At 68.1% G+C, this 55,672-nt stretch carries 57 protein-coding genes and 2 tRNA genes (1 of these 59 running past the window's edge); 34 read left to right on the top strand and 25 right to left on the bottom strand.

The window, feature by feature from the left end; all coding sequences use genetic code 11:
* Positions 1–79 carry the beginning of an RNA polymerase sigma factor SigJ gene (gene sigJ, locus AB0L65_RS16645; protein WP_364245728.1) on the bottom strand. 854 nt of this gene lie to the left of the window's left edge, so the window shows 79 of its 933 coding nt (coding positions 1–79); its start codon is at positions 77–79; the stop codon falls past the left edge of the window.
* A 144-nt stretch (positions 80–223) separates the two neighbouring features.
* Between sigJ and AB0L65_RS16640 the strand changes: the two genes are divergently transcribed.
* A complete protein-coding gene (locus AB0L65_RS16640) occupies positions 224–610 on the top strand; it encodes a hypothetical protein (RefSeq protein ID WP_364245726.1) in 387 nt (128 codons plus the stop codon).
* A gap of 33 nt (positions 611–643) precedes the next feature.
* Positions 644–1,294, top strand: a complete 651-nt coding sequence (locus AB0L65_RS16635) for a helix-turn-helix domain-containing protein (RefSeq protein ID WP_364245723.1) — start codon at positions 644–646, stop codon at positions 1,292–1,294.
* Here the strand turns inward: AB0L65_RS16635 and AB0L65_RS16630 are convergent.
* Positions 1,291–2,133 carry an oxidoreductase gene (locus AB0L65_RS16630; protein ID WP_364245721.1) on the bottom strand — a complete coding sequence of 281 codons (843 nt, stop codon included), beginning with the start codon at positions 2,131–2,133 and terminating at the stop codon, positions 1,291–1,293. The genes AB0L65_RS16635 and AB0L65_RS16630 overlap by 4 nt on opposite strands.
* 100 nt (positions 2,134–2,233) lie before the next feature.
* On the opposite strand from AB0L65_RS16630, the gene AB0L65_RS16625 reads away from it, so the two are divergent.
* Both AB0L65_RS16625 and AB0L65_RS16620 read left to right on the top strand, forming a co-directional pair.
* On the top strand, positions 2,234–2,785 hold the full coding sequence (locus tag AB0L65_RS16625) for a TetR family transcriptional regulator (protein WP_364245718.1): 552 nt from the start codon (positions 2,234–2,236) through the stop codon (positions 2,783–2,785).
* A gap of 259 nt (positions 2,786–3,044) precedes the next feature.
* Complete coding sequence (locus AB0L65_RS16620) at positions 3,045–3,470, top strand: organic hydroperoxide resistance protein (protein ID WP_364245715.1); 426 nt, start codon at positions 3,045–3,047, stop codon at positions 3,468–3,470.
* A 26-nt stretch (positions 3,471–3,496) separates the two neighbouring features.
* Here AB0L65_RS16620 and AB0L65_RS16615 read toward each other — a convergent pair whose 3' ends face one another.
* The gene (locus AB0L65_RS16615; RefSeq protein WP_364245712.1) at positions 3,497–4,378 is read right to left on the bottom strand and encodes a DMT family transporter; all 882 of its coding nucleotides are present in this window, start codon (positions 4,376–4,378) and stop codon (positions 3,497–3,499) included.
* A 154-nt stretch (positions 4,379–4,532) separates the two neighbouring features.
* Between AB0L65_RS16615 and AB0L65_RS16610 the strand changes: the two genes are divergently transcribed.
* Positions 4,533–5,159: a DUF3105 domain-containing protein gene (locus tag AB0L65_RS16610; RefSeq protein WP_364245709.1), complete on the top strand. Its 627-nt coding sequence runs from the start codon at positions 4,533–4,535 to the stop codon at positions 5,157–5,159.
* A complete protein-coding gene (locus AB0L65_RS16605; RefSeq protein ID WP_364245706.1) occupies positions 5,156–5,773 on the top strand; it encodes a DUF305 domain-containing protein in 618 nt (205 codons plus the stop codon). The genes AB0L65_RS16610 and AB0L65_RS16605 overlap by 4 nt, the downstream gene beginning before the upstream one ends.
* 29 nt (positions 5,774–5,802) lie before the next feature.
* On the opposite strand, the gene ilvA is transcribed toward AB0L65_RS16605, so the two are convergent.
* Positions 5,803–7,053, bottom strand: coding sequence for a threonine ammonia-lyase IlvA (gene ilvA / locus AB0L65_RS16600; protein WP_364245703.1), 1,251 nt, complete (start codon positions 7,051–7,053; stop codon positions 5,803–5,805).
* Between the two features lie 328 nt (positions 7,054–7,381).
* On the opposite strand from ilvA, the gene AB0L65_RS16595 reads away from it, so the two are divergent.
* Both AB0L65_RS16595 and AB0L65_RS16590 read left to right on the top strand, forming a co-directional pair.
* On the top strand, positions 7,382–8,308 hold the full coding sequence (locus tag AB0L65_RS16595; protein ID WP_364245700.1) for an alpha/beta hydrolase: 927 nt from the start codon (positions 7,382–7,384) through the stop codon (positions 8,306–8,308).
* A gap of 433 nt (positions 8,309–8,741) precedes the next feature.
* Positions 8,742–10,235 (top strand): arabinofuranosidase catalytic domain-containing protein, encoded by a 1,494-nt coding sequence (locus AB0L65_RS16590; protein WP_364245697.1) that lies wholly within the window; start codon positions 8,742–8,744, stop codon positions 10,233–10,235.
* A 100-nt stretch (positions 10,236–10,335) separates the two neighbouring features.
* On the opposite strand, the gene AB0L65_RS16585 is transcribed toward AB0L65_RS16590, so the two are convergent.
* Positions 10,336–10,755, bottom strand: coding sequence for a MarR family winged helix-turn-helix transcriptional regulator (locus AB0L65_RS16585; protein WP_364245694.1), 420 nt, complete (start codon positions 10,753–10,755; stop codon positions 10,336–10,338).
* A gap of 81 nt (positions 10,756–10,836) precedes the next feature.
* On the opposite strand from AB0L65_RS16585, the gene AB0L65_RS16580 reads away from it, so the two are divergent.
* On the top strand, positions 10,837–11,652 hold the full coding sequence (locus AB0L65_RS16580; protein WP_364245687.1) for an SDR family oxidoreductase: 816 nt from the start codon (positions 10,837–10,839) through the stop codon (positions 11,650–11,652).
* A 33-nt stretch (positions 11,653–11,685) separates the two neighbouring features.
* On the opposite strand, the gene AB0L65_RS16575 is transcribed toward AB0L65_RS16580, so the two are convergent.
* Positions 11,686–12,564: a helix-turn-helix transcriptional regulator gene (locus AB0L65_RS16575; RefSeq protein ID WP_364245684.1), complete on the bottom strand. Its 879-nt coding sequence runs from the start codon at positions 12,562–12,564 to the stop codon at positions 11,686–11,688.
* Between the two features lie 281 nt (positions 12,565–12,845).
* On the opposite strand from AB0L65_RS16575, the gene AB0L65_RS16570 reads away from it, so the two are divergent.
* Together AB0L65_RS16570 and AB0L65_RS16565 are read left to right on the top strand one after the other, a co-directional pair.
* Positions 12,846–13,919, top strand: a complete 1,074-nt coding sequence (locus AB0L65_RS16570; RefSeq protein ID WP_364245682.1) for a hypothetical protein — start codon at positions 12,846–12,848, stop codon at positions 13,917–13,919.
* 497 nt (positions 13,920–14,416) lie between these two features.
* A complete protein-coding gene (locus AB0L65_RS16565) occupies positions 14,417–15,085 on the top strand; it encodes a DUF2637 domain-containing protein (protein ID WP_364245679.1) in 669 nt (222 codons plus the stop codon).
* A 560-nt stretch (positions 15,086–15,645) separates the two neighbouring features.
* Here the strand turns inward: AB0L65_RS16565 and AB0L65_RS16560 are convergent.
* From AB0L65_RS16560 to AB0L65_RS16530, 7 genes are read right to left on the bottom strand one after another with little or no spacing between them, the layout of a single operon-like run.
* Complete coding sequence (locus tag AB0L65_RS16560) at positions 15,646–16,320, bottom strand: hypothetical protein (protein WP_364245676.1); 675 nt, start codon at positions 16,318–16,320, stop codon at positions 15,646–15,648.
* Positions 16,317–17,024, bottom strand: coding sequence for a vWA domain-containing protein (locus AB0L65_RS16555; protein WP_364245674.1), 708 nt, complete (start codon positions 17,022–17,024; stop codon positions 16,317–16,319). Before AB0L65_RS16555 ends, AB0L65_RS16560 begins: the two co-directional genes overlap by 4 nt.
* Positions 17,021–17,983 carry a serine/threonine protein kinase gene (locus AB0L65_RS16550; protein ID WP_364245672.1) on the bottom strand — a complete coding sequence of 321 codons (963 nt, stop codon included), beginning with the start codon at positions 17,981–17,983 and terminating at the stop codon, positions 17,021–17,023. Before AB0L65_RS16550 ends, AB0L65_RS16555 begins: the two co-directional genes overlap by 4 nt.
* Positions 17,980–18,996 (bottom strand): hypothetical protein, encoded by a 1,017-nt coding sequence (locus AB0L65_RS16545; RefSeq protein ID WP_364245669.1) that lies wholly within the window; start codon positions 18,994–18,996, stop codon positions 17,980–17,982. The genes AB0L65_RS16550 and AB0L65_RS16545 overlap by 4 nt, the downstream gene beginning before the upstream one ends.
* Positions 18,993–19,940, bottom strand: coding sequence for a hypothetical protein (locus tag AB0L65_RS16540; protein WP_364245667.1), 948 nt, complete (start codon positions 19,938–19,940; stop codon positions 18,993–18,995). Before AB0L65_RS16540 ends, AB0L65_RS16545 begins: the two co-directional genes overlap by 4 nt.
* Position 19,941: 1 nt before the next feature.
* Complete coding sequence (locus AB0L65_RS16535; protein ID WP_364245664.1) at positions 19,942–22,152, bottom strand: hypothetical protein; 2,211 nt, start codon at positions 22,150–22,152, stop codon at positions 19,942–19,944.
* Between the two features lie 14 nt (positions 22,153–22,166).
* The gene (locus tag AB0L65_RS16530; RefSeq protein ID WP_364245661.1) at positions 22,167–23,348 is read right to left on the bottom strand and encodes an AfsR/SARP family transcriptional regulator; all 1,182 of its coding nucleotides are present in this window, start codon (positions 23,346–23,348) and stop codon (positions 22,167–22,169) included.
* A 126-nt stretch (positions 23,349–23,474) separates the two neighbouring features.
* On the opposite strand from AB0L65_RS16530, the gene AB0L65_RS16525 reads away from it, so the two are divergent.
* Entirely contained in the window at positions 23,475–23,708 is a 234-nt protein-coding gene (locus AB0L65_RS16525) for a DUF397 domain-containing protein (protein ID WP_364245659.1), read from the top strand.
* Between the two features lie 108 nt (positions 23,709–23,816).
* Here the strand turns inward: AB0L65_RS16525 and AB0L65_RS16520 are convergent, their stop codons facing one another.
* The gene (locus AB0L65_RS16520; protein ID WP_364245656.1) at positions 23,817–24,698 is read right to left on the bottom strand and encodes a helix-turn-helix transcriptional regulator; all 882 of its coding nucleotides are present in this window, start codon (positions 24,696–24,698) and stop codon (positions 23,817–23,819) included.
* Between the two features lie 194 nt (positions 24,699–24,892).
* On the opposite strand from AB0L65_RS16520, the gene AB0L65_RS16515 reads away from it, so the two are divergent.
* From AB0L65_RS16515 to AB0L65_RS16495, 5 genes are all read left to right on the top strand, one after another.
* Positions 24,893–25,156: a hypothetical protein gene (locus AB0L65_RS16515; RefSeq protein WP_364245654.1), complete on the top strand. Its 264-nt coding sequence runs from the start codon at positions 24,893–24,895 to the stop codon at positions 25,154–25,156.
* A gap of 381 nt (positions 25,157–25,537) precedes the next feature.
* A complete protein-coding gene (locus AB0L65_RS16510; protein ID WP_364245652.1) occupies positions 25,538–25,795 on the top strand; it encodes a hypothetical protein in 258 nt (85 codons plus the stop codon).
* A gap of 115 nt (positions 25,796–25,910) precedes the next feature.
* Positions 25,911–26,507 carry a sigma-70 family RNA polymerase sigma factor gene (locus AB0L65_RS16505; protein ID WP_364245649.1) on the top strand — a complete coding sequence of 199 codons (597 nt, stop codon included), beginning with the start codon at positions 25,911–25,913 and terminating at the stop codon, positions 26,505–26,507.
* The gene (locus AB0L65_RS16500; RefSeq protein WP_364245647.1) at positions 26,504–27,487 is read left to right on the top strand and encodes a DUF742 domain-containing protein; all 984 of its coding nucleotides are present in this window, start codon (positions 26,504–26,506) and stop codon (positions 27,485–27,487) included. Before AB0L65_RS16505 ends, AB0L65_RS16500 begins: the two co-directional genes overlap by 4 nt.
* 490 nt (positions 27,488–27,977) lie before the next feature.
* Complete coding sequence (locus AB0L65_RS16495; protein ID WP_364245644.1) at positions 27,978–28,190, top strand: hypothetical protein; 213 nt, start codon at positions 27,978–27,980, stop codon at positions 28,188–28,190.
* A 101-nt stretch (positions 28,191–28,291) separates the two neighbouring features.
* On the opposite strand, the gene AB0L65_RS16490 is transcribed toward AB0L65_RS16495, so the two are convergent.
* Positions 28,292–28,708 carry a hypothetical protein gene (locus AB0L65_RS16490; RefSeq protein ID WP_364245641.1) on the bottom strand — a complete coding sequence of 139 codons (417 nt, stop codon included), beginning with the start codon at positions 28,706–28,708 and terminating at the stop codon, positions 28,292–28,294.
* On the bottom strand, positions 28,683–29,417 hold the full coding sequence (locus AB0L65_RS16485) for a DUF433 domain-containing protein (protein WP_364245639.1): 735 nt from the start codon (positions 29,415–29,417) through the stop codon (positions 28,683–28,685). The genes AB0L65_RS16490 and AB0L65_RS16485 overlap by 26 nt, the downstream gene beginning before the upstream one ends.
* A 51-nt stretch (positions 29,418–29,468) precedes the next feature.
* Between AB0L65_RS16485 and AB0L65_RS16480 the strand changes: the two genes are divergently transcribed.
* Positions 29,469–30,839, top strand: coding sequence for a recombinase family protein (locus tag AB0L65_RS16480; RefSeq protein ID WP_364245636.1), 1,371 nt, complete (start codon positions 29,469–29,471; stop codon positions 30,837–30,839).
* A 5-nt stretch (positions 30,840–30,844) separates the two neighbouring features.
* On the opposite strand, the gene AB0L65_RS16475 is transcribed toward AB0L65_RS16480, so the two are convergent.
* Positions 30,845–30,930 (bottom strand) — tRNA-Leu (locus AB0L65_RS16475).
* A gap of 351 nt (positions 30,931–31,281) precedes the next feature.
* Between AB0L65_RS16475 and AB0L65_RS16470 the strand changes: the two genes are divergently transcribed.
* Positions 31,282–31,878 carry a hypothetical protein gene (locus AB0L65_RS16470; RefSeq protein ID WP_364245798.1) on the top strand — a complete coding sequence of 199 codons (597 nt, stop codon included), beginning with the start codon at positions 31,282–31,284 and terminating at the stop codon, positions 31,876–31,878.
* A 250-nt stretch (positions 31,879–32,128) separates the two neighbouring features.
* Positions 32,129–34,144, top strand: a complete 2,016-nt coding sequence (locus AB0L65_RS16465; protein ID WP_364245634.1) for a chaplin — start codon at positions 32,129–32,131, stop codon at positions 34,142–34,144.
* Positions 34,145–34,262: 118 nt separating this feature from the next.
* Here the strand turns inward: AB0L65_RS16465 and AB0L65_RS16460 are convergent, their stop codons facing one another.
* Positions 34,263–34,448 carry a DUF5703 family protein gene (locus AB0L65_RS16460; RefSeq protein ID WP_192788874.1) on the bottom strand — a complete coding sequence of 62 codons (186 nt, stop codon included), beginning with the start codon at positions 34,446–34,448 and terminating at the stop codon, positions 34,263–34,265.
* Positions 34,449–34,638: 190 nt separating this feature from the next.
* On the opposite strand from AB0L65_RS16460, the gene topA reads away from it, so the two are divergent.
* The 11 genes from topA (at position 34,639) to AB0L65_RS16405 (ending at position 47,400) form a co-directional block, all read left to right on the top strand.
* A complete protein-coding gene (gene topA, locus AB0L65_RS16455; protein ID WP_364245631.1) occupies positions 34,639–37,323 on the top strand; it encodes a type I DNA topoisomerase in 2,685 nt (894 codons plus the stop codon).
* A 58-nt stretch (positions 37,324–37,381) separates the two neighbouring features.
* Positions 37,382–38,596, top strand: coding sequence for a metallophosphoesterase (locus tag AB0L65_RS16450; protein ID WP_364245628.1), 1,215 nt, complete (start codon positions 37,382–37,384; stop codon positions 38,594–38,596).
* 75 nt (positions 38,597–38,671) lie between these two features.
* Positions 38,672–39,217 carry a helix-turn-helix domain-containing protein gene (locus AB0L65_RS16445; RefSeq protein ID WP_364245625.1) on the top strand — a complete coding sequence of 182 codons (546 nt, stop codon included), beginning with the start codon at positions 38,672–38,674 and terminating at the stop codon, positions 39,215–39,217.
* Positions 39,218–39,349: 132 nt separating this feature from the next.
* Positions 39,350–41,419, top strand: a complete 2,070-nt coding sequence (gene tmk / locus AB0L65_RS16440) for a dTMP kinase (RefSeq protein ID WP_364245624.1) — start codon at positions 39,350–39,352, stop codon at positions 41,417–41,419.
* A gap of 122 nt (positions 41,420–41,541) precedes the next feature.
* Entirely contained in the window at positions 41,542–42,714 is a 1,173-nt protein-coding gene (locus tag AB0L65_RS16435; protein ID WP_364245621.1) for a DNA polymerase III subunit delta', read from the top strand.
* Positions 42,715–42,754: 40 nt separating this feature from the next.
* Positions 42,755–43,660: a permease-like cell division protein FtsX gene (locus AB0L65_RS16430; RefSeq protein ID WP_364245619.1), complete on the top strand. Its 906-nt coding sequence runs from the start codon at positions 42,755–42,757 to the stop codon at positions 43,658–43,660.
* A 105-nt stretch (positions 43,661–43,765) separates the two neighbouring features.
* A complete protein-coding gene (locus tag AB0L65_RS16425; RefSeq protein ID WP_357738177.1) occupies positions 43,766–44,239 on the top strand; it encodes a SigE family RNA polymerase sigma factor in 474 nt (157 codons plus the stop codon).
* The gene (locus AB0L65_RS16420; protein ID WP_364245616.1) at positions 44,236–45,276 is read left to right on the top strand and encodes a permease-like cell division protein FtsX; all 1,041 of its coding nucleotides are present in this window, start codon (positions 44,236–44,238) and stop codon (positions 45,274–45,276) included. Before AB0L65_RS16425 ends, AB0L65_RS16420 begins: the two co-directional genes overlap by 4 nt.
* Positions 45,277–45,374: 98 nt before the next feature.
* Positions 45,375–46,205, top strand: a complete 831-nt coding sequence (ricT, locus tag AB0L65_RS16415; protein ID WP_350724339.1) for a regulatory iron-sulfur-containing complex subunit RicT — start codon at positions 45,375–45,377, stop codon at positions 46,203–46,205.
* A 56-nt stretch (positions 46,206–46,261) separates the two neighbouring features.
* Positions 46,262–46,338, top strand: a tRNA-Thr gene (locus AB0L65_RS16410).
* A 576-nt stretch (positions 46,339–46,914) separates the two neighbouring features.
* Positions 46,915–47,400: a hypothetical protein gene (locus AB0L65_RS16405; RefSeq protein WP_364245613.1), complete on the top strand. Its 486-nt coding sequence runs from the start codon at positions 46,915–46,917 to the stop codon at positions 47,398–47,400.
* 36 nt (positions 47,401–47,436) lie between these two features.
* Here AB0L65_RS16405 and AB0L65_RS16400 read toward each other — a convergent pair whose 3' ends face one another.
* Together AB0L65_RS16400 and AB0L65_RS16395 are read right to left on the bottom strand one after the other, a co-directional pair.
* Positions 47,437–47,595 (bottom strand): hypothetical protein, encoded by a 159-nt coding sequence (locus tag AB0L65_RS16400; protein WP_364245610.1) that lies wholly within the window; start codon positions 47,593–47,595, stop codon positions 47,437–47,439.
* Positions 47,596–47,729: 134 nt separating this feature from the next.
* The gene (locus tag AB0L65_RS16395; protein WP_364245607.1) at positions 47,730–47,876 is read right to left on the bottom strand and encodes a hypothetical protein; all 147 of its coding nucleotides are present in this window, start codon (positions 47,874–47,876) and stop codon (positions 47,730–47,732) included.
* 586 nt (positions 47,877–48,462) lie between these two features.
* On the opposite strand from AB0L65_RS16395, the gene AB0L65_RS16390 reads away from it, so the two are divergent.
* Together AB0L65_RS16390 and AB0L65_RS16385 are read left to right on the top strand one after the other, a co-directional pair.
* A complete protein-coding gene (locus tag AB0L65_RS16390; protein ID WP_364245604.1) occupies positions 48,463–49,902 on the top strand; it encodes a hypothetical protein in 1,440 nt (479 codons plus the stop codon).
* 723 nt (positions 49,903–50,625) lie between these two features.
* The gene (locus tag AB0L65_RS16385) at positions 50,626–51,450 is read left to right on the top strand and encodes an LLM class flavin-dependent oxidoreductase (protein ID WP_364245601.1); all 825 of its coding nucleotides are present in this window, start codon (positions 50,626–50,628) and stop codon (positions 51,448–51,450) included.
* 324 nt (positions 51,451–51,774) lie between these two features.
* Here the strand turns inward: AB0L65_RS16385 and AB0L65_RS16380 are convergent, their stop codons facing one another.
* The 5 genes from AB0L65_RS16380 to AB0L65_RS16360 all read right to left on the bottom strand — a co-directional run bounded on the left by AB0L65_RS16380 (position 51,775) and on the right by AB0L65_RS16360 (position 54,367).
* Positions 51,775–52,074, bottom strand: a complete 300-nt coding sequence (locus tag AB0L65_RS16380; protein WP_364245598.1) for a hypothetical protein — start codon at positions 52,072–52,074, stop codon at positions 51,775–51,777.
* Between the two features lie 627 nt (positions 52,075–52,701).
* On the bottom strand, positions 52,702–52,830 hold the full coding sequence (locus tag AB0L65_RS16375; RefSeq protein ID WP_364245595.1) for a hypothetical protein: 129 nt from the start codon (positions 52,828–52,830) through the stop codon (positions 52,702–52,704).
* Entirely contained in the window at positions 52,827–53,255 is a 429-nt protein-coding gene (locus tag AB0L65_RS16370; RefSeq protein ID WP_364245592.1) for an arsenate reductase ArsC, read from the bottom strand. Before AB0L65_RS16370 ends, AB0L65_RS16375 begins: the two co-directional genes overlap by 4 nt.
* Before the next feature lie 9 nt (positions 53,256–53,264).
* Positions 53,265–53,987, bottom strand: a complete 723-nt coding sequence (locus tag AB0L65_RS16365) for an aquaporin (protein ID WP_364245589.1) — start codon at positions 53,985–53,987, stop codon at positions 53,265–53,267.
* Positions 53,984–54,367, bottom strand: a complete 384-nt coding sequence (locus tag AB0L65_RS16360; protein ID WP_364245587.1) for a metalloregulator ArsR/SmtB family transcription factor — start codon at positions 54,365–54,367, stop codon at positions 53,984–53,986. Before AB0L65_RS16360 ends, AB0L65_RS16365 begins: the two co-directional genes overlap by 4 nt.
* A gap of 83 nt (positions 54,368–54,450) precedes the next feature.
* On the opposite strand from AB0L65_RS16360, the gene AB0L65_RS16355 reads away from it, so the two are divergent.
* The gene (locus tag AB0L65_RS16355; protein ID WP_364245584.1) at positions 54,451–54,909 is read left to right on the top strand and encodes an ArsI/CadI family heavy metal resistance metalloenzyme; all 459 of its coding nucleotides are present in this window, start codon (positions 54,451–54,453) and stop codon (positions 54,907–54,909) included.
* The last annotated feature ends 763 nt before the right edge of the window (positions 54,910–55,672 follow it).

Raw genomic sequence — 55,672 nt, 5'->3', positions numbered from 1 at the left:
CGAGATTGATCAGCTGACGCCGCTCGCTCATGATCACGCTCAGGCTCGGGTCGAGCCCTGGCTCGGATGGGGTGGTCATGGTGTCGCCTGCTCCTCGATCGTTTCCGCCCTCACCCGGACAGACGAGACAACTTCCCGGAACGTGAGGTCGCCGCACCTCACATTCCCGGCGGTCGTGTCGTCGGACAGCCGAGACACCGGGATCGAGAAGGGAAGCCCCGACATGTCCACACCCACGAACCTCAGGTTCCTGCGGATCGCGATCACCCTGCAAACCTTGGCCGTCTTCGTCCAGGCGATCACCGCCGGGCTGCTTTTGTCCTTGCCCGGGGGTGGGGCACTGCACAGTGCTGGAGCATACGCGACGTTCGTCGTGACCCTGCTGCACCTGGTGGTCTCGATCTTGGTCTGGCGGCCGGGCGGCGGCTCGCCCAGGCCCATCTGGTACGCGGCCGGCTTCTTCGTGGTCACGTCGGCGCAGATAGCGCTGGGCATAGCGCACGTGAAGACCCTGCACGTCCCGTTGGGCGTCCTGATGTTCGGCATGAGTGTCATTCAGCTCGGCCGGATCTGGGACGGCCGCCGCACCCGCGTGGACGCCACCGCGTGATTCTGGAGCGTGTGCTCGGTTATCATAAGGGGTATGCCTCGCCCTCGAGTTCATGATCTCGACCGGTTGCTGGACGTCGCCGAGCAGTTGGTGGCCGATGGCGGCCCGGAGCGGTTCACGGTGCGAGCGCTGGCGGCGGCCGCCGGGGTGTCGAACGGGGTGATCTACCACGCGTTCGGGTCGTTGCCGGTGCTGCTCGGGCGGCTGTGGCTGAGGGCGGCGGGAGATTTCCTGGATCTCCAGGTCGAGCTGGCCGACGCGGTGCAAGGGGGCGACCGCGAAGCGGCAGTCGAGGCGGTGGCGGCGGTGGCGAGCGTGCCCGCGGTGTTCGCCGACCGCCGGCCCGCCGCCGCTCGGATGCTCGTGGCGGTGCGTCGTGACCAGCTGTTCGGTCCCGAGGTGCCGCAGGAGCTGGCCGAGGAGATGTTCGCCCTGGACAAGCGGTTGGTGGCGCTGCTGACCCGCCTGTCGCGGGCGCTGTGGGATCGTGCCGACGGGGCGAGCGTCGAGGTGGTGACGCTGTGCGTGGTCGACCTGCCGACCGCTGTGTTCCGGCGGGCGCTGGCGGCCCCGACCGCGGACGGCCGGCCCGTGATCGGGACTGACAGCCGAGAACGGCTGACGGCCGCGGTCCGCGCGGTCCTCGCGCTACCGCCCCCGCCCCACCCCCGCGGCGGTGACTAGCGTTCGTCGGCGGGGTAGTCGGCCGAACGGCTGACATCGGCCCATTTCTCGGTTTCGGCGGCACGGAGCTCGGCGGCCTTCTGGGCGGAGGCGACGGCGTCGCTGCCGAGGAGGAGCCGCCTGGGCGGGTCGTCGTGGCCGACGACGTCGATGATGATCCTGGCGGCGCGGGCGGGGTCGCCGGGCTGGGTGCCGTCGGTGTCGCGCCGGTAGCGGTGGATGACGCCCACGGTCTGCTCGTAGTCGGGGCCGACGGGGTGGATCTCCATGGAGGGCCCTTGCCAGTCGGTACGGAACGCGCCCGGCTCGACGATGACGACCTTGACGCCGAAGGGCGCGACCTCGTTGGCGAGCACTTCGGAGAAGCCTTCGACGGCGAACTTCGCGGTCTGGTAAGCCCCCATCCCGGGAGTGCCGCCGACGCGCCCGCCGATGGAGGAGAACTGTACGAAGACTCCTGATCGCTGGGCGCGCAGGACGGGCAGGGCGGCCCGGGTGACGTTCACCACGCCGAAGAGGTTGGTTTCGAGCTGGGCGCGGAAGTCGTCCTCGGCCATCTCCTCGATCGGCGCGCTGTTGCCGTAACCGGCGTTGTTGACGACCACGTCGAGGCTGCCGAAGGCGTCGGTGGCCTCCTTGACCGCCCGGGCGGCCGCGGCGGCGTCGGTGACGTCGAGCGCGACCGCCCGGATCCGGTCGCCGTGGCGGGCCACCAGGTCGTCGAGCTGCTTGGGGCTGCGCGCGGTGGCGATGACCCGGTCGCCCGCTTCGAGGACCGCTTCGGCGAGGTGGCGGCCGAAGCCGCGCGACGATCCGGTGATGAGCCATGTCCTGGCCATGGGTGCTTCCTTTGGTCGGCATTGCCTAACTGCCTCATCAATGTAGCACTTATAAAACTAAGCTCCGCGTTAGTGCGGCGGAAGGGGTATCTTGGGACGGGTGAGAGCAGACGCGACCCGCAACCTCGAACGCGTCCTGAGCACAGGCGCCCGCATGCTCGCCGACGACCCCTCGGCGACCATCGCCGCCATCGCCGTGGCGGCGGGGGTGGACCGCCGCACGGTCTACCGCCGCTTCGCCTCCCGCGAAGACCTCATGGCCGCCGTCTACGGAGCCCGCTACGACGCGGTCGAGAAGGCCATCGAGGCGGCCAGGCTACGCGAGGCCCCGGTCGAGGTCGCGCTGCATCGCTACGTCGAGGGCATCATCGCCGTCAACCGCAAATGGCCCGTGGAAACGAGCCGCATGCTCCGTGAGGAGACGCTCCACGAGCGCCGCCGCGGCCTGATCGACGAGGTCGACGCCTTCCTGCGGCGCGCCACCGACGAGGGGCTGCTGCGCTCCGACCTGCCGCCCGGCTGGGTGGCCACGATCCTGCCGCCGCTGCTGGTGCACGCGGCCGAGGACCTTTCCGAGCTGAGCGCCGCGCAGGCCGCCGACGTCGTGGTCGACACACTGCTGCGCGGCGTCGGCCGTACGGCACGGTCCTAGGCGCCGCCTGCAGACGACCGAGCTGCTCAGGCCGGCCGCGATGTGTCACGTGCGCTCAGCCTTCCGTGGCGCCGGACGGGACCGCGAGCGCGGCACGCGTCTGGGCGAGACCACCACCTGGAGGCAGAGCTGTGGGCCGAGCCTGTTCCGCCGCCATGGCCTGTCACCGGCTTGACAGGTGACGGAAGGCTTTGCCAATATCGTCACCACTTGAACCGGTGACGCGCCATGTGTCCCCGGAAACCTTGAAGGGAAAGCCATGGCTGTCAGCTACACCGGAGTCGTCACCGTCACGGGAGAAGGCCGCAACGGAGGCCGGGTCCAGGCCGACGACGGCCTCCTCGACACCACGCTCGCCATCCCGAAGCAGCTCGGCGGCGCGGGCGGGGCCACCAACCCCGAGCAGCTGCTGGCCGCGGGCTGGGGCTCCTGCTTCCTCGGCGCGGTCAGAAGGGCGGCGGCGGAGCGCAAGATCAGGCTGACGAGCACGGCCATCACGGCGGAGGTGACCCTGCACCACGGCGACGACGGCGAGTTCGGCCTCAGCGCCGTGCTCAACCTGGAGCTCGGAGGCGTGGACCAGCGGACGGCCGACGAGCTCGGCGCCGCGGCCCACCAGATCTGCCCCTACTCCAAGGCGACCCGCGGCAACATCCCGGTCACCATCAACACGAAGGCCGCCTGACGCGGAGGACCCCGCCGAAGCGGAGATCATCGCTCCTTCCGGTGCTGACCCTGGAGCACGGGCTGCGCGGGCTTGGCCAGGAACGGGGACCGGCCGAGGATGACGATGCCGGTCACCATCGCGACCAAACCGGCCACCTCACCCGCGATCGCCGCCGGGGTGACCTGCAGGCGTTCGGCGAAGATCGCCACCCCCAGCACGATCCCGCAGATCGGCTCCGCGACCGTGGTGGCCGGTAGCGAGATCTGGAGCGGGGCGGCGTCGAACGCGCTCTGATTGAGGAGCAGCCCCACCACGGCGACGCACGGCAAGACGTACAGCTGCCAGGTCGTGAGCATGTTCGGCCCGTGGTCCAGCGTGAGCAGGGAGCCGCGGGTCAGTACGTCCTGCAGGCCGTACAGCACCCCGGCGGCGGCCGCCAGCAGGATCGCCTTGACCTTCAGGCTCCGCCGCAGACCGAAGAGGACCAGCGCCCCCGCGACCACGACCACCGGGAGCGCCGCGAGCCACCGTATGGAGACCGGATCGGGGAGGCGGCCACCCTGGGGCCTTCCGGCGAACAGGAACAGCGCCACTCCTCCGCTCACCAGCAAGGCGCCCAGTTGCAGCGTGCGGCCGAACGGTTCCTGGTAGATGACATGGGCCGCGGTCAGGGCGAACAGCAGGTTCATCGCGAGAAGCGGCTCCACCTGCGACACGTCCGCATACCGGAGCGCGATGGCGCCGAGGATCTGGCCGCACACCATCAGCCCGATCCCGGCCAGCCACAACGGCATGCGCATGAGGTCGAGCAGGAGGCGCGGGTGAAGCATCTCCTCCAGCGGCTCACGGTACGCGGCGTGCTGCTGGGCGACGAAGCCGATACCCAGAAGGCACGCCGCCCCCAGAGAGACGATGATGACGATCACCAAGGGTGACGGTCTCCGATGTCCTGTTCGACAGGAATGAGCACCCCGTTCCGCTTCCCCGGACGCCGACTCTGTAACTGAGTGCACCAGCGGCTCTTACGACCTCTGTATTCGACATGCGGTAGAACTTCTACGCAACGTAGAAGCGCGCGCAATGAGAGGCAGTCGAATGGGCGACAAGCCGCAGGGCACGATCAAGGAGCGGCTCTCCGCGCTGCAGGCTCAGCAGCGGCGACAGGAGAGACGGCGCCGGATCGCCGTGATCGGCGTCTCCGTGACCGGGGTCGGCGCGCTGGCCGCGGCGGTGACGGTGTTCTGGCTCGAGGACCGTGCCCGTACGTCCCTGGACGCGGTGCAGACGGTCAACGTGACGCAACGCAACCACACCAGCAAACCGGTCACGTATCCGCAGGCGCCGCCCGTCGGCAGCGATCACTCCCCGGCCTGGCAGAACTGCGGCGTCTACACCGATCCGATCCGCAACGAGAACGCGGTCCACAGCCAGGAGCATGGAGCGGTCTGGGTGGCCTACCGTCCGGGACTGCCCAAAGAACAGCTCGACATGCTGCTCGACCAGGCCAGGGGACGCGACTTCGTCCTCCTGTCCCCCTACCCGGGCCTGTCGTCCGCGGTCGCGCTCAACTCCTGGGGCAAGCAGCTCAAACTCGACAGCGCCGACGATCCGCGACTGCCGGTGTTCCTGCGTACCAACATCAACGGCTCAGGCACGCCCGAGCCGGGGGCGACCTGCACCGGCGGGGTCGGGGAGCCGTCCGCATGAGGCTGCCGGCCGTTCTGCGGCGGCGTCGCGTGCTGGTGCCCGCGACCGCCGCGCTGGCGTTCGCGGTGGCCGTCTTGGGCCTCGCACTCCTCTACCCCCGGCCGCCCGCGGACACCTCGGTGGAGGCGGGGTTCGCCCGTGACATGCAGGCTCATCACGCGCAGGCCGTCCAGATGGCGCTCATCGTGCGGGATCGCACCAGCGATCGCGAGGTCAGGACGCTCGCCTACGACATCGCGACCACTCAACAGCAGCAGATCGGGCAGATGTACGCCTGGCTGGACATGTGGGGCCTGTCCCAGGCCTCGCTGCAGCCGCGCATGGCCTGGATGGGCCAGAGCCACCACAACACGAACAAGGCCATGCCCGGCATGGCCACCGCGGCCCAGATCAAGGAGCTGGAGCAGGCCGACGGCAAGGACGCCGAAGTGCTGTTCCTGCGCCTGATGATCCCGCACCATCAGGGCGGCGCGCAGATGGCCCAAGCGGCCGTTCAGAGCAAGCAGCCCCAGGTCAGCCGCATGGCCGGCGCCATCCTGGCCGCCCAGAAGGCCGAGATCGACCTGATGCGGCGCATGCTGGCGGCGCGCGGCGCCTCCGAGACCTCGGCCTGACCGCACGCGTGGCCCGCGGGCACGGGACGTCAGAGGAGGAACGTGAACAGCGGCGAGCCCGGTGGGATGCGCTCCACCGTGAGCGGGCTGGCCTTCATCCGGGACAGGAGACTGTCGAGGTCGCCGGCCCGCTCGAGTTCGATGCCGACGAGCGCCGGGCCGGTTTCACGGTTGTTCTTCTTGACGTACTCGAAGACGATGATGTCCTCGCCCTCTCCCAGAACCTCGTCCAGGAAGTGGCGCAGGGCGCCAGGGCGCTGCGGGAAGGTCACCAGGAAGTAGTGCCTCAGCCCGATGTGCACAAGAGAGCGCTCCAGCACCTCGTTGTACCGGCTGACGTCGTTGTTGCCGCCCGACACCACGCACACCACCGGCCCTCCGGAGGAGGATGGCAGCAGCTCACGGGCCGCGGCACCCGCGAGAGCTCCGGCGGGTTCGGCGATGATGCCGTCGGTCTGGTAGAGATCCAGCATCTCGGTGCACACCGCACCCTCATCGACCGCCACGACCTCGTCGACCAGGTCCTTGACCAGGGGGAACGTGACGTCTCCCACCCTCCCGACGGCGGCGCCGTCCACGAAGGTGTCCAACTCGGGCAGGGCGAGAGGCTCGCCGTGGTCGAGGGCGGCGCGCATGCTGGCCGCTCCGGCGGGTTCGGCCCCCACGATGCGGGTGTTGGGTGAGTGCTCGCGCAGCCAGACGGCGATGCCGCTGATCAGGCCGCCTCCACCGACCGGGACGACCACGGTGTGCGGCGCCTCCCCGCACTGCGCCAGGATCTCCAGGCCGACCGTGCCCTGCCCGGCCATCGTCCTGACGTCGTCGAACGGATGCACGTAGATGGCGCCGGTGTGCTCGCTGTCGGCGTGCGCGGCGCTGCTCGCCTCGTCGTAGGTGCCGCCGCCGACCACGACCTCCACCCGGTCGCCGCCGAGCGCCGCGATGCGCTCGCGCTTCTGCCGTGGCGTGGTGGACGGGACGTACACCCGGCCGTTGATCCCCAGACGGGCGCAGGCGAACGCGACGCCCTGCCCGTGGTTGCCCGCGCTCGCGCAGACCACGCCGCGCCGCCGTTCCTCATCCGTGAGCGAGGCGATCAGGTTGAACGCCCCGCGCACCTTGTACGAGCGACAGACCTGCGCGTCCTCGCGCTTGAGCAGCACCTGACCACCGAGCATGTCGGACAGCCGCTGGTTCGGCTCCAGCGCCGTGTGGCGTATGACCGGCCGCAGCCGTTCGGCCGCCTGACTGATCAGCCCGGCGGTGAGGCGGTCGGTCATGCACACTCCTGGCACAGCGGTGGATCAAGAAAGGTCGTGTCGTGGTGGCCATGGCCGCAGCCGAACGGGCGATCACCGGGAACGGCGCCCGTCGCCGGGCGAGCACTTCGGCCACAACGATCCCACCCGGCCATGCTATTCCCGCGGCGCCCGCCTCTCAGCCGGTCACAGCCGAGGCGACCCGCCCGCGGCCGTCCAGTTGTGCGCTTGTCCCCCGTGCGAGCTACCGGCGAATGTCCACCAGGTGGTGACGATTCCGGGGCTGTCGATTCCATAGCGTTACGTCATGGCCGCAGCAATTCGGTCATTTCTCTGACTGGAGGACATCATGCTCCGCACGTTCAAGGCATCCGCTGTGGCCGTACTGTGCTGCACCGTGGTGGGTGTGGGACTCGCCGGTACCGGGAGCGCCGCGGCGGCGGACTGGGACCCTTTCGCCTCCACCAAGGCAGAGGACTGGGACCCCTTCGCCTCCACGCCGCGGAAGGGTGATCCGTTCTCCGGCACCAAGAAGATCGAGGTCGGCGGCCGGTCGGTGAACGTGTCCTGCTCGGGCGACTTGGCGGAGGGCAAGCCGGTCGTCGTCCTGCTGCACGGCGGGGGTGACGCTCTGGACAAGATGGCTGCCCTGCAGAAGACGCTGAGCGCGAAGAACCGGGTGTGCTCCTACGACCGGCTGGGCGCGGGCGGCAGCGACCAGCCTGATGGGCCGCAGGACTTCGCGAGCACCGGCAAGGTCCTGACCGGGGTGCTCGACCGCATCGCCGGTGACAACCCGGTCGTCCTGGCCGGGCACTCGCTGGGCGGGCTGATCGCTGCCAGGTACGCCCCCGCGCACCGGGACAGGGTCAAGGGCCTGGTCCTGATGGACGCCACACCCTCGACCATGGTCGCCGACATCTCCAGGACGATCCCCGCCTCCGCCAAGGGCCCGGCGGCCGAGGTGCGCGCACAGAACCTCGCGATATTCCGGGGAAAGAACCCGGAGAAGCTGGTCATCACCGACGGCAAGGTCCGTTCTGCCGGGAAGATCCCGGTCAAGGTGATCCAGCACGGCAAGCAGTACCTGGCGGCCATCCCCACGTACGGGCCGAGCCTGGAGCGGGCGTGGACCGCGGGCCAGCGCAGGTGGCTCGGCCTGTCCACCCGGAGCAAGCTGAGCACCGCCAAGAACAGCGGGCACTACATCTACCTCGACCAGCCCGAGCTCGCCGTCAAGGCCATCGAGCTCGTCACCTCGCAGGCCGCGCGCTGAGCGACCGGCCGAACGCCTGCTCAACCTTCATCCACGCGGCCCCGACGCCTCACCATGGCGCCGGGGCCATGGCAGTTCAGTTTTGACGTAACGCTTTTTGCCAAGTTCTCTGTCGCACGTTGTGACGGAATGGAAGGCGATCTTCGCCGGGTATTGACAGCCGCCGCATCGTTGATGACACTTTGGTCGAAACACAGCGGAAACCTGCATGTTATAGCGGAGCGCTCGCCGGTGACTGACCTGCGGCGCACGTCAGAGTGCGTAGAGCCATGCCGACGGTCCCACACCAAGGAACCGCGCAATAGCCCGTTGATACAGAAGCGCGTGTGGATAACTATGTTAGCGCTAACAAACAATTCAATGTTAACGCTAACAATTCCCCAATAGTCACCGCCGGGCACTGCGCTGCCTCGCCGCACACGAAAGGCACACAATGGGTTTCTGGTCTCTGCGCCACTGGCGGCGAACGGCCCTCGCCGTCGCCTCCTTCGCGGCGCTCGTCGTCACCACGCTGGTCACCGTGCCAGGCACGGCACAGGCGGCCGGCACGTTGTCCTGCGACATCTACGCGAGCGGCGGCACACCGTGCGTCGCCGCTCACAGCACCACCCGTGCGCTCTTCGGCTCCTACAACGGGGCGCTCTACCAGGTGCGGCGCTGGTCCGACGGTGCGACGACCAACATCGGCGTGCTCAGCGCCGGCGGTTACGCGAACGCCGCGACCCAGGACTCCTTCTGCTCGGGTACGTACTGCACGATCGTTCGCATCTACGACCAGACGTCGCGCCACAACGACCTCACGATCGCTCCCGGCGGCGGCGCCAATCCCACAGCCGACCAAGGCGCGAACGCGGCGGCTCTGCCGGTGACGGCAGGTGGCCACAAGGTCTACGGCGTCTACATCTCTGCGGGCAACGGCTACCGCAACAACGCGACGAACGGCATCGCCACCGGCAGCCAGCCCGAGGGCATGTACATGGTGACCGAGGGCACTCACGTCAACAACCGGTGCTGCTTCGACTACGGCAACGCCGAGACCAACAACATGGACACCGGCAACGGCGACATGGACGCGATCTACTTCGGCACGCTTTGCTGGTTCTCACCGTGCGCGGGCGGACCGCGCGTCGCGGCGGACCTCGAGAACGGGTTGTTCGCCGGCGGCAACGGCTCCTGGACCGCGAACACCGGCCGCAGCTCCGCGTTCGTGACGGCGATGCTGAAGAACAACGGCACCTCGACATACGCCATCAAGGACGGCAACGCGCAGTCCGGCAGCCTGGCGACGCGGTACAACGGAGCGCTGCCGACCCAGGCGGGCTACAACCCGATGACCAAGCAAGGCGCGATCATCCTCGGCATCGGCGGCGACAACAGCAACGGCTCCGTCGGATCCTTCTTCGAAGGCGTGATGACCAGCGGCTATCCGAGCGACGCCACGGAGAACGCCGTACAGGCCAACGTCGTCTCCGTCGGCTACAGCAAGAGCGTCACCTTCCCCGTGAACGGAGCCACCTACCGGCTCACGAACCTCACAAGCGGCAAGGTGCTCGACGCGGTCAACTGCGGCACGGCCAACGGCACGCAGATCGACCAGTGGCAGGCGCTCGGCAACACCTGCCAGCAGTGGCGCTTCAACAGCGTCGGCGCGAACAAGTGGACGATCACCAACGCCAACGCCGGCAAGGTGCTCGACGCGGTCAACTGCGGGCTGGCTCTCGGCACGGCCGTGAACCTGTGGGAGCCGCTCGGCAACACGTGCCAGCAGTGGGCGGTCATCCCCGCGGGCAACGGCCGATATGAGCTGGTGGTCGAGAACAGCGGCATGGTGCTCGACGACCAGAACTGCGGCACGGCGAACGGCACGCCGGCCCGGCTGTGGATGTGGCTCAACAACACCTGCCAGCTCTGGTCGATCGCACCGTAGGCACCGGCTGGGCGCACTCGGGTGAGTGCGTTCCACCGAACGGCATGAGCGTGGGACCGCCGGACACCGACGGTCCCACGCTGAGGCCGCCTTGGGCAGGTCAGCCGGAGCGGACGGCGCGGTTCAGCAGGACCATGAGCTGTCGCAGTTCGTCGCGGTTCAGCACCGCCAGCGGGGTTTTCTCCAGCGCCGTCCGGACCAGTTCGTCGCGAACCTCGCGGCCCTTGGCGGTCAGGACCAGGACGCGAGAGCGGCGGTCGGCCGGGTCCACGGCGCGCTCCACCAGCCCCCGATCGACGAGCTGGTTGGTGATGAAGGTCAGGTTGGGGGCGTTGCAGTACAGGCGCTCGGTCATCACCTTCATCGAGGGTGGCGGCTCGGCCGGGTCGATGGCCCAAAGCGCCTGGAACGTCGCCGGTGTCAGGGCGTGCTTGGTCAGCGCCTGCCCGATCAGGTCGTTGGTCCGCATCCAGATGTCGTGGGTCGCGGCGACCACCGCGGTGAGCTCGGGCGTGGTCATGCCGCCATCCTACCGGTGTTTCGAGTCTCGAAGGATCGTGCTAGCGTCAATGTTTCGAGACTTGAAGCAATGGAGGTCTTTGTGAGCGACGACTATCGCGGCGTCACCGCGCTCGTCACGGGCGCGTCCAAGGGGCTGGGGCGGGCGTACGCGCTGGAGCTGACGCGCCGGGGAGCGCGGGTGATCCTGCTGGCCCGTTCGGACGGGAGCCTGCGGGAGCTCGCCGCACACATTCGGGAACAGCACGGCAGGTCGGACGCCGAGGTCATCACCGGTGACCTCGCCGCTCCGGATGGTCCGGAGCGGATCCTGCGGGAGCTGCGTGACCGCGGCCTGACCGTCGATCTGCTGCTCAACAACGCCGGCGCGGGCAGCGCGGGCCCGTTCCTCAGCCGCCCGCTCGAGCCGCAACTGCGCTCCGTCGGGCTCAACGTCGTCGGCCTGATCGCGCTGACCCACGCGATCGGGGCCGAGCTGGTCGCCCGCGGCTCCGGCGGCATCATCAACGTCTCGTCCACCGCGGCCTTCCAGCCCATGCCTTACCAGGCCAGCTATGCCGCGACCAAGGCTTTCGTGCTCTCCTTCACCGAGGCGCTGGCCGAGGAACTGCGCGGCACCGGCGTCCACGTCATGGCCGCGCACCCCGGCGCGATCGCGACCGGCTTCTTCGACGGCACCTCGGCCACGATCAACTCCCGGGTCGCCGACACGCCGGCCACCGTCGCGGCCCGTACGCTGGACGACTACGCCCGGCGACGCGCGGTGTCCTACCCCGGCCGGGCCATGAACCGCGCCCTGACCTGGCCCGCGCGCCTGCTGCCGCGTACGGTCGTCGCGCGGATCACCGGCGAGTTCAACCGCCGGCTGCGCATGCACGAAGTCGTCGACCTCGCCTAGCGCTCCGGTGACACATCGCGATCATGGTGGGAATCAACGCTCTCCCCGGACTGGCTGTCCACCCCCGTGCCTCGGGGATCCCGCAGCCTCGGTTCGCCCCGCCCGGCGTACAGACTGGACACCGCTCGGACCACCGGCCCGGGCGAGAAGGCTCAGCGCTGCCGCTGACCCGGTGCCGGCCTCGGCGGTCACCACGACTATCCGCTGGCCGTCCTCCTGCGGGACGTTCAGGGTCTGGAGGTTGAGCTGCATGCGGCCCACGACCGGATGGTGCATGCGGTAGGTCGCGAGGTCCCACTTCCTGACCCGGTGCTCGGACCACATGCCGGCGAACTCCGGGCTCTTCATGGTCAGTTCACCGATCAGTGCGGCCAGCCGAGGATCGTCCGGATGCTGCTCGGCGGCGAGTCGCAGTTTCCCGACCACGTCCCTGGCCTTCTTCGGCCAGTCGACGTACAGGTCCCGTGTGTGCGCGTCCAGGAAGACCAGCCGGGCCGTGTTCGGACGCTGGTCGGGCTGATCGGGGATGTGCGGGTCCAGATGCCCGGCGAACAGTGCGTGTCCCGTGCGGTTCCAGGCCAGTACGTCGCTGCGGCGCCCCAGCACGATCGCGGGCGCGTCGCCGAACGCGGCGAGCAGTTGCTGGGTCGTGTCTCCCGCTCGCTCCGGCGCGGGCCTGCGCCGGGTGCCGGTGCGGCGCGAGGCGCGGGCCAGGTCGTGCAGGTGGGCCCGCTCCACCTCGTCAAGACCGAGGGCACGGGCCAGCGCGTCCAGCACCTCCGGTGACGCGTTGAGCGAGAGCCCCTGCTCCAGGCGCGTGTAGTAGGACAGGCCCACCCCGGCGAGCTGTGCCAGTTCGTCGCGGCGCAGCCCCGGCACGCGACGGCGCTCTCCGAAGTCGCGGAGCCCCACATCCTGAGGAACTCTCCCAACCCCGACTTCTTGTTCATACGCCGAGTATCGAGCACCGGAGCGCCAGGCAACCTGACCCCGCCAGGGACAGGGTGTGAACGGCCGGCGGCAGCAGACTCGACGCCACGAGCAGGACACCGGCGCGGACCGGCCGGCGTCATCGGGCCGGAGTCCGGTACGGCGACTTCGGCAGCTGCTCGACCTGACTCACTTGGAAACGGTATCCACGCGCTGACCGGCACAACGGGCCCGACCGCGTCTTCGGAAGGAAGAACGCCCCCATGAAGCTCAAGCGTCCCGCGATCGCCCTGGCGCTCACCACCGTGACGGTCCCCGGCACCACGCTGGCCAGCACCACCGGCGCCCTCGCCACTTCCGAACGGCACGTCGCCCCCACCTCCGCCCAATCCCGTCCGGCGGCGGCCACCATCGACGCCAAGGGGCCGGGGGTCTTCCCCCACTCCGCGGACTACTACCCGGGCTCCCGGAAGTTCGTGACGGGTTCGCTGGCGCACAGCACCATCTCCTCCGTCGACCAGAACGGCAGGGTGCGCACCATCATCGAAGACAAGAAGCTGGTGTCGGTGCAGGCCGTGCGGGTGGACTCCAAGGGGAACCGGATCCTGGCCGGCAACGTGGACTACGGGACGGCCGACCGCTCCACGGACGCCACCAAGTTCAAGGTCGCAGGCGTCGCCGCCTACGCCATCGGCAGCGGACGCCGGCTCTGGTACGCCGACCTGAACAAGGTCGCCAACGACGACAAGCAGCATCTCGTGTCCGACGTGACGATCGCTCCGGACGGCACGGCGTACGCCGTCGACCAGCTCTCCCCGACGATCTTCCGCATCGACCGCAACGGACAGGCCTCCGTCCTCCTGCGCGACGACCTGCTGGCCGGGGATCTGAACATCCCGGACTTCCTGGACAACGTGGGCATGAGCGCCGTCGCCTGGATGCCCGGCAACCTCCTCATCGTCGTCAAGGCCGACGGCAGCCTGGTGCGGGTGCCGGTCGACAGCCCCAAGAAGGCCGTCAAGGTCAAGCTCTCCACGAACCTCAAGGCCCTCACCGCGGGCATCCGGGTCCTGCCGGACAAGTCGCTCGCTGTCGTCAGCAGTGGGCTGCTCAGCGGGAAGGCCGCCGTCGTGCAGCGGGTTCGCCCTGACCGTGACTGGAAGTCCGCCACCGTCAAGGTCACCGACACCGTCGCCGACACCGTCGCCGACCCGGTCACCAGCTCCGTCACGGCCGGCCCCGGGGGCAGGACCTACGCGCTCAGCGGCGGTCTGGCCGCCCTGCTGGCCGGCAAGCCGAACGACGGCTTCACGCTGCGTCCGGTCGACGTGCGCTGACCCGCGCCACCGTTCGCACACGCCTCTCTCCCCGGGCCGGTTCCGAAGAACACCGGCCCGACCTTCCGCACCACACTCGCCCACCGTCATCCCTGGGCACCCGCGAAAGGAAACAACCTGTCTGCGCTGTACACCACCGAGGCCCTGTCGACCGGCGACGGCCGCTCTGTGACCGCTCATCGCGTCGAGGAAGCTCTCGTCCGGCTTCCCAACGGCGTACACACTCGACCATGGCGTCGATCTCGCCGGGGCTGAGGACGCGCTGCTTGCCGGCGGATGTCGAGCAGGGCCGATGCGGCGCGTTGGAAACGGCGGATCTCGGGGGCTCTGCAGGTCGCTACTGGCACCGAAAATGCGAAGCGGGAGAAGTCATCACTTCTCCCGCTTCGATATTGAAGTGTCCGAGGGGGGACACACTCGATACGTACATGCCCTTCAGCGCCTCCACCACGCTTGTTCTCCCTGGTCGGGAGGGATAAACAGCCATGGAGCCGAATATGGGGGCGGTGCGCAGCATCCGGCGTACGACGATCACGGGGGTTCTCCTTCTCGCGGGCATCGCGGCGGTCGTGTCGTTCCGGCACATGCACGAGTTGTGTCTCCGGCACGGTGAGGATCATCTGGCGGCGGTGCTTATCCCGCTCGCGGTGGACGGCGCGATCGTGGTCGCCTCGATGTCCATCCTTCTGGCCAACCGGTACGGCTCTCGTGGCGGTGCCCTGGCGTGGACCATGTTGATGGTTGGCAGTCTGGCAAGCCTCGGGGCAAACATCGCTGTCGCCGAGCCGAGCTTGATCGGCCGCATAATCGCAGCCTGGCCGAGTGCCGCCTTGATCGGCAGCTATGAGCTGTTGATGTCCCAGATTCGGCGAGCTTCTGCCGAGGAGCCCACAGCCGTGCAGGTCGAGATAGTTGGGTCCAAGGAACCAGTCGGTGACGATGACCACGACATTACAGAGCTGGCGGATCCTCATGAGCGCGAGACAGGAGATCTTCGTCGATCTGCTTGGAAGTGGGCTCTGGCGAATCGGCTTCCTGATGGGGCGCTTCCGTCGGGCCGGATCATTGCTGAGCAGTTCGCGCGGAGTGCTCGGTGGGGTCGGTGGATCAAGCGAATTGGTCTCGAGGGAAGGCTCGGGGAGCGTGATCAATCCACTGCTACATGAAGTAGCGACGTTACGAGCACGAGGCACTTGCGCAGCCCGACTGCGTCAGTGGGCACGCACCCGGTGCCTCACCTGGAGCACCGCTGCGTGTGTGGGCGGAGAACACCCCAACGCGGGGCCGAGGAGATGAGCGCCGGCCGGGCTGGCCCATCAGAACATCTCTCAGGAGCGGGGCCGACCTGAGGCCGCGACCACCCGGGCCACTCATCACCCACACCAGACACCGGAAGAGGCTCGGCAGCGGCAGGTCAGTCTGCAGGTTGGGCAAGCCGAACATCCGGCCGCCTGCCACACGGCCGGGGTGGGCCACGCGGTCGTCGGGGTTACGGGCGGCGACTGGCGTACCCAGGTGGACCTGCTCGCGGAGACCGCCCGCCTACTCCGCGAGCACTCCGCCTGACGGTCTCTAAACCGCCTCGCCCGCCGACGCCGTGCGGGCTGGCGTATGGGCTTCTCGCCTTGCGCTTCGGCGCGGCCCACGTACACCCTGCCCTCAGGCCCCCCGCCCGTGGTACCGGTCTCCTTCCACCTTCACCCGCCGCGGCATCAGCCCACCTTTCTCAGGGAAAGCGCGGGGACGTGGCGACGAGGAACTCCCGTAGGATCTCGCGGCCGTCCACGCTGACCACCACCTCATCCCCTTGTATCTCATACAGGTACGAGCCGTTGCGAGCCAGCAAGCCCGCCGAGGTCTCCTGCGCGGGCATGAGCAGTCCCGTATCGTCCCGGCCGATGTACTGGCCGTAGTAGTACAGCTCTCCGGTCGCGGTGCGGCAGATGACGATGTGCTTGTCGCCCGCGTCGTAGGCGGCCACCAGGTCGGCACCGCCGTCCGGGATGAGCAGGGCCACCCGGTCCGGGCAGGCGACGGCCTGATCGGCCGACGTCGTGATGATGGGAGGGTCGGACCGCGCTGCGCTCGCCGGCACCCGCGCCCTGAAGCCGGCCAGCATCACGAGTAGCAGGACGCAGGTGCAGAGGAAAGCCACGGTGAGTATGGCGATCATGCACCCGGCGAAGCTGCTGGTGGAGGACGAGCGGTAGGCAGGCGGTGGCATCGGGGGCGGCAGGGGCGGCGGCGGCATCACCGGCGGAGGCGGTGGGGCGAAGAACAGGGCCCGCGGGGGTTCCGTGGCGGTGCGGCGTACGGCGTCGCAGCACCGGCACGAGGTGTCGGCGGTCGCGTTGTACACGTCGCACAGTGAGCACCGCCAGGTCGTCGTCACACCGCTCACAGGCTGTTCGCTATCGTGTCGATGATCTCGTCCAGCTCCAGCTCCGCAAGTCCCTGACCGGCGACGGAGGGGAAGTGCAGGGTCATGTTCCACTCCTCGGTGATCTCGGTCCATGGGTAGGCGTCGGGCGCGAAGAGGACGAGGCGCTTGGCCGCGTTCTCCATGACAGCCGTCTGGCTCCGCGCGTACCCCCACTGCTCGAGCAGCCCGTCCAGGTCGCGCGGGATGCTCCGCGGGTACGTGTGTGCGGTGACCGCCCGCGGCGTGTGCAGCGGGTGGGCGGGGGCGTCGGTGAACATCACGATGACGTGGCGCCGCCGATCCAGCCCGCGTTCCCAGTCGGCGTTGATGGCCAGGGCGAGCGCCTCCAGCCCGGATTCCGGTACGTCGCCCCCGCCCGTCGCGCGCAACTCGCGGACGAACCGATCGAAGTCGGCTGCCCGCTCCGGGAACACCAGAAATTCGGTCTCCTCGATCGCATCCTCGGCGAAGTCGCCGAAGTCTCTGAACGCGATCACCTTGAGCCGCAGCCGGCTGATCTCCTTGCCCTTGCCGCCCATCACGAGGTTGAGCCGCTCGTGAAAGGTGAGGGCGCTCTTCTTGACCATATCCAGCACCGGGGCCATGCTCTCGGTCACGTCGACGCAGAGCACGATGTCCACCGCGTACCGCAGGTTGCCCCGATACTCGTGGTCGTTCGTCATGGCTGTCTCTCCATAGTTGGCCTGCTCATCCGCACTCGTGATCCCGGTGACGTCCGATAGGAGGCGCGCACCTCGCACGTCGCCGGGTCCCGCAGCACTGCCAGGAACGTGCCCATGTCAGGACGGACGTCGGGCGACCGCGCCGTCATGGCCGCGAGGAGCCCCCGCATCGGGGCACTCAGCCGCTCGTCGATGCGCAGCTCGGCGCTGTCGTTGAGGGCGTCGGCGGGCGACGCGTACCGGTCACCGAACTCCGGCAGCGCGCCCGTCAGATATTGGTGTGCCATCAGCCCGAGCGAGAAGACGTCGGCCCGGGTCGTCAGCCACTCGGGTCGTACGTCCGCGTCGCCGCTCACATAACGCCGCCACTCGGGAGCCCCGAACACCAGGTCGCCCGCGATGTCCTCCCGGTCGGGCGGGCGGCCGGACACGTAGGCGTCGTCGAAGTCGATGAGCTTGGCGGTGTGGTACGCGCCCGCCCTGCTCTGCCCGACCAGCACGTTGCCCGGCTTCAGGTCGCCGTGCACGACGCCGATGCCGTGCAGGAGCTCCACACTGAGCCCCAGCGTTCGCAGCAGCACAGCCTTCCGCAACGGGGTGAGTACGCGCGGCGGTGGGGTGCTGGCGGTGTGGATCTGCTCGGTGACCTTGTAGTACGTGGTGCCGTCGTGGAAAAAGTCGAGGGTGAGCACAAGGTTGCCGCCACCGACGGCGTCCGGCCGCAGGAGCCCCATGATGGTCCGATGCCATCGCTCGAACTCCTCGCACGCCTCCATCCGAAGCCGCACGCTCCTGGCGCTCGCCGTGGAACCCTCCTTCGGGCGTTTGGGGTCCAGGAACCGCTTGATGAAGTAGTCGCGTCCGTCCCGCTGCGCGAAGGCCCACATGCAGCGTCCGCCGCCGCTGTTGGTCGGCTCGCTGACGATGCGGTACCCCCCGATGACGTCGCCCACCCTCATAGCGGCTCCACCGGCGGGGGCATGAGCCGTTCGTAGTCCGGCCCGTACTCGTTCCAGGTACGCGTCCGCCACCGCCTGGCGGCCTCCTCCTCTGCCGGCCGGTCACAACCCCCGTAACGCGCCTCGACCTGTTCGGCCCGCTGGGCGAAGTCCGCCCGGAGCCGGTCGAAGCCCGGGTACCCCAGGGCCACGAGGCTGAGCGAGGCGTCGTCACCTGTGTAACCCGACACGTGCCGCGCCAGGCGCTCGGCCCACTCGCGCGTGTCGCACGACTCCTGCATGGTCCGCAGCAGGTGGCACTCGAAGTGCGCGGGCGTGGCCACGTACCCATGGAAGCCGTCGGTGGCGCAGAGGAGGACGCTCGGTAGCGGCAGGAGCAGCACCTGCGTGTCGATCGTGAACTCCTGGTCGGCGCAGATCACGTTCGTCATCGGCGGATCGCATACCAGTTGCTCTAGGCCGTCCGTTTCGTCGGTGTGATCCCTGGTCAACGCCTGCAGTCCCCAGCCAGGGCTCAGGGCGTAGGCCCGGGAGTCGCCGGCCCACAGGACGCGGCACTCCGCTTGGCCGCCGGTGAGCCTGTAGCGTACGGTGGCCATGGTCGTCGGGAGCCACCGGCGCATGCTGCTGACGATCTTGCTAGGACGCGGCGGTGGAACGGCCCCCAGCACCTCCACGAGCCTCGTACGCAAAGACTCCGGGCCGTGTCCGCCCAGGAACCATGACGCGACGCCGAGTCTGGCCAGCCGGGCGCCCACCCAGGCCCCGCTGCGCGTCGTACCGTCGCTCAGCTCGCACGCCGCCCTCGCGCCCGAACCGCCCAGCCCGTCGAACACGCCGAGGATCCCCTCAGCCATTGATACGCGGTGCGCGAACAGCGGTTCGGCGTCCTCACCGCCTCCGCGTGAGCGCTCCGTCCACACCCCTAGCGCCAGAAGGTCGTCGCCGTCGTACCGCCAGACCGTCCCTTCGCCTGGAGCTCCGAGCAGGCCTTCGATCAGCACGGCTGTCATTCGTCCGCGTCCTCGACCCGCATCCGCGGCAGCCCCCGGACTCGACTGGCGGCCCGGTTGGTAACCCGCTCCGCGTTGGCCGCGAGGGAACCGCGCAGGCGGCTGGAGCGGATCCCGCCGAACGGCGCGGAGGAGTCGCCAGTGATCCGGTCCCGCAACGCCCGCTCGGCCTGCAAGAACTCCCACGACTCGCGTTCCTCGCTGTGAGAGCCCTCCATCATCTTGTTCCACGCGGTGAGCAGCTCGCCGCGCTCCTCCCGCTCAGCGCCCGCGATGATGTCGTACGCGGCCCGTGGGCCCTCGCGCTCCATGATCTCGGCGATCAGCCCTTCCGCGCCCTCCTTGCGGAGCATGCGCAAATGGCGCTCCCTGCGCATCTCGATGAGGCGGGTCTCGCGCTCGATCTCCCGGTACCTGCGCCCGCTTGCGAGCACCTCGTCGTTGTTTACGACCAGCTCGACGGTGATGTTGCGCAGTTGGATCGCGGCGTCGCCGGTGAAGTTGCGAACTGATCTGCTCAGCTCGTCCTCGGCCTGATGTAGCTCGCCGATGTCGTAGTTGCGCGAGACCTGGCGGAGCATGCGCTGCAGCGGCAGGCGCAGGGCGGCGCTGACATCCACGATGCCGCGCACCACGATCTCGACGGCGTCCCCGACCTGGCAGTTCAGCCGGACCAGACTCGGGAAGCCGAAGGCCGGATCCTGACTGAGCAGCGGCATCTCCAGAACGAGCCGGTGCTCGGTGGTGTCCACCAGGTAGGCGTGCCTATAGGTGCCATACCAGGCGTCAGGGATGGACTCGCCGTTTCTGATCGTCAGCAGGTCGCCCTTGCGCGGCGCCAGCACCAGCGCCGATCCCGGCTCGGGCGGCCGCAGGGGCATGCGCGGCAGGACCAGAGGCAAGCTCGTGCTCTTCACGATCGGGTTGTAGGTGTACTCCTCCATGTCAGGACCTTCCGTTGCCGTGTGAGTGGACGTGTGAGGGGCGGGTGAGGTCGGCGAGTACATGGGCGGCGGGGTGGTCCGGGCGGCCTGTCGCACGGGTCCATGCGCCGAGGTGATGGCGCAGCCGCTCACGGTGCCGCTCCGAGCGGTCGGCCACGGCGAGCACGAGGCGGCGCGCGTTGCGGTAGGCCAGGTTGTCGCGATCCGCGTGCTCGTCGAGGTAGTCGCGCAGCGTTTCGAGTGCCTGGTCCTGGGCGGGCTTGCGATCCAGGGCCCGGGCCCAGAGCTCGGTCAGCTCGGGCCGGTGCCGCTCGGCTCCGGCCAGCAACAGCGGAACGCCGGACGTACCCGCGCTCTCGGTAGGACGGGCAGCGAGGAAGGCGAAGGCGGACAACGCCTTCGCCACGAACTCGGCGGACGCTCGTGGTTGCGACCAGGCCAGCAGTCCCGCTAACACCTCACCGGTGCACCCGCCCTCGACCAGGCGGAACAGCGCGCTGCCGACCGGCAGGAGCGTGCCCCAGTCGTCCTCGCGGTCCAGCAGCACGCGCAGCGCCTCGACCGCGCGTTCCGGCTGCGCCACGCCCAGGCTGCCGCCGAGCGTCGCCGCCGCAGTCACGCCGCGCCGACGCTGCTCGGCCGTGTCCGCCTCCGCGACCCACGTCTCCAGCAGCAACCACACGGCCTCGGTGAGGTCGGGATGCCCGCCCGCTACGTCGAGCGCCGTCGCCGCGCTCTGGCGCACCACGAGCGACGGGTTCTCGGCCCACGACATGAGGTAGCGGTGCAGGGCATGCGAGTAGTCGCTCCAGGCGATGATGCCGGCGGCCACGGACACCCGCGCTCGCACATCGATGTCGGCATGCGTGACGAGTTGACGCATCCACCGGACCAGTGCCGAACGCTGTCCGTCCAAGTAAGTCCAGGCGAAGCCGAGCACCGCCTGCCGTACCAGCGGATTGTCGTACCGCACGCGCGGCGCCACGTCGCCAGGCGTCTCGCCGGAGCCGGGCAGGAGCCGTACCCAGGGGTGCTCCGTCGCGATGTGCTCACGGAAGCGCAGGTCGAAAGGTGCTTCCACGGGCAGCACCAGTCGCTCGTAGAGCGCTGCGGCGGCGTCCGACACCGTGAGGTAAGTGGCGCCGTCCAGCACCGCCGCCGCCAGTGCGAAGCTCACGGTCTCCGACGTCCGGTGCCGTGTGAACCACTCGTGGACGCGCCCGGTCGGGTTCCGCAACTCCTGGACGCACGCCGCCACGTCCGCGCCCTCGCGGATCGCGTCGCCCAGGCGCAGCGCCGTGCGCGGGCGGTGGTCCTCGCGCAGAAGCTCATGCGCCCCCGCCTCATCGAGTCGGCGGCGCAGCTCCGCCGACTCCTCGGGCGCGGGGCCGCGGCCGTGGACCCGCCGCTCGATGAGCCGTACCGCGTCCAGCTGGCCGAGGTCGGTCAGCACCTGCGCGGTACCACCTCCGGCCTGTACCAGCGCACCCCTGGGCGGCCCGGTCACCAGCACCAGGTAGCTCTTGTTCTCGTGTAGGGAGACGGTCATGTCCTCGATCCACTGCTCGTCGATCAGGGACGTGTCCAGTCCCGTCGCAACGCCGTCATGGACGAGGTAGCCGCTGTTGGCCTCCGACTTCCATTGCCCATCGCTCAGCTTCGAAGCGTCGTACACCTCGAAACAGGCGCCGCCCGGATGGTCCCGCAGCACTCTGGCCAGCAGATTCAAGCTCGTGGCCCTCCTGCCGCCGGGCGGCAGAGCCAGGATCAGCAGCCGGTGCTCGGCGAGGATTCGCAGTGCCTCGTCGAAACGCGGCACCGGTACATAGCCCTCCGTCCAGCGGGCCAGCCGCGGCGGCCGGATCGTCGTCTTCGTCGGCCGCGCGCGCCGCTCCTCGCCGCCGATGTTGAGCCCGCCGCCGAAGTCGACCTTGTCGTTGAACAGGGCCACCGTGCCGATGCGCATGCCGCGCGAGTCGTCGGTGAGCTGCTCCATGAAGCTTGCCGCGATGGAGGCCAGCCGCGCGGCCTCCGCCCGCTCCGCCTCGTCCTCGCCCTTGCCCCGCAGGGCCTGCAGCGCGTCTTGCTCGCTGAGTGGGCCGCCATCGTTCTTGTCGTCGTCCTTGTCCTGCTCGGTCTGTGGGGGCGACTCCGCGCCCGCCGCCTCCGGGCTCTCCTTCTTGACGGGCGGCTCGTCGGTCTGCTGGCTCATCCAGTCACCCGTTCCTAGGAGATGTTGAAGTCGCCCGAGACGTGCACGGGCGCGTTGTAGACGCTGGCGTTCTTGATCTGGTCGGCGGAGATTGACGACCCGCCGGCCTTCGCCCGCGATGCTTGCTCCACCAGCAGGCGGGCGGTCTTCAGGAAGGTCTGGTCCCGGTCGAGGTAGGCCTCCAATACACGTCCGAGCGCTGCGACGGCCACCGTGTCGGCGGGGTCGGCCTCGACCTGCGCGAGCGTGCGCTGCGCGGCCTCGTCGTCGGCGAAATGAACGCGGACCAGCTCCAGCATCTCGACGGGCTGGCTCGTCCAGGACTCCCCTCTGACGGCCTCGGTGACAAGGCGGACGGCGTCTTTTCCGATTTCGGCTGATGAGCGCATGGTGGCTCCAGGAGGATTGACTTCGTAGGAATGAGCGGGTGGGGCGAGAGCGGGGTCCTGGCGCAGGATCCGCTGCTGCAATTCCTGGACGGGAGCGCCGGGATCGTTTCCGAACTCGTCCCGCAGGGTGCGGCGGAGGTTGTCGTATGCGGTGAGCGCGTCGGAGGAGCGGCCCGCCCGGTGTAGCGCCAGCATCAGCAGCCGCGTCACGTCCTCGACCAGCGGCCATGTCTCGGCGAGGTCCTGGAGTTCGGGTACGAGCTGGATGTGCCGCCCGAGCCGCAGTTCGGCCTCCAGACATTCCAGGAGCGCTCCCCGATGCTCTTCCCATAGCCGAACTCGAGCGCCGGCCGCTCCCGGGCCAGGCAACCCCTTGAGCGGCTCGCCCGGCAGCAGCCCGCCGCCCCACTGCCGCAGGGCCTTGCGCAGCAGGTGCGTGGCCTGCGTGTCGTCCACACGGAGCAGAGACCGTGCTTCCGCGACGAGGTCGCGGAAGCGGTGGACGTCCACCTGCTCCCTGCCGACTTTCGCCACATAACCGATCCCATACGGCGGCAGAAACGACTGCCCCAGCCGCTGACGCAGGCCGCTGGCGTACTGCGCGATGACTCGGCGGGCGGTTTTGATCGGGTCGTCGCCCCAGATCTTGTCGATGAGCTGCTCGATGGTGACCGGCCTGCCTTCGGCGAGCAGCAGCAGGGCCAGCATCAGGCGCTGCTGCCGATCCCCCAGTTGAACGGGCTGGTCCCCTTCGTGCGCCTGCATACCATTCAGCAGGTGAAACTGCATGGCCTTTTCCTCCACCATTGGAGAATTCCTATGACGGGCCTATGACCGGCCTTCACTAACTCGCTCACCCGACCTCGTAACGCGCCATTCGATTCTTTATCCAGCGGGACGCGCAAGAGTCTCCCGAAGACAAAGGAGAAAGAAATGAACGAGGCCGAGGTCAACAACTTCCTGGGCGCCGGGTGGCACAAGGCCACCTTCAGCGACCTTGGCGGCGGTTGCGTCGAGGTGGCGCTCGACCGCAATTGGGTCGCCGTCCGTGACTCCAAGGACCCGAGTGGGCCCGTGCTCCGCTTCAGTGCCGCGGAGTGGAACGCCTTCCTCTGCGGTGTGGACGCTGGAGAATTCGACCTGCCTGATTCCAGGTCTACCTACTAGGAAGGCCGCTTCAGGGAGAGGCGCCGCGGCCCGCGGATCGCGGCGCCCTCCCCGGTCTCGGGGCCCCCGTCGGGTGCGCCCCGAGACCGGTCAGACGTCCATGGAGGGTCATCGCTCCATGGAACGAATGTCGGTGCTCAGCCGCGCGAGAAACTCCCGAGCTGCGTCACCGTAAAGAGCCATCTCGCTGAGCAGTGACCATTGCCGCCGGTACGTCGCCACGTCCTCGGCGTCGCGCGCGATCAATCTCATATGCGTGACCTCTATTTCCACAAAACTGTCTCCCGTGCCGCTGTCACTTTCGTAGAGCGTGAATCCGTGCGGTGGACACACAGCCGATTCCGAGTCTTGGGGGATCACCCCGACCATGACGTTCTCCAGAGTGCTCAGCGTCGCGACGCGGTCGAGTTGCGCCAGCAGCAGCCGAACTCGTCCCGGCCGGCAACGTAGCGCCGCCTCCGTGATGATGAACTCGAACCTCCTGCTCTCGTCGTACAGCGCGAGCTGACGTTGCAGCCGCGCCGCGACGACCATGGGCAGGTCCCCCTCTGAGTAGGGCGGGTCAAAGAGCGAGAAGACCCGGCGGGCGTACTCGGCAGTCTGCAGCAGCCCAGGAACGATCGTCGGCTGGAAGACCCGGAGCAGTTGCGCCTGGTCCTCCTGCTCACGGATGTCGTCCTGGAGGTGCGTCTGCCGCTGCAGGGCCGCGCGCCAGCTGTACATCTCGGTGAACGCGGCCTCCGTCAGGTCGGCGAGTAGCTCCCGGGTCTGAGTCGGCGCCTCCACGGCGTCGCCCCAGGCCGTGACCTCGGGCAGCGAGGGGATCACGCTGCCGGACTCGATCCGGGAGACCTTGGACTGGCTGATGCCGATGCGGTGGGCGAGGTCCCTCCCCGATATGCCGGCGAGGTCGCGCAGACGCCGGAGCTCCGTCGCCAGCCGCTGCCGCCTAGTGCGGTGCCTCCCCGCTTCAGCCGCAAGGTCGTCCATGGGTCCCCGATCCGGTGGAGCCGGTTCATCTAGTATGCCTTCTGAGTCGTTTTGATTCATTACTATTCGTCACATTGCTGCACTCAACCATGGCTGGCCATGGGAGTCAAGACTCCTATAACGCGTCGGTATAGGTCTGCGTGGAAGCTTTCGGTAGAACGGGTGATTCACCTTGATTCACTTCCGTTCTGGCATTGGTGAGGCTTGTGGGTCTCCTTGGGCTTGTGCGGCTTGTTGGCTATGGGATACGGGGCTGGACGGGCTTGCTCGGCAAGATGGACAAAGGCGAGTTCGTCCAGGCCGGCAAGCAGAACCTTGGGGCGTACCTCGATGAGTGGGTGGCCAGGCTCAGACTCGAACCGCGGTCAAGGGGGAAGGCCATCGTGAGGGGAGGCGACACTAGGACCGCCAAGCCCCGCATGGTCAATATCGACGCCGCCACGATGGCGTACGCGTAAGTAATGACTGCCCGTCCACATGATGTCGGCTAGGACCGACAATTTGGCATAAAGGGTTCTTGGACAAACATCTCGGACGTCATGCAGTCGGGTCGACCCGCGCGTGCGGGCGATCCCGAGATCCGATGGCACCCGGGGCTGGGGCTTACCGGTCTCCTCATGCCAGCACCGCGCCCAACCAAACCTCCGGATCGCAACGCCGCAGCGCGTCTGCTGTCAGAAGCAAACCCCTCCGGGCTCGGGTTCTTCAAGAGCTACGGCTATGCCGCCAGTGAGCCAGAGCCGCCCGGTGCCCCCTGACTAGCTGCCGTTTTCACGCGGTTTGGCTCGTGGGGACCTTATCGGCGACAGCAGTTCGCACCCTTCCAAAGGACGTCGCTCGTGGATACGCATGACACACCGCAGCAGCCTGGACCTGACGACGCCGTGCCTCTCAAGAGCACGAACCAGACCGGTTGGTCGTCCAACCGGCGTCGGCAGACGTCAGACGCTTGGCAGGTGAGTAGTCTGCTTGGCCTCATCAACGGTGCGATCGTTTCCGTTGGCGGAGTCTTCGTCGCCACCTCCTCTGTGGTCATCACTCTGATCGCCAGCGTGGTTGCGCTGCTCGCCGCGTTGATGATCACTGTCAAGAACTGACGCCGTCGCGGCATTCTAAAAGATCTTGCTTTCGTCCTTCACGCTTCGCCTTGGTGATGGACCTCATCACCAAGGGGGTGAGCAGCACTGGGCTCGAAGACACGGAGGTCGGCAGGTGGTGCAGCTGAACAAGAGCACTGCTCGAGTTGCGGCTCCGCCAGGGGCAGACCTCGGCAGCCGTGGCCAGGTTGAGCACTTCTTCCGCGGCCACTACCGACTCTTGATGAAGGTGGCGGCAATGGCCGGTGCCACAGAGCAGGAGGCCGACGAAGCCGTCGGCATGACCATGATCGATCTTTGGCGCCGTTGGCCGGAGATCGATCATCCCAAGGCATATGCCTGTAGAGCGGTGGTGAGTAATTTCATCAAGCGGCGCAAGCAGGACGCAAAGGAAACTGAGCGCCTGCTCGGCACGCAGGCGCCTGTCACAGAGGCCGACGGGGACGCCCGGATGACTCTGTGGGAAGACCGAGAGTGGGTGGAGCAGATGCTCGATCGGCTACCGCCCGCACAGCGAGAAGTCATGACCTACTACCTGGAGGGCTTGAAAGCGCCAGAGATTGCCGGATACCTCGACAAGAGGCCTGACGCCATTCGCAAGAACCTGCAATTCGCCCGCGAACGTCTCAAAGAGATCATTGAGCAAGAGCGCTGCATACAGACGACGGTTACCCATATGGCGCCGCAGACCAGGGAGGAGGAAGCTCTGTGAACGACGGCCACACCCGCGAAACCCCGCGGCAGCCGCTTCCGTCGGCGTCTTGTGACCCCGTAGCTGTTTACCTGGATTTCCTGGAAAAGATCAGCGAAGACGTCGACCAGATTCCCGACCGTAAGATAGACGAACGAGCGAGGCAGCTCTTTGGCGAGCCCATGATGTCGAACGGACTATCGTCCCAAGGCGGCAGTTTTGAGGGTGTCTCCGGTCTCGGACGGCCTCAGCAGGCGGACTTTGACTGTCTCTTGGAGACGATCATAGAGCCTGTTGATGTCCTGAAGGGCATGCCCCTAGAGATGTCCGGCGTGGTGGAGATAGTCGCCGCCGCACAACGTGAAGCCGACCGAATTCGTTGGTTGGCGCGCCAGGAGGCACTGGCCGAGGCTGCTTACATCCGTGCCCAGGCCAAGCGTGACGCTGACGCTCTCATGGACACGGCCCTTACCCAAGCCGCTCACATTCGCGCGGAGGCCGACCGCGACGCCAAGACGCTCATAGAGTCCACACACGAGCAGGTTGCCCTCCTTCGCAGACTGGCCGCAAATGCCCAGAGCGTGTCCGCGAACACGGTCGATGCCGACGAGAGCAAGGGTCTTGAAGAGTCGGAACGCCAAGCGAGCCAAGTTGAGCGTTGGCTGGACGAGGACGCCGGTCCGATCGTTCCTGCCTACCTCCTAACTCGGGGTCGTACGGTGCCAGCGAGCGAGGACATCGACCTCATCTCAGTGATTATCACGGCCGACGACCTGGCACCGCCCGTGGGCATGGGTCCCGAACATCTGACCATTTTGCAGAAGTGCACCAAACCGACTCGGCTTGTGGACGTGGCCGCAGAGCTGAACCTACCCATCAGTGTTGTCCGCGTCCTGGTAGGAGACTTGCACGCCCAGGAGCTTGTACGGGTCGAGAATCCGCCTCCCGCGCCGGACGCCAGAGTCGTGCTGAAGGTGCTCAGCAACCTGATCGCAATGTGACCACGCAGCGGTTGGGCCACATGTACATTGCCGACGCGGCTCCCGCGGCGGCACGTTTCTCTTGCCCGTCTACCGATACGAGACCGGCCGGTCAAGTGCCGATTGCCGTTGGTCGCCGTTGCCTGGGACAGGCGGGAATGATGCTGGAAGGTACTGCTACACGGTGTTGAACGGTCTGGTTTTTTGCGTCGGCCTAACGAGAGAGAACCTCCCGAACGAAAGTCTGCTGTGGTACCTCGCCGAACATCCGCGGTTCCTGGTCACCGGAATGGCAGATGTATAGTTCCCCGCGCGTCCTCGTGATGAGCACGTAGTACAACGTGCGCTGGTGGACCTGGGCCGGCTACCGCGCGAACGCGACACTCGCCGCCTCGCTGCCCTCGATCGCCGACCCTGTCCAGCGGCCGACGGACTTCTACGTACGGCTGCTCGAAGACCTGACGCCACTTGGAGAGAGGCCTGTCGCAGGGCGGGCCAAGGCGAGATTCTGGTGCTACCGGACGTTGACCGCCGCGCCATCAACGGGCTGAAGTTTTCCGCGGTGTTGCCGGAGCGGCTGGCGGTGGCGACGATTGCTGTTCGACTGGCCGACTTCGAGGGAGCATATGCCGCGCTGACCGAGCCTGTCCGGCTGCGCTCGCACGGTGACCTTCGCACGACTGGCCACTATCTTGATCGACGTCGCAGCTTCGGGCTCTGCTGAGTCGATATGGCTGTACCGTTCGCCGGGCTCGCCGGCTCCCAGGGAGCCAGCGGCGACGAGCTGCAGCGAGGAGCGGCAGGAGCGCGCAGCGAGTACGGGTGTCAGTGATGTGGGGGATACAGGCGCTCCAGCCGGTCGGCGTGGACGGCGTATATGAAGGGGCCAGGAGTGTTGGAGGCAGCGAAGACGGCCTGCTGGTTGGTGATGAAGCGTTCGGCGTAGGCCGCAGATGTCAGATCGCCGCGGGTGATGACGAAACAGCGGGCCTGATGCTCGATGACGGCGGCGATCTCTGCTTGCCGGTAGCGGATGCGTTTGTCCTTCATGAGCACGGCCCAGCCGAGTTTGGCGCTGTCTTCGATCCAGCGGGTGTCTTCGATGGTCTCGTCTTGGGGGACGCCGTAGTGTTCGGCCAGGGTGATCAGGTCCCATCCGGCTTCGCGGAGCAGTTTGGGTACGGCGACGCGGCCGAGGCTGCGATCGATGAAGAATTTACGCGGCTGTTCGGGTGGCGACACGCAGGACGTCCTCGATCTCGTCGCGGGTGAGTCCGTACTCCTCTGCTACGACGTCGACGGGTTCACCGGCTCGAAACAGATCGATCACATCTTCGAGCTTGGCGCCGCCGTGGGCGAATCGGGGCCGGCCGAAGGCGTGGCGGGCATCTATCGTGACCTCGGCGACGTGGTATTGCGGGAGGGTGATCACTTCGGCGTATCCATCGTGGGCGAAGTCCACCCGGCGCAGGTAGTTCTGCACGATCTCGGTGAAGACGCGCTGGTTGTTGCGGACAACGACGAGTTCGCGGGCGGAGTCGTCGCCGACGTGCTCGGCGTAGTCGTAGAGGACTTCGGCGCCGTCGGTGAAGAGCCGACGGCTGGCCAGAGCATGTTCCAGGCCGAGTTCCCGTTGCAGCGCGTCGATGGCCGGTCGGATGCGCTGCAGTGGCACGCCTGCTTGCCTGAACGCGGCGAGGGCGTAGCCCTCGGCCAGGCCGATGAACGGCACGGACGCTTCGTTCGGCCGTTCTGCCCTGGTGGCGGTGATGACCGGCTTGGCGTGAACTGCACGGCCGCCGTGCTGGCGGCGGTAGCCAAAGGCCCAGTTGGTGAAGGTCGAGGCGGGGATCGCGAGATAGCCGGCCGCCTCGGCGATGCCGTACAACGGCGTGGTAAACCGATCGATGGCCACACACACCTCCTGGATCACGTCGTTGGGCCCCTTCATGATGCCTCATGGTGTGGCGTCATAGGTGGCGCATTTCTGCGTCATCTAGGTATGTCCTCTTTGTTCGATGACTGGGTTCAGCACAAGGCCATCAGTTCGAGACCGCTTCGTCATCGTTCGAAGGACGGGCCGTTGCGGTTCGCCCTGTACGCGCGGACATCCACGAAAGATTTCCAGGATCCTGTCTCCTCCTGCGGCTGGCAGCGCGAGGCAGCGCAAGTCTTGGTCGAGGGTCGGGGCGTGATCGTGGCCGAGTTCGTCGATATCGGATACTCGCGGCGGTTGCCGTGGAACGAGCGACCGCGGTCCGCCGCGCTGCTCACGGCTCTGGCCGATCCGGACCGCGGCTGGGACGCGATCGTGATCGGCGAGTACGAGAGAGCGTTCTCGGGGGATCAGCTCACACGGCTTCTGCCGCTCTTTCAGTCCTACGGCGTCCAGCTGTGGATGCCGGAGGCCGGTGGGCCGGTGGATCCAGGAAGCCCGGTGCATCAGGCGCTGATGCTGTTGCTGGGCGGGCAATCACAACGAGAGGTGCTGCGAGCCCGCTACCGCGTGCTGGCCGCGATGCGGAACCAGGCTGCCGATCAGGGACGCTTTCTCGGTGGTCGCCCGCCGTACGGCTACCGCTTGGTCGACGCTGGGCCACATCCGAACCGGGCGCACGCCCGCTGGGGACGCCGTTTGCACCGGCTTGACGCTGATCCGGTCACGGCGCCGCACGTACGGTGGATATTCGCGCAGCGGCTGGCGGGTATGAGTGTGGCGGGGATCGCCCGGATGCTCAACGAACGCGGCGTACCGTGCCCCTCGAATGTAGATCGCGAGCGTAACCCGCATCGGTCGGGACAGGCTTGGACGCTACGCACGGTCGCGGCGATCCTCGGCAACCCGCGCTACACCGGTCGTCAGGTCTGGAACCGGCACAGCACCGATCCCGCCGATCTCGCCGTACGCGGCTGGAACGCCCCGAAAGAGTGGGCGATCTCAACGATCCGGAGCCATCCGGCGCTGGTCAGCGACGACGACTTCGTTGCGGCGCAGGCGATCCGATCTGCTCGTTCCACCCAGGACGGCAGTCGGCGCGTTTATCTGCTCGCGGGGCTGCTGAGGTGCGGGTTATGCGGGCGTCGACTGGATTCGCACTGGGTGAACGGACGTCCCGGATATCGGTGCCGGCACGGCTACACCAGCGCCAGACCTCGCGAGGTGTCCGGCCCGAAATCTCTGTATCTACGTGAGGACCGGCTGCTGGCAGAGCTCTTAGCCAATGTCGGCGGCGGAGAACGGGGTGGGCCGGCTGAGGTCATTGCTGCATTGCGAGCCGGCGGCCTGGTCATCGTCTGTCACAAGGACACTCGTTTCGTGACCGCGCTCAACAAGAAAGAGCCCGCCCCGCAGGGCGAGCTCTTCATGGGGTAATCCTGTGTCCGAGGGGGGACTTGAACCCCCATGCCCATCACTGGGCACTAGCACCTCAAGCTAGCGCGTCTGCCTATTCCGCCACCCGGACTTGGTGCCTGCACGCGGGACCGTCATCTCGCGTCGGCTCAGTAAGGTTAGCAAACTCTGAGGGGTGCGTCATACCAAGAATCAGCTCGCCCCTCCGAGGTGTCTCCGCGGGCCCGGATATGGGGCGGGCGGGAGCTCCTGATGGGGCCTCGCTGACGTACGCCAGAGGGTGTTGAGGCAGTTGGTGGCGGTTTGGCCCATGGGGAGTTGGCGAATTTCTGGGTCTCCGTTGAAAAGCTCTTGCGGCAACCTTGAGTGCTGCTACGGTTACGGACCGTTGAGGGGTGAGTCCATGGACCGGCCTCACGACAAATGAGGCCGGTTCTGGAGTGCGGGAGGTCACGTGGCGCGCATGGTGGTGCAGCGGAGGGCTGTGGCCCTCGGTGTGCATCGCCTGCCCGTGACCGTCCCGGCGCATGACGTGACCACCGTTCGGGTTGACCGGATGGCGCGGTTCGCGGCCGGTGCCCGGCGGCTCGTCGTGCGGGCAGTCACTGTCGGCGCCCTGGTAGCCGCCGGATGGCTGTTCGCCGTCATCTTCGGCATGCTCACCGCCGCCCCGGCGGCGGCCGAAGTGGCAACTCCTGCGGCGGACGCGCAAGCGAAGACCACGGCCGCGCAGACCGTGGACGGAGCCGCGTCCGCCCAGGTGCCTCACTCCCTCACCAGCCCCGATGACAACGCCGAGGCCATGGCCGGGCGTACGGTCGACGGGCTCAACAGCCAGCAGGATCCTGGCCTGCCATCGCCATCCACCGCCGGAAAGATCCTGGACACCAATGGCTTGGTGCCCAACGGCGGTGGCAGCGGCTCGTTCGGGGCCGCTGCGGGGGACGTCGCGAGGTCTGTGTTCGACCCGCGGCTGCAGGTGCTGCGCGCCCTCCTGGCGCGGGTGCCTGCCCCCGTCGTCCGCACAGCGGCGGACGACCCCTCCTTCTCGCCTGACTGACCCGCCTTGCAGCTGCCGGTCCTTTCGTTGACCGGCCCCTTTCCGAAGTAACGCGGTTGAGCGCGGTCTGAGACGCCTCTCCGCCGGCGGGTGCACAAACACGTCAGTTCAGCTGTTCGCGAACCCGAGGTCTCCGCTGTGCGCGAAACCTCGCACGGCCTTGGGCTGCCCGCGAACCGTTCCGTTATCCCCCAAGAAGTTATCCCCCAAGAAGTTATCCCCCCAAGAAGAACCACTAGGAGCATTCATCATGCGTACGTGGGCAAAGGCATCTACTCCCGCGGCTCTGCTCGCCGTTGCCGTCATGTCGTTCGGCGGCGGCACCGCCCTGGCCGACACCTCGGGCGACGCGTCCGTCGGCGGCGGCAACCAGGTCGACCTGCCGATCTCCCTGCCCATCGACATCAGCGGCAACTCCGTCGGCGCGGTCGGCAGCTCCTCTGCCTCCTCGCAGGGCGGCGCCGAGGTCGTCAACAAGGGCGGCATCCCGGGCAACCGCACCTCGGGCAACGCGAGCGTGCTCGGCGGCAACCAGGTGAACGCGCCCATCAGCGCCCCGGTCAACGCCTGTGGCAACGCCGTCTCGCTGGTCGGCAGGTCCGACGCGGGCTGCAAGGGCGGCGCCACCGTTCGCAACCAGGGCAAGGGCGGCGCGGGCGGTAACCGTACCTCCGGTGACGCCAGCGTGCTCGGCGGAAACCAGATCACCGCGCCGATCTCCGCGCCGATCAACGTCTGCGGCAACGCGGTCGCGATCTTCGGCAGCGCGACGGCGGGCTGCAAGGGCGGCTCCAGCGTCCACAACACCGGAGTGGGCGCGGGCGGCAACCGCACCTCGGGCAACGCCAGCGTGCTGGGCGGCAACCAGGTCGTCGCGCCGATCTCCGCGCCGGTGAACATCTGCGGCAACGCCGTCGCCGTCGTCGGCCGGGCGTTCGCGGGCTGCAAGGGCGGCTCGACCGTCACCAACGGCGGCGGCCACCGGAACGGCTACCACGGCCCTCGCGGCCCCGTGGGCTCCTCGGGCAACGACACCGACGGGCGCTTCGGGGTCGGCAGCGGCAACCAGGTGATCGCCCCGATCAGCGTGCCCGTCAACGTCTGCGGCAACGCCGTGGGCAACGCCGCCGCCAGGTGCGAGGGCGGCTCCAAGGTCGAGAACACCCGCCGCGGGTCCGGGGCGGGCGGCAACGTCACCTCCGGCCAGGCCGGCGTCCTCAGCGGCAACCAGGTGGTGGCGCCGATCAGCGCGCCCGTCAACGTCTGCGGGAACGCGGTGGCCGTGGTCGGGCACGCGTTCGCCGGCTGCAAGGGCGGCGCCCGCGTGAAGAACGGCGGCACCGGCGCCGGTGGCAACCAGACCTCCGGCCGGGCCGGCGTGCTGAGCGGCAACCAGGTCATCGCGCCGATCACCGCCCCGATCAACATCTGCGGCAACGCGGCCGCCGTGCTCGGCGCCTCCAGGGCCCACTGCAAGGGCGGGGCCAAGGTCGACCGCACCGGTGGCGGCGGCAACCACACCTCCGGCCGCGCCGGGGTGCTCGCGGGCAACCAGATCATCGCGCCGATCGCCGCTCCCATCAACGTCTGCGGCAACGCGGCGGCCGTCCTCGGCGACGCCGCGGCCGGGTGCCTCGGCGGCGCGAACGTGGGCAGGCCCGAGTACGGGCACGGATTCGTCCGCGGCGGCGTCGAGCGGACGGCCGGCAAGGGCTCCAAGGGCGGGCTGCTGCCCATGCTGCCCGCCGTCCCGGTCCTGGGCGGCGTGCAGGACCTCGCCGGCGTCACCCAGAAGGGCAACGACCTGGCCGGGGTTCCCCAGCAGCTGGGCGTGACCGGCAAGCTGCAGGAGGTCACGGGTACGGGTCTGACCTCGGTGCCGCTGGTCGAGGACGCCGCCCAGACGTTCGGCCTGCCGAGCCTGCCCGAGCTGCCCGGCCTGCCCGGCCAGGCGCAGACCCCTGCCCAGCCGAAGAAGAAGCACGCGGCCGGCCAGGTCGACGGCGCCGGGCGCCCCGTCTCCTCGAGCGGCGCCGTGTCCGTGCTCGACCCGGCGACCGGCCTCGTGGCCGGCACCCCGGTCGGCGGCGCCGTCACCTCGGCCACCCGCGGCCTGCCGGTCAGCGGCCTGATGAGCGCCGAGCAGCCCGCCGGCCTCGGCGGGATGAACTCCAGCTCCCTGCTCGCCCTCATGATCGGCGCGATGTTCGCCGCCTCGGCGACGCTGTTCGGGACCGCCCGCCGGTTCCGGATCGGCCGGAAGTAAGGGAATCAGGCAGCACGTAACAAGGACGGCTATCGCTCACAGCCTGTGAGCGGTCAGCGTTAGACGCTTTGCCCGTTCCGGGGGCGCGGCCCGGGGCGGGCAAAGCCATGTCCGGGGTTCACAGCGTGCTGCGTACCCGCATGACCTTCCGACGCAGCCGTACGTGGCGGCTACCGTCGGGGTAGACGCGTACGCGGGCCAGCTCCCACTGTCCGTACTCTGCGTGTTCGGTCAGCAGCTGACGTGCTGCTTCACGAGTGAGATCGCGTGGAATGAAGATATCCATGTAGGAGTAGTCGAGCACAACGATTAGTCTCCAGGGTGAGTCAGGGCGCCATGCCGCTCGATGGGGCTTATTCTGCGTGCTTGTGGGTGGACCCGGAAGCTAGTGGGTAGCCCGGGGGAAGGAAATTTCCGCGAGTCGGGTTACCTTTCAGTCTGTGCCGACTCCCGGCAGGGGGATTTGCAAAGCGAACAGCGAGGTAGGAAGCAGCGTGCCAGCCAAGAACGGCAGCGCCGGCGGAACACGCCTGGTGATCGTCGAGTCGCCCGCGAAGGCGAAGACGATCGCCGGGTACCTCGGGCGCGGCTACATCGTCGAATCGAGCATCGGCCACATCCGTGACCTTCCGGAGAGGGCCGACGACATCCCCGAGAAGTACAAGGGAGCCCCATGGGCCCGCCTCGGGGTCAATGTCGAGCACGAGTTCGAGCCGCTGTACGTCGTCAACCCGGACAAGCGGTCGCAGGTCAACAAGCTGCGGCAGCTGCTGAAGGACGCCGACGAGCTCTATCTGGCCACTGACGAGGACCGCGAGGGCGAGGCCATCGCCTGGCACCTGCGCGAGGTCCTCAAGCCCAAGGTCCCGGTCCACCGCATGGTGTTCCACGAGATCACCCCGCAGGCCATCCAGGACGCCGTGGCCAACCCGCGCGACCTCAACCTGCGCCTGGTAGACGCCCAGGAGACCCGGCGCATCCTCGACCGCCTCTACGGCTACGAGGTCAGCCCGGTCCTGTGGAAGAAGGTCAAGCCCCGCCTGTCGGCCGGCCGCGTGCAGTCGGTGGCGACGAGGCTCGTGGTGGAGCGCGAGCGTGAGCGCATGGCGTTCACGCCCGCCCACTACTGGGACCTGCAGGCGCTCTTCGACACGAACAAGCCCGAGGAGCGGCCGCGTGACTTCACCGCGACCCTCACGGGGGTCGACGGCAAGCGGGTGGCGCAGGGCCGCGACTTCGCCAGCACCGGGCGGCTCAAGAACGTCGACGTGCTCCACCTGTCCGAGGAGGCCGCGGGCGAGCTGGCCGGGCGGCTGACGGGCGCGTCGTTCGCGGTCAAGTCCGTGGAGCGCAAGCCGTACACGCGCAAGCCGTACGCGCCGTTCCGGACGACCACGCTGCAGCAGGAGGCCAGCCGGAAGCTGGGGTTCTCCGCGAAATACACGATGCAGGTGGCGCAGCGGCTCTACGAGAACGGCTTCATCACCTACATGCGTACCGACAGCATCACGCTGTCGGAGACCGCCGTGGCGGCCGCCAGGTCCCAGGCGATCAAGCTGTACGGGGCCGCGTACGTGCCCGACAAGCCGCGCGTCTACAGCAGCAAGGTGAAGAGCGCGCAGGAGGCGCACGAGGCGATCCGGCCGTCGGGCGAGGAGTTCCGCACGCCGGGCGAGACCGGGCTGTCGGGCGACATGTTCCGGCTGTACGAGCTGATCTGGCAGCGCACGGTGTCCTCGCAGATGAAGGACGCCGTCGGCGAGTCGGTCACGGTCAAGGTGGCCGGCAGGTCGTCGTCGGGCGAGGACGTCGAGTTCAGCGCGTCCGGGCGGACGATCACGTTCTACGGGTTCCTCAAGGCGTACGTGGAGGGGGCCGACGACCCCTCGACCGACCGCGACGACTCCGAGAAGCGGCTGCCGAACCTGGCGGAGGGCGACGCGCTCAGCGTCACCAGGCTCGACGTGGCGGGCCACTCGACCAAGCCGCCCGCGCGTTACACCGAGGCGTCGCTGGTCAAGGAGCTGGAGGACCGCGAGATCGGGCGGCCTTCGACGTACGCCTCGATCATCGGGACCATCCTCGACCGCGGCTACGTGTTCAAGAAGGGCACGGCGCTGGTGCCGTCGTTCCTGGCGTTCGCCGTGGTCAACCTGCTGGAGCAGCATTTCGGCAACCTGGTCGACTACGACTTCACGGCCGAGATGGAGAAGGTCCTCGACGACATCGCCAACGACCGGGCCGAGCGGGTGCCGGAGCTGCAGCGCTTCTACTACGGCTCCGACGGCGACGAGGGCCTGAAGGAGATGGTCACCGACCTCGGCGACATCGACGCCAAGGAGATCAGCTCGTTCCCGATCAAGGGCACGGACATCGTGCTGCGGGTCGGGCGCTACGGGCCCTACCTCGACAGGGACGGCGCGCGGGTCAACGTGCCCGAGGACATGACGCCCGACGAGCTGACGGCGGAGAAGGCCGAGGAGCTGTTCTCCAGGCCGACGGGTGACCGGGAGCTCGGGCGCGACCCGGTGTCCGGGAACATGATCGTGGCCAAGGACGGCCGGTACGGCCCGTACGTGACGGAGGTCCTGCCCGAGCCGCCCGAGGACGAGGCGCCGAAGAGGCGGACGAAGAAGGCCGACGCGCCCAAGCCGCGCACGTCGTCGCTGTTCAAGACGATGTCGCTGGACACGATCACGTTCGAGGACGCGCTCAAGCTGCTGTCGATCCCCAGGCTCGTGGGCGAGCTGGAGGGCGAGGAGGTCGTGGCCTCCAACGGCAAGTTCGGCCCGTACCTGAAGAAGGGCACCGACTCGCGCTCGCTGGCCTCGGAAGAGGACCTGCTGACGGTCACGATCGAGCAGGCCAAGGAGCTGTTCGCGCAGCCGAAGCAGCGCGGCCGGCGGGCCGCGGCGGCGGCGCCGCTGCGCGAGCTGGGCGCCGACCCCAGCTCCAAGAAGCCCATTGTGGTGAAGGAGGGGCGGTTCGGGCCTTACGTGACCGACGGCGAGACGAACGCGTCGCTGCGCAAGGGCGACACGGTCGAGGACATCACGACCGAGCGGGCGGCCGAGCTGCTGGCCGAGCGGCGCGAGCGGGCGCCGGCGGCCAAGAAGACCACCACGAGGAAGGCGCCGGCGAAGAAGGCTCCCGCGAAGAAGCCGGCGGCCAAGTCGTAAGGCGAGCAGTGGGGTTGGCGGGGCCGCCGGACGCGGCCCCGCAAGTAGCATCGATGCTGTGATCGTCTTGTTCTTCGCGGGCCTGATCCTGCTGGCACACCTTTATCTGTGGCAGCGGATGGTCCGTTCCACCACGGCCCCCGGGCGGCTGCGCAAGGCGTTGACGTGGGGTGTGGTGGGGCTGACGGTGCTCGTCGTGGCCACGTTCGCGGCCACGCGGATGGACTTCGGGCACTGGCTGGCCTGGCCGGGCTACGTCTGGCTGGCGCTGATGTTCTACCTGATCGTCTTCCTCGTGGTGCTGGAGGTGCCGCGGGCGGTGGCCGCGCTCGTCCTGCGCAGGGCCTCGCGGAAGGCCGTGACGCGCGAGGCGGCGCCGGTGCCCGTGCCCGCCATGGCGGGCGCCCCGGCGCCCCCCGAGCCCGCTCCCGTGGTGGCCCCGATCAGCAGGAGGCTCTTCCTGGGGCGGACCACCGCCGCCATCGCGGGCGTGGGAGCGCTCGGCACGGTCGGGTACGGCATGACGAGCGCCCTGGGCGACCCCGTGATCGAACGCGTGAAGGTGGCCCTGCCGAAGCTGGACTCACGGCTCAGCGGCCTGCGGTTCGCGGTGGTGAGCGACATCCACCTGGGGCCGCTCACGGGCAGGGGGCACACCGAGCGGATCGTCCGCATGATCAACGGCCTGGAGGCCGACGTGGTGGCGATCGTGGGCGATCTGGTGGACGGGTCGGTGGCCCAGCTGGGGCCGCTGGCGCAGCCGCTGAAGAGCCTGGAGTCCCGTTACGGGGCATATTTCGTGACCGGCAACCACGAATACTTCGCTCCCAGCGGGCCCCTGGAGTGGATCGAGGAGCTCGATCAGCTCGGCGTACGCTCGCTGCGGAACGAGCGCGTGGAGATCAGGCACCAGGGCGCCGTGCTGGACCTCGCCGGGGTCAACGACCTCAACGGCGCCTCGGCGGGCGACGGGCCCGACTTCGACAAGGCGCTGGGCGGCCGGGACGCCGGCCGGTCCACGGTACTGCTGGCGCACCAGCCGGTCCAGGTCGGCCAGGCCGCTCGCCACGGCGTCGACCTGCAGCTGTCCGGCCACACGCACGGCGGGCAGATCGCGCCGTTCAACCTGGTGGTGGGCCTGCAGCAGCCCGTGATCTCCGGCCTGGCCACGGTCGACGGGGTGCAGGTGTACGTCACCAGGGGCGCCGGGTTCTGGGGCCCGCCGGTGCGCGTCGGGGCGCCGCCCGAGATCACGCTGCTGGAGTTGCGCTGACTTTCCGCGATCTACTGGTCACCTGCGGTCATGATGGCGTAGAGTATCCAACCGGATACTGATCGGAGGTGGGGGATGGTCTCCTCGCCTATGGAGGCGGCGCACGCCGCCTTCTGGGCCAAGCGCGGCGGGCAGCTGTTCAAGCAGGCCCGCCATGCGGCGAGCATGAACCAGCGCGTCCTGGCCAGCGTGAGCGGCACGTCGAGGACCACGCTGTCGGCCTACGAGCACGGCAGGAAGTCACCGACGCTGGAGACCGCGGGGCGCATTCTCGACGCGGCCGGCTTCCGGCTGGCGCTCGAGGCCAAGGTCGAGTTCGCGGCCCGCGCGGGCGACGGGCGGACGTTCCACGTGCCGAGCCGGTTGCGGCGGCTGCCGGTCGGGGCGGCGCTGGGCGTCGTGCGGCTGCGGGAGCGGGTCTACGACCTGGCCGACCGGCAGGCCCGCCGGGCCGCGTACACCGTGCTGCTGTGCGAGGGCGAGCCTCAGGAGCTGCTCGATCACGTGGACGGGGTGCTGCTCGTGGAGCTGTGGGGCGAGCTGGAGCTGCCCGAGGAGATCCGCGCGGAGTGGGGGCCATTGGTGGAAGAGGCCCGACTTGAGGCCGGAGTTATGAATTGATGATGCTTTTGGGGGCCTATTCGAGGTCTGCACCCTGCACGCTGGCCCACGAACGTAATACCCTCAGCCCCGAGTCGGCCGGGAATATCCGGCTGGTCTGTTGTCCGCCCACTTCCTGGATACGCTGAAATCATGACTGCCCCTGGTCGAGGCCGCCCGGCCCACGTGCTGGCCAATGCGCCGTTTCGACGGCTTTGGATGGCCATGTCGGTGTGCAGCCTGGGCGACTGGCTCAACATCCTGGCGCTGACCGCCCTGGCCGGTAATCTCACGCAGAACGACTACCGTCTGCAGTCGCTGGCGGTCGGCGGGGTGTTCATCGCCAAGATGCTGCCCGCCGTGCTGCTCGGGCCGCTCGCGGGGGTGTTCGCCGACCGGTTCGACCGGCGGCTGATGATGGTCGTGGCCGACCTGCTCAGGTTCGCCGTGGTGCTGTCGATCCCGTTCGTCCGCAGCTACCAGTGGGTGATCGTCGCGACCGTCCTGGTCGAGTGCGTCAACCTGTTCTGGGTTCCCGCCAAGGACGCCACGGTGCCCAACCTGGTGCGCAAGGATCAGCTCGAGTCGGCCAACCGGCTCAACCTGCTGGTCACGTACGGCACCGCGCCGGTCGCGGCCATGCTGTTCGCGGCGCTGTCCGTGGTGGGCGGCGTGATCACGAGCCTGGCGCCGTCCATGTCCGGCCAGGACGGCACGTCGCTCGCGCTGGTCGTCAACGCCTGTGCCTACCTCGTCTCGGCCGTCCTGATCTTCACGCTGCGCGACATCCCCAAGCGTGACGGCGCCATCTCCACGCCCTCCGTGCTCAAGCAGATCGTCGAGGGCTGGCGGTTCGTGGGCGGCAACCGGCTGGTGCGCGGGCTGATCATCGGCATGCTGGGCGCCTTCGCCGCGGGCGGGGCCGTGGTCGGCGTCGCGAAGATCTACGTCCAGGCGCTCGGCGGCGGCGACGCGGCCTACGGCGTCGTGTTCGGCGCGGTCTTCGTCGGCATGGCGCTGGGCATGTTCTTCGGCCTCAGGCTGCTGCGCGAGCTGTCGCGGCGGCGGCTGTTCGGCCTGGCCATCACCGTGGCGGGGCTCGTGCTGGTGGCCACCGCGCTGGTGCACAACCTGGTGATCGTGGTCATGCTGACCGTGCTGCTGGGGGCGTGCGCGGGCATCGCGTGGATCATCGGCTACACGCTGATCGGGCTCGAGGTCGAGGACGGGCTGCGGGGCCGTACGTTCTCGTTCCTGCAGTCCACGGCGCGGGTGACCCTGCTGCTGGTGGTCGCCGTGGCCAACCCGCTGGCGGCGATCTTCGACGTCCACTGGCTGCGGTTCGGCACGATCGCCTACCGGTTCGACGGCTCCAACCTGGTGCTGGTCATCGGCGGGGTGCTCGCCATGGTCGTGGGCGTCCTCGCGCTGCGGCACATGGACGACAGGAAGGGCGTCTCGCTGTCCGGCGACCTCATCGCGGCGGTGCGCGGCGAGCGGTTCCCGGCCGAGGCGGCCGAGGCGGTGCCCGGGCTGTTCGTGGCGTTCGAGGGCGGCGAGGGGTCGGGCAAGACCACCCAGTCGCGGCTGATCGCCATCTGGCTGCGTGACCAGGGCTTCGACGTGGTGCAGACGCGCGAGCCGGGCTCGACCAAGGTCGGCATGCGGCTGCGGGCGATCCTGCTCGACGCGGCCGAGCGCGGGCTGTCGGCGCGCTCCGAGGCCCTGCTCTACGCCGCCGACCGGGCCGAGCACGTGGAGAAGGTGATCCGTCCCGCGCTCTACCGGGGCTCGCTCGTGATCACCGACCGCTACGTGGACTCGTCGCTGGCCTACCAGGGGGCCGGGCGGGCGCTCGACCCCAAGGACGTCTCCAAGATCAACGCTTGGGCCACCGGCGGGCTGGTGCCGCACCTGACGGTGCTCATCGACACCCCGCCGCAGGTGGGGCTGACCCGGCTGGGCGGGGCCGCCGACCGGATCGAGTCGGAGCCGCTGGACTTCCACGAGCGGGTACGCAAGGAGTTCCGGGCACTGGCCGCGGCGGCGCCCGAGCGTTACCTGGTGGTGGACGGCACGCTGGAGCCCGAGGTGATCACCCGCCAGATCCAGGACCGGATCCGCGACATCCTGCCGGACCCGGTGCCGCAGGAGTCCGAGGACGCCACGGGCACGATGCCCGCCATCCGCGGCGATTGGACGATGCCCACCATCCGCGACTAGCCCTCTTCGCGTGGGCGGGGCCCCGGGTTCTTCCGAGGCGAGTGGCGTCTTCTTCCGGGCGGGCGCGTCGGCGAGAGTCGCGTACGGGCGTGGGGACTGCCGTCGGCGGTTAGCCTTACGTCGTGGCAGTTTTCGATGACCTCGTCGGGCAGGACCAGGCGGTGGCCGTGCTGTCGCGGGCCGCGGCGGCGGCCGGGGAGGTCGTCAGGGGCGGGCGCGGCGCGGGCATGACGCACGCGTGGCTGTTCACCGGGCCGCCGGGCTCGGGCCGGGAGGACGCCGCCCGCGCTTTCGCCGCCGCGCTGCTCTGCCCCGACGGCGGGTGCGGTCACTGCGACCAGTGCCACCAGGTGTTCATCGGCTCCCACCCCGACCTGGAGTCCGTACGCCCCCAGGGCCTGTCCTACAGCGTCAAGCAGACCCGCGAGCTCATCCTGCGGGCGGCCGGGGCGCCGACGCAGGGGCGATGGCGGGTCATCCTGTTCGAGGACGCCGACCGGGCCACGGAGTCGGCCGCCAACGCCCTGCTCAAGGCCATCGAGGAGCCCCCGCCACGTACGGTCTGGCTGCTGTGCGCGCCCGCTCCCGACGACCTCATGATCACCATCAGGTCGCGCTGCCGGGTGGTCAACCTGACCACCCCGCCCACGGAGGCCGTCGCCCATGTGCTGGCCACGCGCGACAGCGTGCCGCCGGACGTGGCCAGGTTCGCCGCCAAGGCCGCCCAGGGGCACATCGGCAGGGCGCGGGCGCTGGCGCTCGACGAGGGCGTCAGGCGGCGTCGTGAGGCCGTCCTGGGCATCCCGCGCTCGCTGACCGGGGTGGGGGAGTGCGTCTCGGCCGCCGAGCGGCTGGTCAAGACGGCGGAGGAGGAGGCCGCCGCGGCCACGGCCGCGCTCAACGAGAACGAGACCGCCGAGCTGCGCAAGCTCTACGGCGAGGGGTCCACGGGCAAGGGGCTCAACCGAGGGCTCGTACGCGGCGGGGCCGGGGCCCTGAAGGAGCTGGAGGACCGGCAGAAGTCGCGGGCCACGCGGATCAAGCGCGACTCGCTGGACGCTGCGCTGCTGGAGCTGGTGTCGTTCTACCGGGACGTGCTGGCCATGCAGTTCGGGGCCCGGGTCGAGCTGGCCAACGACGATCTCCGCTTCGACCTCGACCAGCTGGCCAAGGTGGCCACGCCCGAGGAGACGCTGCGCCGGATCGATGCGATCATGCAGTGCAGGGAGCGGCTGGCGGTGAACGTCAACCCGCAGATGGCCGTCGAGGCGATGATGCTGTCGCTGCGTTCCTGACTCGTGGTCATGGGGCGTTGGGCGGGGATGAGGAGTGGCGGTGGCTGACGAGGCGCCCTCGGGCTTACGGTCGTTGATCGCCGTGCTGCTGGCCGGGATGTCGGTCCTGGTGAGTACGCCGGCCGCGGCGGACCCGGTGACCGCCCCGGAGGTCAGCGTGAGCGACGAGTGGGAGATCGCCGTCTTCCTGTGTATTCCGACCACGTACGGGTGCCACAAGCGCGGTGCCACGGCGAAGCAGAAGCAGGCGCTCAGGACGTTCCTGGAGTCCAGGCCGGAGCTGAGCGGGGTCCGGTTCGTCGATCGGGCGAGCGCGTACGAGAGCTTCCGGCGGGACTTCGCCGGCAACAAGACGCTGCTGAAGGCCGTACGGGTGAAGGATCTGCCGGAGTCGTTCCGCCTGCGGGTGAAGAAGGGGGCCGACCGGGATCGGGTGTGGCTCGCGGCGAAGCGGCGACCCGGGGTGGGCGACGTCATCGACCAGGCCGAGATCTATGGCGATCCGGAGGCTACGGCGTGGCCATCGGACATATCCGTCTTCCTTTGTGTGAAGGACTCGCTCATGCCGGCCTGCCTGTCCGGCCGTGGCGGGGCGAAGGGCAAGGTCGCGACTCTCAAGGAGAAGAAGGCCGTGGTCAAGGCGATCGAGGGCACGCCCGGGGTCGTGGGGTACTTCTTCGAGGACCAGGCGACGGCCTACCGGAACTTTGTCGGGACCGACAACGAGGCGCTCGCGAACGCCACCCAGATGTCGGACATACCTGAGTCGTACCGGCTGACCATGCGGCCCGAGGTCGACTGGAACGCCGTGAGCCGCAGCCTGGCGAGGCTGCCAGGGGTGAGTCAGGTGTACAACCGGAGGTGTACGGACGCCCAGCTCAAGCTGGTAGTGGAGTACGGGCGCAGTAACCTCCCCGACAGCGAGGTCTGCGCGCCGCGTCAGTGAACCCGTCGGGTGACGCGAGCAGCAGATGGGGCTGACGGGCGTCTCTGATACGTGGAAGTCGAACTACTCACCCAACAAGAGGCCCGGGCGCGGCAGCGAATAGACGTGGCATCGATCTTCGCCGAGCACCATGTGGGCCTCGTGCGGCTTGCCCTGATCATGGTCGGCGATCAGGCGACCGCGGAAGACGTCGTGCAGGAGGCGTTCGCGCGCACCCATGCCGGGCGTGGCCGGTTGCGTGACGCCGACAAGGCGCTGGCCTATGTCCGCTCCGCGGTGCTCAACGGATGCCGGTCGGTGCTGCGCAGGCGGGCGACCGTGTTCCGGCGGGCGGTGCCGTACGAACCGCCCGTCTGGTCGGCGGAGAGCGCCGCGCTGGTGGGCGAGGAGCGGCGCGGGGTGCTGCTCGCCCTGCGTGAGCTGCCGCGCAGACAGCGGGAGGCGCTCACGCTCCGCTACTACCTCGACCTGTCCGACCAGGAGATCGCCGACACCATGGGGATCGGCGCCAGCACGGTCAGGTCCACGATCGCGCGGGGGCTGGCCGCCCTCGGCCGGGCACTTGGGGAGGATTCATGAACAGCGCCATGGAAGACAGGCTGCGGGAGGCCCTCGCCGAGGCGGGGGCGACGGTGGACGCCGCCACGCTCAGGCCGCTGAGGGCGTCGGAGCGGCGGCGGTTCAGGGTGGATTTCCGGCTGGTGGCGGTGGCGGCGACCGTGGTGCTCGCGGGGGCGGCGACCACTGTCGGGCTGCTGAGCGGTCCGGGTGACGAGGACCGGGCGGTGGCGGCCGATCCGGCGGGCGACGGGCGGAAGATGATCGTCTTCCTGTGCGCGAAGTCGTCGGACCGGGAGCAGACGGCGTGCAAGGGCGCTGTCAGCGAGGAGGAGACGCAGGAGATCGCGGCGGCGGCGCGGAAGGCGCCGGGGGTCACAGAGGTGAGCTACACGCATCAGACCGCGGCGTACGACAACTTCCGGCGCGATTTCGCGCGCAACAAGGCCCTGCTGGCCGCCGTCGACGTCGATGACCTCCCCGCTTCGTTCGGGCTGACCCTCACGAAGGGCACCGATCCGCGCCGTGTGCAGGAGGCGCTGCGTGGGGTGCCCGGGATCTCGACCGTTCAGGAAGTGACGCCCTACGGCTCCACTCCGGCGGACAAATGGGATGTGACGGTCTTCCTCTGCACTCCCTCGTCGGCCATGCCGTCCTGCGGCGCCGAGCATAAGTCCGACGGTAAAGGCGGCCCCGTCGTCACGAGGGACGGGAAGGGCGTCACGCCCGCGCAGAGGGAGGCCATCCGGAAGCTGATCATCTCGATGCCCGGCGCCAAAGAGGTGTTCTTCGAGGATCAGACGACGGCATACGAGAACTTCCGCCGCGTGTACAAAGCCAACAAGGCGCTGATCGACGCCACGAAAGTCAGTGACATGCCCCAATCGTTCAGGATCTTGCTGATGCCTGACGCCGACTGGAGCAAGGCCGTCAACAGGCTGAGGCGGGAACCAGGGGTGAGCCAGGTTCTGCACCGATGCGTGAATGACGGCACCCGGCTGAGGTACTACTACGGGTTGACCCTGCCCGAGAGCAAGGTGTGTCCGGTGGAAAAGTGATCCGGCTCCCCCCTCACTCTCCGCGCGCGGCACACGTAATGTGGCAGGGAAGGTCGTGCGACCCCTAGGCGTCAGGAGGCGAGCTCGAGCCCATGGGAATGATCATGGCCGTGAGCTTCACCCGTTACGGGAGGCTCTACTACCTCGATCCCGGCGAGCACAGCCCGAAGGTGGGCGACAAGGTGCTCGTGCCGACCGACTCGGGCCCCGAGGTGGCGGAGTGCGTCTGGGCGCCGCAGTACACGAGCGAGGACGTCGACGGCCTCCCCCTGTGCGCGGGTCTGGCGGGCGAGGAGCACCTGGCCCGCGACGAGACCAACAAGCGCCGCAGGGCCGAGGCCCGCAGTGTGTCGAAACGGCTGATCAAGCGGCACACGCTGCCGATGAAGGTGGTCGGGATCGACTACCTCGACGAGGACAACGTCTACACGGTCTACTTCTCGGCGCCGCACCGGGTCGACTTCCGCGCCCTGGTCCGCGACCTGGCCCGCAACCTGCGGGCCAGGGTCGAGCTGCGGCAGATCGGACCGAGGGACGAGGCGCGGCTGCAGGGCGGCATCGGGCCCTGCGGCCGCGACCTGTGCTGTGCCACGTTCCTGAAGGACTTCGAGCCGGTCTCGGTACGCATGGCCAAGGACCAGGACCTTCCGGTCAATCCGCTGCGGATCGCTGGGGCGTGCGGGCGGCTCATGTGCTGCCTGAAGTACGAACACCCGCTCTACCAGGAGTTCCGCGCCTCGGCCCCCCGGGCGGGGGCGAACGTGGAGACCCCGCAGGGGCCTGGTGTCGTGGTCGGCCACAACGTCCCGTCGGACTCCGTGGTGGTGCGCCTCAACGACGGGGGGCGGCGCTGCGCCTGCTCGAAGGCCAGCGTGTGCGCGCCGCGCAAGGCGTACGACTCGACGTACGGGGATCCGGCCGAGGCGTGATCGAGGGGAGCGAGGACCCCTCCAGCTCCTGTAGACTCTTGCAAGTCGCAGAGCACGCCGCCTTAGCTCAGTCGGCCAGAGCACTTCACTCGTAATGAAGGGGTCTGGGGTTCGAATCCCCAAGGCGGCTCCAGATCAGAAGCCCCCCGCGTGATCGCGGGGGGCTTCTGAGTGTCTATCCATGGCCACCGCGCCCTCCTGGAGTACGGGACGGATCTGCTTCCTGTAGACCAGCTCGGTCACCGCCGTGCTGCTGTGGCCGACCAGCCGGGAGATCTCCTCCAAGAGGATGCCTTGGTCTGAGAGCAGGGACACGAAGCTGTGCCGCAGTTCTCGGGGCGTCCACTTGTCGGGGTCGAGGTCGGTCTTGGCGATGACGCGCGCCGAAAGCGCGCCGCACGTTATGGGAGTCGAGAGGTGTGCCCACGGTCGAGGCGAACACGAGCCCGGGTTCCATCCACCGCTTGCCCGCCGCTTCCTGCTGAACCCTCTGTGCTTTGAGCGCTTCGACACGGCGCTGTGGGAGCGCCAGAGTGCGCCGGGACGTGTCCCCGCCAGTCCGGATGCACCGCCACACGGCCACGTACGGCGGCACGGCCGGGTCAGCGTCGGGAGCACCGCGCCGCCCAGAGACGTCGTCCCTCGACACCACGGCCACCGCCGGGCGAAGATCAGAAGAGTTCGGTTTGCCTTTCTGCGGGAGGAAGAAGTGAGCGAATACCCCCAGGATCGCCTGTACGCCGGTGAGCTGCACATGTGGGGCAACGGGGAGTGGTTCGAGCGCAACAGGAAGCTGGACACGCCTGGCGACCGGGTGAGGGTCGGCTTCACCGCCTTCTTCATAGGTCAGATCCCCGACAGAGGGCTGCAGGTGCAGTTGCCTGAGGTAGGTAGCTATGTCGAGCTGGGTGACTACTTCGGTCGGGTCAGTTGGAGTCAGGAGGGGGATGCTGACGAGGAGTGGGAGGACGGGGATGCTGCTCCTGACGAGGGCTGGAGCGATTTCTGCGCACCAGTCGCGGCGAAAGTCGTCGCCGTCAACACCGAGCTCGCCAACACTCCGGAGCTACTCATCAGGGACCCCTACGGCGAGGGCTGGCTGTTTGAGATGGAGATCCATGACCACAAGCCCAAGTCCGATTTCAATTGGGACGCGGACGGTTACGCCGAGTTCATCGCCCAGGACAGCGACTAGACCGGCAATCGCCGGGGTGCCCACCCACGCGAGCTTCTATGGGGCCCGGTAGTAATGGCCCTCAGGGCTGTGCAGCTTGGCGTTGGTGGCCGGGCCGCCGTCCCCGCTGTAGCCGTCCATGCCCGTCCCCGCGGAGGTGGAGATGACCAGGGTGCTGGCCGAAAGTTCAGCCGTCGTCCGGAGCTTGAAGACCAATTAGCGGCGCGGTGACGCGGGCTGTTGCGGCGGCGAGTGCGCTGCGTCGCTGGTTGTCCATGGCATCGAAGAAGTAGCGCTCCTCGCCGAGCGCGATGGCGAACTCCAGGATGGAGCGGCTTAGGTTGTTGACGTTACTGTCTCCGAAATAGCCGCTGTCGACCCACTCGGACTGCCTTGTCTTTGTCCTCGTGCTCGTACACGAAGACGTCGGTGAATTCCTCTTTGTCGAGCCACGCGCTCTGGGTGTCGGCGATGAGGAGTTCGACGGCGGCGATCATGCTTGGGTAGTGGCCTGCTCCGGCGCGGAGTCGTTCAGCGAGAGTGCTCGTGCGGAGATTGTTTCACCGCGCTCGGGGGCCGGGGGTTGACTGAAGGGCGATCAGCTCGGCGAGGGCCGCGGTGAACGAGCCGGCGGGAAGTGCGTGCCCCAGTCCTCGGGAAAAGACCAGAGGCCTGCGCATGAGCGGCTTCTCGGGGAGCCACAGCCACATGGCCTGAGCATCGAGGACGGCCCGTACTTCGTAAGAGAGGCGGGGTTCCGGCTTTACGCCATCCATCCTGACGGCAACCGGGACACTCGCGCAGGCGCACGGCTTGGCAGGCATTTGCGGCGCGCCAGTGGCGCATGGACCGAATGCTTGTCAAGACGCTGAAGGTATTGCTGAATCGCCCTGCTATGGCCGCCTCGCGTTCTATTGTCGCGCTCCAATGCGCACGTTTGGATCTAAAGGGCGATCTTCTGGGGCGTATCTCCAAGCGGGGGGTTTCGAATGTGTCCCAGCGTCGCCGCCTGTCCTGCCCCCGGTGCTCTCGGGGCGGGCGGCTCATCGGCCTGTGCCGTCCTCCAAAAAAGGAGTCGTGATCATGACCGCATTGACCTACACCGTCTTCACCGACCCGGCGTCCGTGGAGGCGTCAGCGGCCGGACGGAGGTCCAAATCCACAGGGACGGTGTACCTGGTCATCACCAACACCGCAAGGAGGACGGATTGGTCCAGGATCGAGGTGAGAGTGCCCGTCGGCGACGGCGTTGGCGACCTCACCCCGAACCTCCCGGAGATGAAGGGCAAGTACACCGACAACCGGTGGGGGACCCAGGCGACAACCCAGGAGGTGAAGGTCGACCCGCAGCGGGACACCAACGTCTTTGAAGTCACCCCCAAGAGCGGGGGCGTAGCTTCTTTCAAACCCGGCGACTACCTGGTGCTGACGATGGAGAACGTCACCATTGCCGCCACCGCCGGGCCGGCCGTGCTGACGGTGAGGGAGAAGACCGAAGACGATGACGGGGAGCACACCCGCTACACGTCGGTGGCGCTGGTCAAGACCGCTCCGAAGGAGATTCCGGCGCCGCGTGACTTCCACCCGGACAAGGGCATGGTGGGCGCCGGCGAAAACCTCACGCTGAGCTGGGAGGGGTCCCCCGAATTCGACTACAAGATCCTGTTCCCCGGCGGGCAGAAGGACATTTCCTCGGACACGCGTACCTGGACCCCGCCCGACGCGCCGAAGCGGGCCACCACCTACACGCTCGTCGCCACCGACCCCGTCACCCAGAAGCAGCACTTCCTCACCACCACCGTCCAAGTGCGCTTCCCCGTCTTGGAAACGCTCACCGCCACCACCGGGATTGACACGCCCTGGGTCCAGGGGGCGGCGGACGGAAAGAAGGGGCGCGTCACCTTCACCGGTACAGGGGTGGAGATCTCGGACAACTCTGGCGGGCGGGGGGCCGTGACTGCCGACAGGGCCGATCTCAACGGTGTGAACACCGGTTGGGTGCAGGGGAGGAGCGCCGACGACGGAAAGATCACCTTCCCCAAGGACGGGCTCGACGTCCGCAACGGAAGCGGGGCCTGGGGAACTGTGCACGCCGACAAGGCCGATCTCAACGGCATCAACACCGAATGGGTGCAGGGGAGAAGCACCGACGACGGATGGATCGGCTTCTCCAAGGACGGGCTGGACGTGCGTAAGGGAGCCGGGCACGCCTGGGGAACCGTGCACGCCGACAAGGCCGATCTCAACGGCATCAACACCGAATGGGTGCAAGGAAGAAGCGCCGACGACGGATGGATCACCTTCCCCGTGGAGGGGCTCAAAGTCCACCGAAAGGACGACAGTCACCTGACTCATCTGGACGTCGGTTATGCGACCCACGACATCGTGAAAACCAGAATCGTGCGGGGACTGACTGACGGTGAAGGATGGATCAGCTTCCGCAAGGAGGGGCTGAACATTCGCCGGGGACAGGGCACGGAACGGGGAACTCTGTTCGCCGCCAAGACCGAACTGAAGGAATGAGTCCAAACGGCGTCCAGTGCCCTGCCGAATGGATCTCATAGGATCAAGGGGCGGTGGCGCAGGGTGCCGTCACCCAGCCGTGAGCCTGTCGCCCACCAGGCATGCGGCCTGGGACCGATCGGGTCGGCAAAGCCGCGCTGAGCCGCGTCTTTGCCCCTGGTGCTCGAAGGTCTTGCCGACCCGACCGGGTGACAACGAGGACGTTCGATCATGGACGTCCACGGACTCTGACGGACGGCAAAAGGCAGGCCACCTCCTCGGCGGGGGAGGATGAGCAGGTCCTTGATTTTGCTCGTAATGAAGGGGTCTGGGGTTCGAATCCCCAAGGCGGCTCCAGGCCAGAAGCCCTCCGCAAGATCGCGGAGGGCTTCTGCGTGCTGTTCTGGGCTCGTGCGTTCTCGACACAGGGGTACCGCGCACCAGTACCGTCATGGGACAACATTCCTATGGCACGAGGCATAGGTCTTTCGGGAGATAAGCCGTGATCACGGTGCGGACCTGATGTCGTGGGATGCGCCCTCATCCCTCCACGCGTAGGCATGTAGCCACAGGTTCCACCCGAACCGAAACTCCCGGCGTCGTGTCGGTGTTCAGGTTGAGTCGTCGGGTTCCGCCTTCGATGTCGTGGAACGACAGCCGACTGTCCCATCGACCTCGACGTGCTCGATCCACCGTCTGGTGTCAGGCTCAGTACGTTCGATTCTTTGCGCCTTGGAGGTTGTGATGCGTGCAGGCGTCGTGGTCACCGCACACCCCGGCGTGGAGGACCTCGCCGTACAGGCCGAGGAGTTGGGCCTGCACAGTTTCTGGCTCAACGACACCCCGATGGTCCACGGCGACCCCTTCGTCGCCCTGGGACTGTGTGCGAAGGCCACCAGCCGCATCAGGCTCGGCATCGGCGTGACCTCACCGGCGCTGCGCTCGGCCCCGGCCGCCGCGAGCGCGTTCGCCAGCCTCAACGCCCTGGCACCAGGCCGGATCATCTGCGGGATCGGCACCGGGAACACCGCCCGGCGCACCCTGGGCATGCGGCCGACCACAGCAGCCACGATGGAGAACTTCACCGCCGCGCTGCAGAACCTGTGCGCCGGACGCACCATCGAGTACCGCGAAGGTGACCGAGTCCGTAACGTCCGATTCCTGCACACCGGGGCGCACGCGAACACGGCCGACCCGATCGAGTTCGTCGTGGCCGCGCTAGGACCGAAGGCCGCCGCCGACACCGCTGCCGACGCACGTGCTTTCGCCGACCAACTCGGCCCCGGGGAACGCGAGGCGGTGCGGCGACTCCTCGACCGGCGCGGCACCACCGCCACCGCACCCGACCGGCACACCAAGCTCTACCCCAACTACCTCGAACGCATCGCACCGGAGGACCGGGACCTGATCCTGCCCTCACTGATGAACACCCTGGCCTTGGTCGGCACCCGCCACGACCTCCGCGCCCGCATCACCACCCTGGAACAGGCCGGCATCGACGAACTGCTCATCCAACCGGTGATCGACCCACCAACCGAGATGGCCCAGCTCGCGAAACTCCTCACCTGAGCGGACCCGCCAGCCGTGCGCATGCGGTTCACCGACAACAAGACCTGAACAACTTCGGCCGAAACCGTTCGGATCAAGATGACGGGCCGCAGGCCAGCACGCCCGGAAGGGACACAAGCAGAAGCCTCGGACGCTGGTGCGTCGGCGGGCGAGGCTTCTTCGCGTTCTCGGTACTCACCTCAGGAGGCGTCCCGCATTGCTCCTTGCCGCGAACGCCTGATCAGTTGTTGCAGGGCTCGGGTCGTCGCAGCTTGCTCCCGGGCAAGGCGACTCGGATATGAGGAACATCTGCCATGGGTACCAGAACGCGGTGGTGAGGTGGCGCTACTGGTAGACGTAGATGCTGGCCGCGGTGAAGGGGAGCCAGTCGACGGCGCCCGGGGACATGTAGAAACGCGGTCCCTGGCAGTCGCCCTCGGGGAACAGCATCACCACGCTGTTGGTGTTGTTGTAGGCCCGTACGGCAGAGTCGACGGGGTGGCATCCCTCGGCGGGGTTTTCGAGGGCATATGCTCTCCCATCGGAGAACCACAGGGTCACCCATCCTTGTGCGGCGGATGCGGAGGCGGTGACGGCGAGTGTCCACCCTATTGCGAGAGCGGCGACGGTGGTGAGACGGCGCATAGGACCTCCTCGCAGCTTGCGTGGAGACTTTCCCCCAGCGAGCCTCAGTGCATAGTAGTTAAACAATTACTGACAGTCACTATTGGTTTTAGGGTCAACCTCAGGACTTCTGGTGCTGGGTCGAACAAGAACGCAGGCGCTCGACTGGGGTATCCCAGATCGGCGTCTCGCCATGTTTCTTGCTGCCAACGACTGATCGGTTGTTGCGACGACCCCTCGAATGCATCCATGAGGGCTCAAACGCGGGGCTTATGTGGCTGGGCGGACAGTAACTCATTCCTGCAAAACGGCTACAGCCAACGACGGCAACAAGTACGGGGTCTCGACGGCCACCTCACCCGCCAGAGCCAAAGGCACCGGAACTTGGGAGATCCTCTCCGCGAGCGGCAAGGCGGTGGGCGCGGAGGTCATCACCGGAGACGTGGTCTTCCACTGTCTGTGGTTCGAACCCCAAGGCGGCTCCAGGCTGGAAGCCCACCCGCGTGATCGCGGAGGGCTTCTGAGTGTCTACGTTCTTGCTTTCACGAGACGCCGACGCGGCGATCCAGCCGAGTTGCCGATCAGGCGTGCCGTCGAGGGCGACGTGGCGATGGTCGGGCAGCTTGGATGTGTCGAACTGGGCCCAGGTCAGGCGGTGGTCTCGAAGGTGGCCTGGCCTTCGTCGATGCCGAGCTGGCAGACGGCCGGCACCTGATCGGCATGGGCGGCACGCATGGACTCGATGGCTGGCCCATGGGCCGTCCCCTCCAGGCTCACCTGTCTGCGGGAGTGGAGGTGAGGTCAGAGATCAGCGCACGTACGCGGGCCTCGATCGCGTCCCGGATCGGGCGTACGGCTTCGACGCCTTGCCCGGCCGGGTCGTCCAGCACCCAGTCCTCGTAGCGCTTGCCGGGAAAGATCGGGCAGGCGTCGCCGCAGCCCATGGTGATCACGACGTCGCTGGCCTGTACGGCATCGACGGTGAGCACCTTGGGAATCTCGGCCGAGATGTCGATGCCACGCTCTGCCATCGCCTCCACCACGGCCGGGTTCACCTGATCGGCAGGCGCGGAACCGGCCGAACGCACGCGTACCCGATCGCCGGCCAGGTGGGTCAGGAAGGCGGCGGCCATCTGGGAGCGGCCCGCGTTGTGCACGCACACGAACAACACCTGCGGCGGCGCGTCGATCTGGTCCGGCACGGGTTCCTCCTATCGAGGCTGGTAGGCAGAGGCGGGGACGGGCTCCGCGGCGGGCTGCGGACTGTTCGGGTAGAGCGCGACCAGCAGCAGGCCGCCGAGCGCGGCTCCGGCCAGTTGGGCGACGATGAAAGCGGGCACCGAAGCAGGGGCGATCCCGGCGAAGGTGTCGGTGAAGGCCCGGCCCAGGGTGACGGCGGGGTTGGCGAAGCTCGTACTGCTGGTGAACCAGTAGGCGGCGCCGATGTAGCCGCCGACCGTGACCGGGGCGAGTGCGGCGCGGCCTTGCCGGGCCAACGCGAAGACGACCACGATGAGCCCCGCGGTGGCCACCACCTCACCCAGCAGCAGGTGAGGGGCCGACCGGTCACGAGCCGAGATCTGAACGGCCGGGAGCGCGAACATGGCGTTCGCCAGCACTGCCCCCGCGACGGCTCCGGCGACCTGGGCGGGCAGGTAGGCCGCCACGTCCCGTCCGCGCATCGCCGGGGCAGCGTCGCGTCGGGTGAGCACCCAGGCCGCCACGGAGACGACCGGATTGAAGTGCGCGCCGGACACGGGTCCGAGGATCAAGATGAGCACCGCCAGACCTGCCGCCGTGGCCAGGCTGTTGGCCAGCAGTTGTACGCCGACGTCACGCGAAAGATCGGTTGCCATGATGCCGGAGCCGACCACCACGGCCACCAGGGCGGCGGTGCCGGCGAACTCGGCAAGTGCCCGGCGTGCCAGGTTCACCGCACGTCCGCGACAAGCGTCTCGGGCAGGGCCAGTACGCCGGTCAGGCGCTTCAGCGTGGCCGGGATGATCCAGTAGTAGACCCAGGTGCCGCGCCGCTGACTGTCGATCAGGCCGGCCTCACGTAGCACTTTGAGATGATGCGAGATCGTCGGCGCGGTGACCGCGAAGGCGCCGGTCAACTCACACACGCACACCCCGTCACCGATCTGGCGGCCGCTCTCCTGCGCGCCGATCATGGACAGCAGCCGCAACCGGATCGGGTCGCCGAGCGCCTTGAACACGCGAGCCATCTCCGCAGCCTCGTCTTCAGCGATCGGCTCCGCGATCAGCTGTGCGCAGCACTCGGAGGCGAGCACCGGCAGCTCCTGTTTCGACATATCTCTAATTTGACAGATTCCTAAGCAGGGGCGCAAACTCGGCACTACTTAGACATCCGTCGAAACAACGATGGGAGACCGTCATGTCTCGTGTCCAGCTCGCCCTCCGCGTCGCCGACTTGGAAGGCTCGATCACCTTCTACTCCAAGCTGTTCGGCGCCGAACCGGCCAAGCGCCGCCCCGGCTACGCCAACTTCGCCATCGCCGAACCCCCGCTCAAGCTGGTGCTCATCGAGGGGGAGGAGGGCGAGCCGACCCGCATGGACCACCTCGGCGTCGAGGTCGAGGACACCGCCCAGGTCAACGCCGCCACCCAGCGGCTCAAGGACGCCGGGCTGGCCACCTTCGAGGAGGACGACACCTCCTGCTGCTATGCCCTGCAGGACAAGGTCTGGGTACACGGTCCTGGCGCCGAGCCATGGGAGGTGTACGTGGTCAAGGGCGACGCCGACACCCTGACCAAGGAAGCCGATCCGGCCTGCTGCACCCCGGCCGGCGAGCAGGCCACCGAGCCGGTCAGCACCTCGGCCAACTGTTGCTGACCACGGGCTTCTCTTCGCTCGCTGTGGCCCGCGCGTGCAGGCTTGCGGGCCATCCCTGTAGGCGCGCACTTCTGAGACGCTGGGCGCGCTGAGCTGCATCTTTGTGCGTGGCGCTCGAAGGTCCTGCCGGCCCGACCGGGTGACGAAGCGGGGTGGCAACGAGGGCGTTCGATCATGGATGGCAAAGGCAGGTCACCTCCTCGGCGGGCTGGTCGCGCTGCGGCTCTTCGGCCGGTCGCGGCCAGCGCCGCCCACGCGCATGACCGCCGCCACGAAGGACCCGAGTCGGCGAAGCTCACGACGAATGGGACATCAACTCGGGTATCGCATTCTCAGCTCGTCCATTGCGAGGTCCCAGAAGGACCTGTAGCGCCTAGCACCAGCCAGCCGTGGCGCGAGATACCAGGCTTCCCACTCAGCTTCAGAGGTGCTGACGTGCGGATTGAGGAGAACGACTCCATCGTCCCAATACCCGGCCAGAAGGGTGTCGGCTACATACTCCCCTCTCATGTTGCCGGAGACTTGCTCGTCGCCCAGTGGACTGACCGCCGGGTGGCCAGAACCCTCGGTCACCGGATGCCGTGCGGGGAAGCGTTCAGACCATGCGTACTGGGCACTCATGGTGAAGAAGATCTCCCGTTTCGAGTGGCTGTTGCACGTGCAGCACAAAGCTTGGGCTGCCCCTCCCGATAACCTCCAGGCGTGGGACATGCGCGAGATGATCAAGGTATGGCATCTATCGATGCTCAGCATCCCCGCAGGT

Origin of the sequence: Nonomuraea sp. NPDC052116, assembly GCF_040680035.1 — a bacterium.
Classification (GTDB): Bacteria; Actinomycetota; Actinomycetes; order Streptosporangiales; family Streptosporangiaceae; genus Nonomuraea; species Nonomuraea angiospora_A.
The sequence above is the reverse complement of the archived record's forward strand: the minus strand, read 5'-3'. Positions and strand labels throughout refer to the sequence as shown.

Coding starts and splice junctions, on each gene's coding strand:
- ricT (WP_350724339.1), top strand. CDS start 45,375: ATGATCATGGCCGTGAGCTTCACCCGTTACGGGAGGCTCTACTACCTC.
- AB0L65_RS16360 (WP_364245587.1), bottom strand. CDS start 54,367: ATGTCGAAACAGGAGCTGCCGGTGCTCGCCTCCGAGTGCTGCGCACAG.
- AB0L65_RS16605 (WP_364245706.1), top strand. CDS start 5,156: ATGAGGCTGCCGGCCGTTCTGCGGCGGCGTCGCGTGCTGGTGCCCGCG.
- AB0L65_RS16470 (WP_364245798.1), top strand. CDS start 31,282: ATGGTGGTGCAGCGGAGGGCTGTGGCCCTCGGTGTGCATCGCCTGCCC.
- AB0L65_RS16380 (WP_364245598.1), bottom strand. CDS start 52,074: ATGCGCCGTCTCACCACCGTCGCCGCTCTCGCAATAGGGTGGACACTC.
- AB0L65_RS16565 (WP_364245679.1), top strand. CDS start 14,417: ATGGGGGCGGTGCGCAGCATCCGGCGTACGACGATCACGGGGGTTCTC.
- AB0L65_RS16550 (WP_364245672.1), bottom strand. CDS start 17,983: ATGAGGGTGGGCGACGTCATCGGGGGGTACCGCATCGTCAGCGAGCCG.
- tmk (WP_364245624.1), top strand. CDS start 39,350: ATGACTGCCCCTGGTCGAGGCCGCCCGGCCCACGTGCTGGCCAATGCG.
- AB0L65_RS16420 (WP_364245616.1), top strand. CDS start 44,236: ATGAACAGCGCCATGGAAGACAGGCTGCGGGAGGCCCTCGCCGAGGCG.
- AB0L65_RS16640 (WP_364245726.1), top strand. CDS start 224: ATGTCCACACCCACGAACCTCAGGTTCCTGCGGATCGCGATCACCCTG.
- AB0L65_RS16465 (WP_364245634.1), top strand. CDS start 32,129: ATGCGTACGTGGGCAAAGGCATCTACTCCCGCGGCTCTGCTCGCCGTT.
- AB0L65_RS16480 (WP_364245636.1), top strand. CDS start 29,469: ATGTCCTCTTTGTTCGATGACTGGGTTCAGCACAAGGCCATCAGTTCG.
- AB0L65_RS16585 (WP_364245694.1), bottom strand. CDS start 10,755: ATGACCACGCCCGAGCTCACCGCGGTGGTCGCCGCGACCCACGACATC.
- AB0L65_RS16395 (WP_364245607.1), bottom strand. CDS start 47,876: ATGATCGCCGCCGTCGAACTCCTCATCGCCGACACCCAGAGCGCGTGG.
- AB0L65_RS16485 (WP_364245639.1), bottom strand. CDS start 29,417: ATGAAGGGGCCCAACGACGTGATCCAGGAGGTGTGTGTGGCCATCGAT.
- ilvA (WP_364245703.1), bottom strand. CDS start 7,053: ATGACCGACCGCCTCACCGCCGGGCTGATCAGTCAGGCGGCCGAACGG.
- AB0L65_RS16520 (WP_364245656.1), bottom strand. CDS start 24,698: ATGGACGACCTTGCGGCTGAAGCGGGGAGGCACCGCACTAGGCGGCAG.
- AB0L65_RS16610 (WP_364245709.1), top strand. CDS start 4,533: ATGAGAGGCAGTCGAATGGGCGACAAGCCGCAGGGCACGATCAAGGAG.
- AB0L65_RS16620 (WP_364245715.1), top strand. CDS start 3,045: ATGGCTGTCAGCTACACCGGAGTCGTCACCGTCACGGGAGAAGGCCGC.
- AB0L65_RS16355 (WP_364245584.1), top strand. CDS start 54,451: ATGTCTCGTGTCCAGCTCGCCCTCCGCGTCGCCGACTTGGAAGGCTCG.
- AB0L65_RS16385 (WP_364245601.1), top strand. CDS start 50,626: ATGCGTGCAGGCGTCGTGGTCACCGCACACCCCGGCGTGGAGGACCTC.
- AB0L65_RS16570 (WP_364245682.1), top strand. CDS start 12,846: ATGAAGCTCAAGCGTCCCGCGATCGCCCTGGCGCTCACCACCGTGACG.
- AB0L65_RS16590 (WP_364245697.1), top strand. CDS start 8,742: ATGGGTTTCTGGTCTCTGCGCCACTGGCGGCGAACGGCCCTCGCCGTC.
- AB0L65_RS16595 (WP_364245700.1), top strand. CDS start 7,382: ATGCTCCGCACGTTCAAGGCATCCGCTGTGGCCGTACTGTGCTGCACC.
- AB0L65_RS16445 (WP_364245625.1), top strand. CDS start 38,672: ATGGTCTCCTCGCCTATGGAGGCGGCGCACGCCGCCTTCTGGGCCAAG.
- AB0L65_RS16540 (WP_364245667.1), bottom strand. CDS start 19,940: ATGGAGGAGTACACCTACAACCCGATCGTGAAGAGCACGAGCTTGCCT.
- AB0L65_RS16555 (WP_364245674.1), bottom strand. CDS start 17,024: ATGACGAACGACCACGAGTATCGGGGCAACCTGCGGTACGCGGTGGAC.
- AB0L65_RS16530 (WP_364245661.1), bottom strand. CDS start 23,348: ATGGTGGAGGAAAAGGCCATGCAGTTTCACCTGCTGAATGGTATGCAG.
- AB0L65_RS16390 (WP_364245604.1), top strand. CDS start 48,463: ATGACCGCATTGACCTACACCGTCTTCACCGACCCGGCGTCCGTGGAG.
- AB0L65_RS16545 (WP_364245669.1), bottom strand. CDS start 18,996: ATGACAGCCGTGCTGATCGAAGGCCTGCTCGGAGCTCCAGGCGAAGGG.
- AB0L65_RS16630 (WP_364245721.1), bottom strand. CDS start 2,133: ATGGCCAGGACATGGCTCATCACCGGATCGTCGCGCGGCTTCGGCCGC.
- AB0L65_RS16635 (WP_364245723.1), top strand. CDS start 644: ATGCCTCGCCCTCGAGTTCATGATCTCGACCGGTTGCTGGACGTCGCC.
- AB0L65_RS16525 (WP_364245659.1), top strand. CDS start 23,475: ATGAACGAGGCCGAGGTCAACAACTTCCTGGGCGCCGGGTGGCACAAG.
- AB0L65_RS16535 (WP_364245664.1), bottom strand. CDS start 22,152: ATGAGCCAGCAGACCGACGAGCCGCCCGTCAAGAAGGAGAGCCCGGAG.